A 57,671-nucleotide genomic window follows, 5' to 3' on the forward strand; every position below is an offset into this window, starting at 1 on the left:
GGATCGATTGTTCGCGTTGCCCGCCGAGACCCGAGTCAACACCGGGCACGGAGACGGAACGAGTATCGGGGACGAGTCCCCGCACCTCGAAGAATGGATAGCCCGCGGGAACTGACACCGACGACACTGCCGTAGCTCGCCTGCCGCGTTCGAGGTAGGTGGAATGAGACAGTGGTGGGGACGCCGAAGCGCTCGCTGCGGCGTCCCCACGAACTCGAAGAGGACTTCACGTGAGCCGCGCCGCACAGACCCGCCTGACCATCGCTGCCACGTCGGCGGCGATCGGAGCATTCGTGCTGGTGGGGTGCAGCTCCACCGTCACCGGAACAGCCGAGCCCACTGCCGGTGGCACCACCGCATCGCAGCCCGGCACGGACCTGAACACACTGCTCATCGACCCGGCAAGCTTCCCGGCCCCGTACGACGCGTTGGTTCTGCCCCAGCAGGCCATCTCGCAGGCCGCTCCCGATCTCAGCGGAATACCGGCCGGCGCCGAGGTCAGCCCGGCAGGGTGCAAACCAGCGGACCAGGACTTCGGCCCGACCGGTACGGCGATGATCGTCGGCACCGACAACGACAGTCGATCCACGATCTCCATCGAACTGACCGCTGTCGACCAGCCGCTCTCGGCGCGCAAAGAGCAGCTCGAACAGTGCGGCGAAGTGACCGCAACCAAGTCCGGTGCCACCTCCACGGTCACGTCCACGCTGACACCCGCACCGCCGATAGACGCTGACGACACACTCGCCGTGCGACAGACCGTCTCGTCGGGCACCGGCGGGGATGCCGTCACCCAGTCGATGTTGACCCTGATGGCGCAGGTCGACGGCGTGCGGATCTCGGCGACATTCATGTCCTTCGGGTCCGCCACACCCGATGCGATGACGCTGGACGAGCTGTTCACGGCCGCGGTGCAGAAGGTGAACCAGAGCTGACGTTCTCCCGCCGGAGTGGCGGCCTCTCTAGCAGAGCGGACCGACACGATCCGCTCGGCGGTGGCGGGTGGACGCCGTTTCATCCACAGTTAGTCCGGCATGCACAGGGTGCTGCTCGGCCCCTGGTCGAGCCGGGAAGGCACCACGGAGCCTCGTAAGACTTCGAGGCATGTACACACCGACGAACTCCCACGACCCCTTCTCCGGTCGACACCGCGTACGGATCGGTGACGCGAGCGAACTGTTGGCCGCGATCCCGGCGATGCTCGGCTTCGATCCCCATCGATCGATGGTGCTGATCGCGCTCGAGGACGGCGGCACCAGCATCGGCCCGACGATGCGGCACGACCTCGTGCTGGCCGGCGAACACACCGATCGACGTGCGGGTAGCGACACTCGCGCCACGCCGGACATGCTCGACGTCATCGACTACCTGGCGGGCTACTGCGCATTCGAGAACATCGTCTCGGTGATCGCTGTGTTCGTCGACGACAGACTCGGCCGCAACGAGCGAACGCACTACACACTCGACGTTCAGGATCTGGTGAACGAGCTCGAGGTCACCCTCCCGACGTTCGGTGTGCGGCTCGAAGCCGCCTTCGCAACCTCGGCCATTGCCGATGCCGCGCACTGGTGGTCGCTACAGGGACCACGGCAGCACGGTCGTATAGCCGATCCGACGGCATCGCCGATGACGGTGGCCAGAGTGCTGGACGGCTATCCGGTGCGACGCTCGAGAGACGAGCTCGCCGAATTCATCGCACCCGGCCCGGTCGAGACGGTGCAGGCAGTCGCCGCCGAGATGGCAAAGTTTCGGCGCAGCGGTGCACTGTCGCTGACCGACCACCTGACAGCGGTGTTGTCCTACCTCGCGCGGTCTCCATACGACTCCGAGCTCGAGACCACCGACTTCGCGCGGGTCGCCGTCGCGATCGGGCATGTGCAGGTCCGGGACGCGGTGCTGGCACTGACTCTCGGTGAGGATGCAGATATCGTCGAGGAATTCTGGGCGCACCTCGTCCGTGTGGTTCCGAACCGCGAAAGAGCAATAGCAGCAACACTTCTCGCGTTCAGCGCCTACGTGCGAGGAGACGGGCCGATGGCCCGAATCGCGATCGATGCGGCCCTGAAGGCAGACAGCTCCCACAGTTTGGCGTCGCTGTTGGACCGGTCGCTCGGTGTCGGTGCCAGTCCTGCCCTGGTTCGCGAAGTCGCCGAGAGTGGGTTCGCCTGTGCGCGAGCCTGTGGCATTCGGCTACCGGGCGACCCGTTCGGTCGGCGCTGATCTGGAGTCTGCTCAGCGAGCCGCGTGAGAACGGTCGCCGAGCTGCTGCAGAAAGTCCCACGCATCGGACACGATGCGATCGAGATCGGTCAACTCCGGCGTCCAGTGCAGTTCCTCGACGGCACGGGCGCTCGATGCAATCAGTACGGCCGGATCACCGAGCCTGCGAGGCGCATGTTCGACGGCAATGGGCAGTCCGGTGACGCGCTTGCACGACGAGATGACCTCGTCGACGGAGAATCCCGTTCCGCTGCCGAGGTTGTAGATGGAGTGCCGACCGGGTTGGGCGGCATCGACGGCGAGGATGTGCGCTTCGGCGAGATCGGCGACGTGGATGTAATCGCGGACGGCTGTGCCGTCGGGAGTGGGCCAGTCCGTGCCGAACACCGAGATCTTCTCTCGCTGACCGAGGGCGACCTGTAATACGAGGGGGATGAGATGGGTCTCGACGACGCGGTTCTCACCGAAACCCTTGTACGCGCCGGCCACGTTGAAGTACCTCAGACTGGTAGCGGCGAGACCGTAGGCCGCTGCGTACGAGGTGATGGCGTGGTCGATCGCGAGTTTCGTCGCACCGTACGGGTTGGTGGGACGTGTGGGGTCGTCCTCGGTGATGGGAGTCTTCTCGGGCTCGCCGTAGGTGGCCGCGGTGGAGGAGAACACCAACTTGGGGGTGCCGGAGGACCGGATCGCGTCCAGAAGAGCCAGGGACGTCACTACGTTCCCACTCCAGTACTTGTCCGGCGACACAACCGACTCGCCCACCAACGACTGCGCTGCGAAGTGCAGAACTGCATCGAAGTCGCCGCCCGTCAATACTTCCGCCGCGACGTCTTTGATGTCACCCTCGACGAAAGTGACCCCGGCGGGAACGGCATCCCGATTACCGGTGGACAGGTTGTCCACGACGACGACCTCATGGCCGCGTTCGTCGAGTACCGCCGCGCACACACTGCCGACGTACCCTGCACCACCGGTAACGAGAAGCTTCACTGTTCGATCTCCCTCACACGCGGCAGAGGCCGTCCGTGGGAAGAGATCAGACCTTCTTCACCTGAACGGCATGCGCCATTTCGTCGGATATGTCGACACCACTGTGTCCTGGCACCGTGATCGTCACCGACCCGGGCTTGGCTTCGACTGTAACCCGGGCATCGGGGACCACGCCCGCCTCGCGTAGCTGAGCGATGACCTCGGGGTCGGACTGAACGTGCTCGGCCAAGCGGCGAACGACGACCGCCGTAGGCTCGCCGAGCGGGACGTCGGTGAGACGAATGAGAGCCTCCGGTGCCAGTGTCGTCTGACCCAGACCCAGCTCCGCCAGACCAGGGATCGGATTACCGTAGGGCGAGGTCGTCGGGTTGTTCAGCACGGTGACCAACCGGCGCTCGACCTCCTCGCTCATCACGTGTTCCCAACGGCACGCCTCGGCGTGCACATCTTCCCAGCGCAGTCCGATGATGTCGACGAGCAGACGCTCCGCGAGACGGTGCTTGCGCATGACCGCGACGGCCAGGCTGCGGCCCTTCTCGGTCAGCTCCAGATGCCGGTCGCCGGCGACGGACAGAAGACCGTCGCGCTCCATTCGGGCGACGGTCTGACTGACGGTGGGACCACTCTGCTCCAGCCGCTCGGCGATCCGCGCGCGGAGCGGGATGACGCCTTCTTCTTCCAAATCGTAGATCGTCCGGAGGTACATCTCCGTGGTGTCGACCAGATCCTTCACACTCAACCCCTTCGTCGGGTTCGATCCTACCGTCAGCGGCTCTGAATCGGCGCTGCACCCGATGGCGGCGGGCGCGGCGCATCACAACCCCGGAAGCCGCTCGCCGTGGCGCGTCACAACCGGGTACCGAAGACAACACCGGAACCGGGCAACACCATCCCGCGCGGCAACGTAGTTTTGTCCGTATGTCTGATCAGGCGACACGCGCCGCCGTATCCATTCCGAACCGTCCCGAGGACATCGTCGTGTGGAGCGCGGACTATCTCGGTTACCGGTGGAGCGACGACCATCCGATGAACCCGACGCGGCTCGATCTGACGATGGCCCTCGCCACCGATCTCGGTGTGTTGGCGGGCGTAGAGCTCGTCGAACCGTCGGCGGCACCGGACTCGGAGCTGCTGCGGTTTCATACCAGCGCGTACATCGAGGCCGTCAAGCGCGCGCCGTCGCAGGGTCCGGCCCTCCGAGACCCCGACGACGTCGTCCACGGTCTCGGTTCCGACGACAACCCGGTGTTCGAGCACATGCACGAAGCCAGCGCGATGCTGACCGGCGGCTCCTTGGCGGCCGCGCGGGAGATCGCGTCGGGGCGGGCCAGGAGAGCAGTGAGTATCGGCGGTGGAATGCACCACGCGATGGCCGATTGGGCCTCGGGCTTCTGCGTCTACAACGACGCCGCCATCGCGATCTCGTGGTTGCTGGACAACGGGTTCGATCGCATCGCCTACATCGACGTCGACGCACACCACGGCGATGGCGTCCAAGCAGCGTTTCTCGGTGATCCTCGGGTTCTGACGGTCTCGTTGCATCAGCACCCGGCAACACTGTGGCCGAACACCGGATGGTCGACGGAGGTAGGAACCGAACGCGGCGAGGGTTCCTCGATCAACGTCCCGCTGCTGCCCGGTACCGCGGATCGGCTCTGGCTCCGTGCATTTCATGCGATCGTTCCGGGCGCGATCGGAGCGTTCCGGCCGCAGATCATCGTCAGTCAATGCGGCGTCGACAGTCACCGCGAGGATCCGCTTGCAGATCTCGCGCTCACCGTCGACGGGCAGAACGCGGCCTTCCTGGCGATGCGCGACCTTGCGGACCGTTACTCGGAGGGACGGTGGTTGGCCGTCGGGGGAGGCGGGTACGGCCTCGTTCGGGTGGTTCCACGGGCCTGGACTTATCTGATCGCCGCTGCCCTCGGCCGCGACATCGATCCGATGGCACCCCTACCCGACACCTGGCGCGAGCGAGTGAGAACCATGGCACCGAGCGTGGATCTGCCCCAGACCATGGGCGACGGTGGGGATGTCGACTATCCCGCCTGGGACGGTCCCGGCGGATCGTTGGCCGGAACGGACGGCACCGACCGGGCACTCGAACGCGTCGACTCGGCCATCATCGCCACTCGTCGAGCAGTGTTTCCGCTGCTCGGACTCGATCCGGAGGACCCGCGTGACTGATTCCACCGGTACCGATCCGGCCGCCGAACAGGCCGCCGCGACAGACGAGAAGAGCAGCAAGGAACTGGCACGAGAGCGCGCGGAAACAGAATTTCCGCGGCACTGGGTCGCCGACGTTCTGACGTCGGACGGCGGCGTCGTGCACCTGCGGCCCATCGTGCCCTCGGACTCCGAGGCCATCGTGGCTTTTCACGGACGACTGTCGGAGCGCACCAGATACCTTCGGTACTTCGGCCCCTATCCGACGATGCCGCAGCGGGACGTTCTGAACTTCACCACTGTCGACCATCACGACCGTGTGGCCTTCGTTGCAGTACTGGGCGACGACATCATCGCGGTCGGCCGGTACGAGCGGCTACCCGAGGGCGACGGCAACTCGGCCGAGGTTGCATTCGTCGTCGCCGACGCCCACCAGGGCCGCGGACTCGGACCCATTCTGCTCGAGCACCTCGCGGGTGCGGCCGCCGAGAACGGCGTCAACATGTTCGTCGCCGAGGTGTTGGCCGAAAACCGCAACATGGTCACCGTGTTCCGGGAGGCCGGATATCAGGTGAGCCGTTCCTTCGAGGGCGGTGTTCTACGGCTGGAATTCGCCATCGATCCGAGCGAGGCGTTGCTGTCGGTGCGGAACTCTCGCGAGCGCGCGGCCGAGGCCCGTAGCGTTCGCAACGTACTCAGCCCTCGATCGGTCGCCGTCATCGGCGCATCGACCGACAGCTCCAAGGTGGGCAACGCGGTGCTGGCGAACCTGCTCGCCGGTAACTTCACGGGCCCGGTGTACCCCGTCAACGCCGACCACCGCTCGGTGCGCGGTGTCCGCGCGTACGCCACCGTGCACGACATCCCGGACCCGGTCGACCTTGCTATCGCTGCAGTTCCGGCCGATGCCATCGACGCAGTGCTCGACGACTGCCTGGACAAAGGTGTCAAAGCACTGCTCGTGGTGTCGGGTGGATTCGGCGAGACCGGGCCAGCGGGGCAGGAGAGCGAACGCAGGCTGGTGCTCGCCGCCCGTGCCCACGGGATGCGATTGATCGGGCCCAACGCGCTCGGCGTCGCGAACACCGACCCTGAGTTCGGGTTGAACGCCACATTGGCACCGCATCTGCCGACCCCGGGCAACGTCGGCTTCTTCTGCCAGTCCGGCGCACTCGGCATCGCAATTCTCGACGAGGCAGCCAATCGCCGACTGGGTCTGTCGACGTTCGTCTCTGCCGGCAACCGAGCGGACGTCTCGGGCAACGACCTGTTGCAGTACTGGGACTCCGACCCGGCGACCGAGGTGATCCTGCTGTACCTGGAGAGCTTCGGAAATCCCCGCAAATTCACCCGAATCGCTCGACGGGTCGCGCGCAGCAAGCCGATCATCGCGGTCAAGAGCGGCCGCGGAGCCGTACCACCCGCACACGCCATCGGTGCCGACATCGACGATTCCATCGTCCGAGCGTTGTTCGCCCAAGCCGGAGTGATCCAGGTCGACACCATCTCCGAACTGTTCGACTGTGCAGTACTGTTCGGCAACCAACCCTTGCCGGCCGGCCCACGCGTGGCCGTCGTGGGCAACTCCACGGCCCTGGGAGTCCTGGCCGTCGACGCCGCTCGCGCCAAAGGCTTGCATGCCGATATCCCGACCGACGTCGGACCGCAGGCCGGTCCGGAGGATTTTGCCGCAGCCGTCTCGTCGGCACTGGCAGCCTCCGACATCGATGCAGTGATCGTCGTGTTCGTGCCCCCGGTTGCGGTCGAGGTCGAGCCGTTCGCGACTGCGCTGGGCGATGCGGTCCGTGGGTCCGACAAGCCGGTGCTGTCGACATTCCTTGCCACCGAGGGTATTCCGGATGTGCTGGCCGTACGCGGGCCCGGTGGGCACCCGGTTCGCGGCTCGGTTCCGTCGTACTCGAGCCCTGAACGAGCCGTGGCGGCGCTCGCCGCCGCGTGGCGGTATTCGTCGTGGCGCTCGCGGCCGGTGTCGAATCTGGTTCGGCCCAAGAGCATCGACGGCGATCGCGCCAAGCAGCTGGTCCGGGATTGGCGTTCGGCAGGTGGCCAAGGGCGCTGGCTGTCGGATTTCGAGACTGCCGAGCTGTTGGCCTGTTACGGCCTCGACGTCGTGGCGTTCCGCGCCGTCACCGACGAGAACGAGGCCGTCGCGGCGGCCGACGAACTGGGGTACCCGGTTGCCGTGAAGGCGACAGGGAAGCGGTGGCGGCACCGGCCCGATCTGGGCGGTGTTCGCTTGGACGTCGCCGACGCCTCGGCAGTCCGTGTGGCATACCGCAACCTGGCGGCCGAATCCGGAGAGCCGCTACTGCACGTCCAGCGCATGGCAGTCAAGGGAATCGGCTGCGTGGTGCGGGTTCAGGACGACCCGTCGTTCGGATCGCTCATCTCGTTCGGTCTGGCCGGAGTGATCTCGGATCTGTTGGGCGACCGTGCCTACCGGGTGCTGCCGTTGACCGAGGACGAAGCGGCACAGTTGATCGACGCGCCGAAGGCTGCTCCGCTGCTGTCGGGCTACCGAAACGCCGTGCCGGTCAACAAGAGTGCGTTGATCGACCTCGTCCAGCGCATATCTGCGCTGGCCGAGGACATTCCCGACATCCGGGAGATTTCTTGCGAACCGGTGCTGGCATCCGCCGACGGCGCATACATCACCGATGCGCGAGTACGAATCGGGCCCGAACCGACGAAGGCAGACCTGGGTCCCCGACGATTGCGTTGACGAGGACTGTGTCGCCGAAAACGAGACAAGCGGCGACCGAGCCGACGTCCCGAGGGGAAAGGACGTCGGTTCGGCCACCGCGTGGGATGGCGCGAACGGGAGTGGTCACCGTCGCTCCACCGGTCGAAGAACCGGAATCAGCTGGCGTACGAACGCAACTTCTCGGCGCGGTCACCTTGGCGAAGCTTGACCATCACCTCGCGCTCGATCTGACGCACGCGCTCGCGAGACAGTCCGAAGAGCTTGCCGATCTGATCGAGGGTGCGCGGCTGGCCGTCGTCCAAGCCGTAGCGCAGACGAATGACCTGCTGCTCACGTTCGTCGAGGGTGCCGAGCACGACGCGAACGTCGCTGTGCAGCAGCCCGGCGATGACGGCGTTCTCGGCGGACGTGGCTTCCGAGTCCTCGATGAAGTCACCCAGCGGCGCTTCCTCGTCGCTACCCACCGGCATGTCGAGGCTGACTGGATCCCGGCTGTGGTCGAGCAGATCCGCAATCTTCTCGACTGCGATGCCCGATTCACTCGACAGCTCTTCGTCGGTTGCCTCGCGTCCGAGCTGCTGATGCAGCTCCCGCTTGATCCGGGCGAGTTTGTTGACCTGCTCGACGAGGTGGACAGGGAGCCGAATCGTTCGGCTCTGATCTGCCATGCCGCGAGTGATGGCCTGACGGATCCACCACGTTGCGTAGGTCGAGAACTTGAAGCCTTTCGCGTAGTCGAACTTTTCCATGGCGCGAATCAGGCCCAGGTTGCCCTCCTGGATCAGGTCGAGCAACGGCATTCCGCGACCGGTGTAGCGCTTGGCGAGCGAGACGACCAACCGGAGGTTTGCTTCGAGCAGATGGCTGCGCGCCGCGCTTCCGTCCCGCACGATGATGGCCAAGTTGCGCTTCTTGACTGCGCTCAACCGCTTCGTGTTCTCGAGAACCTGCTTGGCGTACAGACCTGCCTCGATCCTCTTGGCCAGGTCGACCTCTTCTTCAGCCGTCAGCAACGCGGTGCGGCCGATGCCGTTGAGGTACACGCGAACGAGATCGGCTGCTGGGCTCTGGGCGTCCAGATCGGCATCGGTGGGCCGCGGACGAATCGTGGTGCTGGGGCTGGTCATGACTTGCCTCCTGGTCGGTGGTGTCTCACAGGTTCAACGCTCGGGACGCTCCGATAAGTTCCCACGCCGATCCTTGTGATACCCGCCTGACCAGGGAATACGGCGGGTCCGTCCTGAGAAGTTGCTGAGAACGTTCGCAGCGGGAACGGCAGCGCAGCCCCAGGTCCGTTCAGCGCGCCGGCAACACGAGTCCGTGCCGCACCAGACCCTGCATCAGCGTCACCGCATGCCCCGCCAGTTCGTCGGCATCCTCACCGTGCGCGGCGGCGAGCAGCTCGACCAGTTCGCCCACCGCGAGCCCATCCGGACGCAGGCCCGCCAGAAGCGCGGCACCGAGCTCGTCGACGTCGTGCTGCCACTGTGGTCCGTTTCCCCGGTGGACACGGATCGCCACTGGAGCCCAGCCCTCGTCGCCGGGAAGAAACACTCGTTCGAGCGCGGTGTTGGGGTCGAGAGTCAGTACCGAGTCGAGAATGTCGTTGTCACGGAGCCACTCGAGCCGAGAGAAATACTCGAGCGACTCGTTCCCGAGCGGGTCGGAGAACCCGTGCGTCAACTCCTCGGCGAGCAGGTCCGTCGGAGAGTCCGTCTTGCGTAGATAGACGAACCCGAAACCGACGCCCTCGACACCCGCGGCGGCGAAATGATCGAGCCAGGACTGGGCCACCGCGGCCGAATCGAAGTCGCGCGGGTCCAAACCGCCGTCGCGCATCCAGGTGCCCACATACAGAGCGGGGTCTGCCACGTCACGCTCGACCACCCAGGCGTCGACGCCGTGGGCGGGAAGCCAGGACGCCACTCTCGTACGCCAGTCCTCGCCCTCGATGTGCACCCACGACGCGAGGATGGCAGCAGTCCCACCGAGGGTGAGGTGCTCGGGTGCCTGGGCGATCATCAACGCGCTCGCGCCGTCGAGGTCGAGGCCGGAATCTCGGTACGAGTGCAGTACCTCGGCGCGTCCCACGACGAACGGGGGATTGGCGACGATCCGATCGAACGTACGTCCGGCCACCGGCTCGAACCACGAACCGTGCAGCAATTCGACGTCGAGACCGTTGAGGGCCGTCGTCGCTGCCGCCAGATCCATCGAACGCGGGCTGATGTCGGTCGCGGTGACTGTCGTTGCGTAGTCGCACGCGTGGACGGCTTGGACGCCGCATCCGGTTCCGACGTCGAGGACGGTGTCCACTGGCGAGGTCGGTGTACCGCGCAACAACGACAGCGACGCCTGGCCGACGCCGAGCACATGATCGGTGGCCGTGTCGGCGACGCGCATGCTGCCGTCGGGATCGGAGACGATCCACCGGGTTCCGTGCCCGGCGTCGAGGGGCCGGATGTCGAGCAGGGTGCGCACCGTGGATCCGGTACGAGTGAGAATGCCGGCCGAGATGGCTTCGGAGACGGTCAGCGGTGCGAGAGCGGCCGCGACCTCGTCCTCGGGGCAGTCGTCGACCAGCAGGAACAATCGCACCAAGACACCCAGATCTCCGCCGCCGAGGCTCGCATTGCGGACCGGTACCGGTTCGCTGCGTCCCAGTGCGGCGTGGACGTCGGAGCCCAGCAACCTCAGGACGCCGTCGGCGTCGTAACCCGCGCGATCGAAGGCTTCACGGAGGGCAGCGGCGGCAGCGACCAGTGGGGACGGAGAAATCTGTGCGTTCACCGAGCAAGTGTCGCACCGCCTGTCGGCTTCCTGTCAGTCCTCGCCGGCTTCGATCACGCGGTGATTGCTCGATTCGATGGCCGGACTGTCGATGGTCCGGTAGTCGTACCGGCTCATTTCGTCCTTGGTACGCGGCGGCCGATCGTTCGCGATCAACACCGCCATCCATGGGAGCGGAATGGACAGACCGACGATCGCCATGGATATCCATGGGTTCATCCACATTCCGTATGCCAGTGCAGCGAGCACCAAGGCCGGTATGCGGAAGGACATGATGAACATGTACTTGCGGACACGCGCTTTGTGCTGCTCTTCCACCGACTGTTGCGCCTCGGTGATCAGGACGGGCCCATCCGGCGAGTCGCTGTACGCGCTTCCGTCGAACCCTGGGGTTCTCGTCATACCTCCACTGTGGCACTACCGCTCACAGATTGCATACGACGAGCTGTGCGACCGGTTCGAACACAGTGTGGCGACGGATTAATCTGTGTTCATGAGCACTCAGACGAAGGACCGTCCCGACATCGCTCCGGACGAAACCACCGATGATGACCGGCCGAAATTCTTCCATTACGTCAAGAAGAACAAGATCGCCGAAAGCGCCGTCATGGGTACCCATGTGGTAGCGCTGTGCGGCGAGGTGTTTCCGGTCACCAAGTCTGCAAAACCGGGCTCACCGGTGTGCCCGGACTGCAAGAAGGTCTACGAGGGCCTCAAGAAGGGCGAGTGACGGCTCACGTTCGACGGTGACTCCGCTGGGCCCGACCGTCACTGAGACGGTTCGGGCCGGTCGGATCGCTGCCGATCGCCGACCACTTTGATCGGGCCTGTGGCCAGACGCCGCGCTACCGCGGTCACCGGTCCCGACGGCTTGTCGTCCGCCGCTGCCTGCGCTGCGAGCCACTCACGCATTTGATCCATTCGGGTTGCTCTGGCCGGCCAGAACTCCTGGATCGTCGCGTTGAACTCGGCTCCGAGGACCACGGCGAAGCCGAGAAAGAACGTGAAGAGCAGGAACGCGATCGGAGTTGCCAGCGCACCGTAGGTGTAGCCGGTGCTGGTGACCCAGGTCAGGTACCGGCGGAGTACGGCGCTGGCAATCATGAAGAACACCCCGGCCAGCAGTGCTCCGCCGAGCAGACGATGCCAGGGCAGTGACGTGTGCAACGCCAGCTTGTACAACGTGGTCAGGCCGATGATCAGCAGCAAGCCGACGGCCGGGTAGTACAGGAAGTCGACGAGTTCGCTGCCGACGGTCAGCCACGAATCGGGCAGTATCTGCTGGACGTACACCGGTCCGAGTGCGACGAGCGGAAGCACGAACACCGCGATGATCAGGAAGCCGACGTACAGGAGCAGCGCGAAGAACCGCTGCCAGACGGGATTTCGAGCGTCGGCCTGTCCGTGTGCTTCGACGATGGAGTCCACGAACGTCGAGATCGCCGACGAGCCCGCCCACAGCGAGAGCAGAAAGCCGACCGAGACGATTTCGCCACTGCCCTGTGCGAGTACGTCTCGGACGGTCGGCGCGATGATCTGATCGACGACACTGCTGCTGAAGAGCGTGTTGCTGAAGGTGATGATCTTCGACTCGATGATGTCGACGGTGTTGGGGCCGAACCATCCTCCGACGAAACCGAGACTGCCCAGCACCCCGAGCAGAAGGGGCGGTAGCGACAGCGTCTGCCAGAAGGCGGCGGTCGCGGCCTTGCTGAAGATCGAATCGTCCCAGGCCTTGCCGAGCGTGCGCAGAGTCACTTTCCACACCGCACGTAGCGGGTTTCTCGCCGACAATCGCGGCGGCGTGGGAGTTGGGCCTGCAGACTCGCTCATGGTGCCTCCAGCATTCCTGACCGATGCCGACTTCGCCTAACGACCGACGCGCCGTGTCGCGTCCGACATCACCCCAGCGATGCGGGGTCCGTCGGTACGGAGCGATAGGCTCCTCGGCGGACACTGCAGGGCTACCGAGAGCGCGAGGAATTTACATCGATGCCAGGAACCGGCGGCCAGTGAGCGCTGACATGTTCGATCCCACACCACCATCCACCGATCAGACGGCTGCGCCCGTCGCCGGCGGGGCACCGCTACGTGCCTGGCAGCGACGCGCGCTGACGAAGTATCTCGTCGCCTCGCCCAAGGACTTCCTGGCGGTGGCGACCCCGGGTGCAGGTAAGACCACGTTCGCCCTGCGCGTCGCCGCCGAACTGCTCGCGCACCGCACCGTCGATCAGGTGACGGTGGTGGCACCCACCGAGCACCTCAAGCATCAGTGGGCCGAGTCGGCGGCGCGGGTGGGCATCGCGTTGGACTCACGCTTCTCCAACTCGACCGGGCAGACCTCGAGTGACTACCACGGTGTGGTGGTGACCTACGCCCAGATCGCCTCGCATCCGTTCAAGCACCGAGTGCGCACGGAGGCCCGCAAGACTCTGGTGATCCTCGACGAGATCCACCACGGTGGTGACGCGAAGAGCTGGGGCGAGGGCATCCGCGAAGCGTTCGGCGACGCCACCCGACGCCTTGCGTTGACGGGTACTCCGTTCCGCAGCGACGACAGTCCCATTCCGTTCGTCAATTACGAACCGGATCAGGACGGCCTGATGCGGTCGAAGGCCGATCACGCGTACGGCTACTCCGACGCCCTCGCCGACGGAGTCGTTCGCCCGGTCGTCTTCCTCGCGTATTCCGGGGAGGCACGGTGGCGGGACAGCGCAGGCGAGGAGTACACCGCTCGGTTGGGCGAGCCGCTGAATGCGGAACAGACCGCACGGGCGTGGCGTACCGCCCTCGACCCACAGGGCGACTGGATGCCCGCGGTGCTGTTGGCTGCGAACACACGATTGGCACAGTTGCGGTCGGGCGGTATGCCCGACGCAGGTGGTCTCGTGATCGCGACCGACCAGACGGTGGCGCGGGCCTACGCCAAGCTGATCGAGGTGATCACGGGGGAGACGCCGACCCTCGTCCTCTCCGACGATCCCACATCCTCGGCTCGTATCGCCGAGTTCGGCAAGAGTGATCAGCGGTGGATGGTTGCCGTTCGCATGGTGTCCGAGGGTGTCGACGTTCCGCGTCTCGCCGTCGGCGTCTACGCCACCAGTGCATCCACTCCGCTGTACTTCGCGCAGGCGATCGGCCGTTTCGTGCGATCACGCCGCAAGGGCGAGACGGCGAGCGTCTTCCTGCCGTCGGTACCGGTCCTGCTCGACCTCGCCTCACAGCTCGAGGCTCAGCGCGACCATATTCTCGGCAAGCCCCACCGCGAGAAGGACGGCTTCGACGACGAGCTGCTGGCCGACGCCAACAAGCAGAAGGACGAGCTGGGCGAGGAAGAGAAGGCGTACACCTCCCTCGGCGCGGATGCCGAGCTCGATCAGGTGATCTACGACGGGTCCTCGTTCGGGACCGCGACGTTCTCGGGCAGCGACGAAGAAGCCGACTATCTCGGGCTCCCCGGCCTGCTCGACGCGACGCAGATGCGCGACCTGCTTCGCCAGCGTCAGCAGGAGCAGATCGACAAACCCGCTGCGGGCCCGGCGGTCCCCGCGCCTGCCGTCGTCAACGACAGGGCCACCAGTGCCGGCCAGTTGGCCGGCCTGAGGCGGGAATTGAACAGTTTGGTTGCGGTGTACCACCACCGGACGGGGAAGCCGCACGGCGTCATTCACGGCGATCTGCGTCGAATCTGCGGTGGCCCGCCGACGGCGATGGCATCGGCTGAGCAGCTGGGTGAGCGAATCGCGCAGTTGCGCAAGATGTAGCACCCGACGGACGAGTGCTGCCGGCGGACTGTGTCGGTGACACGACAACGACGGACGGTCCAGAGACCGTCCGTCGTTGTGATCGTGCGTTGATGCAGTTGTATCGGTACAGCTGTGGCGAACTGGCGTCCCCCGACGAGTCGGTGGGTTACACCGTGGAGTCCGATTCGGTCATCACCGTTGCGTTCACTTCACGCAAGCGGGCTTCGTGCTCGGTGGCGTGGTGACCGCAGAAGAGAAGCTCTCCACCGGTCGAGAGCACGACACGCGCGCGAGCCCCTGCACCGCACCGGTCGCACCGGTCCGCTGCTGTCAATTGTGGGCTGGTCAATGTTCCGGGCATGACTCCTCCGTACTGGCTTGCGGGTATGTCCCGTTCGCCTGGGGCCGGTCCGCCGCGTCGGTATGGCGCGGTTCGTTCACTCTGTCAGACGTATGGCGGTCACGCGTTGTTCCCGAGCGCGTTTCTTTGTGTTGTCACTAACACGAAACATGTCCTACGAGCAGGAACGTCGTGAATCCTGTTCGCTGACAGCTGATAGGGAATCGGACGGGTGGCGGCAGTAGGGTCCCGGTGTGGCTTCGACTTCTCTCTCGCTGTCCGGCGCTTCGAGGCTGGGTATCCCGTCGCTGTTCGTGATCGGTGCCGTATGCATGTACGTCGGTGCGGCCATCGGAGTGTTCCTGTTCGACACGGTGAACCCGGCTGCGGTGGCCTGGCTGCGGGGCTTCGGTGCCGCTGTCGTCCTGATCACCTGGCGTAGGCCGTGGCGTCGACGCGGCGGTGCCGGATCCGTATGGACGGTACGACGCGCGGTGACCGCTGCCGCGTTCGGAGCAGCCACCATCGGCATGAACGTGATGTTCTACGAGGCCATCGCTCGGCTGCCCCTGGGTGCGGCGGTCGCCATCGAGTTTCTGGGCCCGATCGTCGTCGCCGCAGCAGGATCTCGGAAGCTCACCGATGCACTCGCGGTCGTTCTGGTGGTCGCCGGCGTTGCTGCCATCGCGTCGGCTCAGTTCGAGGGCGGCGAGGTGGGATTGATCGGAATCGCGTTCGCGCTCGGTTCGGCGGCTCTGTGGGCGGCGTACATCGTGCTGGGCAAGTCCGTGGCCGACGCCGGGCAGGGGCTCGACGACATGGCTGCCGGTTTCGGAATCGCATCGGTGGTTCTCGCCGTGCCGCTGTTCGCACCGTTCGCATTCGCGCACACCGACGTTCTGAGCGACTGGCGCATCTGGGTTCTGGGCCTGGGCGTCGGATTGCTGTCGAGCGTCGTTCCGTACGTTCTCGACCAGTACGTCCTGGTCCGAGTGGGTCGGGCTCGCTTCGCGTTGCTGTTGGCGTTGCTGCCCGCGACCGCGACTGTCGTCGGTGCCGTGGTGCTGACCCAGGTGCCGACGCTGCTCGAGTCCCTGGGAATCCTTGCCGTCATCGCCGCAGTGGTGCTCGGCGGCCTGCCGGGCCGAACGCGCGGTGGGGCACCCACGCTGCCCCCGCCCTGACTTCGAGGACACGGCTCGGGGACGCGCGGGGTGTGGGACACGAGCCCCCGAGAACCCGGCACAATGGCGGTGTGACCGAGAGAACCGACGTCCTCGTACATCTGTGCACCACGGAGGAGTGGTCGAGAATCCGGGGCGGTACCGAGTACACGCCGGAGTCGTTCGCCGAACTGGGTTTCGTTCACCTCTCCACGCCCGAGCAGGTGCATCTGCCCGCGAACCGGCTCTTCCCAGGACGCACCGATCTGGTGCTGCTGGCGCTGGACCCAGCGCGGTTGAGTGCGCCGGTGCAGTGGGAGCCGGGTGTGCCGTCCGACCCGCAGTCGATGCTGTTTCCGCACCTGTACGGACCGCTACCGCTCGAGGCCGTCACTGCCGCCGTCGAGTACCGACCGGGGCCCGCCGGGGATTTCGGGACGCCCGTGCTCTGACCGAAAGCCTGGCAGTCGCCAGCAACGAGAAGCGACCGCCGATCCGAAGATCGACGGTCGCTTGTCGTTCGAAGATTGTCAGTCCAGGTAGTCGCGCAGAACCTGGGACCGCGACGGGTGCCGCAGCTTCGACATCGTCTTGGACTCGATCTGACGAATTCGCTCGCGGGTGACTCCGTACACCTGCCCGATCTCGTCGAGGGTGCGGGGCTGTCCATCGGTGAGGCCGAAGCGGAGGCGAACTACGCCTGCTTCGCGCTCGGAGAGCGTCTCGAGCACCGACTGCAGCTGATCCTGCAGAAGCGTGAACGACACCGCGTCGACCGCGACGACAGCCTCGGAGTCCTCGATGAAGTCCCCGAGCTGGCTGTCACCCTCGTCACCGATGGTCTGGTCGAGGGAAATCGGCTCGCGAGCGTACTGCTGGATCTCCAGCACCTTCTCGGGCGTGATGTCCATCTCCTTGGCGAGTTCCTCCGGAGTGGGCTCGCGGCCCAGATCCTGCAGGAGCTCACGCTGGATGCGTCCGAGCTTGTTGATGACCTCGACCATGTGCACCGGGATACGAATGGTCCGGGCCTGGTCTGCCATGGCACGGGTGATGGCCTGGCGGATCCACCAGGTGGCGTACGTCGAGAACTTGTAGCCCTTGGTGTAGTCGAACTTCTCGACCGCGCGGATCAGACCCAGGTTGCCCTCCTGGATGAGATCCAGGAACGCCATGCCGCGGCCCGTGTAGCGCTTGGCCAGCGAGACGACGAGGCGGAGGTTTGCCTCGAGCAGGTGGTTCTTGGCGCGGTTGCCGTCACGGCAGATCCAGGTCATGTCACGCCGCTGGGCGACGGGGAGCTTCTCGCCCTTCTCCGCGGACTCGCGCATCTTCTCGACGGCGAACAGTCCTGCCTCGATGCGCTTGGCGAGCTCGACCTCTTCCTCGGCGTTGAGGAGGGCGACCTTGCCGATCTGCTTGAGGTACGCGCGAACCGAGTCCGCTGATGCGGTGAGCTCGGCGTCCTTGCGGGCCTGACGCAGGGCTTCGGATTCCTCTTCGTCCCAGACGAAGTCGCCGGACGCCTTGTCCTCGGCGGTCGGCTCGCTCGTTGCGTCTTCTTCGGTGTCGTCGCCTGCGGCGACGACCTCGACGACGTCGTTCGCTGCGGCGGCAAGATCACCTTCGGAGATGTCGATGTCTTCGATTCCCGGGGTGCTCTCGTCGACGTCATCGCCGGTGGCGGGAGCTGCTGTCTTCTTCGCTGCGGCCTTCTTGGCCGGTGCCTTCTTGGCGGCGGCGCGTTTGGCCGGTGCCTTCTTAGCCGGTGCCTTCGCGGCGGGTGCCTTGACAGCAGGTTCAGGTGTCGCAGTTCCAGGTTCGGAATCTACGGTCTGACGGATATCGGTGGCTGCCACGTACGCCCTTTCGTGACGAAGTCGTGCGGCGTCACGCCAGAGTTGTTTCCGGCGGAGAGGTCTTCGGATTCGGCCGGCTGCGTACCGGCACACACCATTGTAACGACCTCTCAGGAGTTTGTTACCTACCCTCGTCCTTCGCAGGTGGCGACACCGCGTGTCAGTGCGGTGATCCAGCCGATGTACCGGTCTCGGCGGACGCGACGGCACTGTCCGCAGCGAGGGCCGCTCCGACGATCCCCGCCGTGTTCAGCAGGGTCGCGGGGACCACCGGAGTTCGGTTGGTCAGGTGCGGAATCCACTTCTCGCTCTTGCGACTGATTCCGCCACCGGCAATGAACAGGTCGGGCCACAGCAGCGCCTCGAACGTCGCGAGCACGGTGGAGACCTCTTTGGCCCATTCCTTGTAGGACAGCCCCTTGTTCTCCTTCACCGAGGACGCCGCGCGATGCTCGGCTTCCTTGCCGCCGATCTCCATGTGTCCGAACTCGGTGTTCGGCAGCAGAACTCCGTTGTGCAGAACGGCGGAACCGATGCCGGTGCCGAACGTGAGCAGAACCACGACCCCGTCCTTGCCCTTGCCGCCGCCGTACTTGTCCTCGGCGACCCCGGCGGCATCCGCGTCGTTGAGGACGGTGATGTTCTCGTTTCCGATGGCCTTCGCGAACAATGCTCGCGCATCGGTGTCGATCCAGCTCTTGTCGATGTTCGCGGCCGAACGCGCCACACCGTTGGTGACCACCGCGGGCAGGGTGACGCCGATCGGCCCGGTCCACTCGAAATGCGAGACGATCTCGGCCACGGTCCGCGCGACGGCGTCGGGGGTCGAAGGCTGAGGCGTCTCGATCTTGTAGCGATCGCCCACGAGCTCACCGGTGTTCAGGTCGACGATGCCGCCCTTGATGCCGCTGCCACCGACGTCGACGCCGAACCCGTGACGCTCGGCCGTCGCCGCGGTGCTGTTGTCCGAACCTGGCTGTGTCATGTCGATGCCGCTCCTGGCCTGATCGAATTCGTGTGTGCCGTCGCTTCGGAACAATAGTGCCGTCCGTTCGTCGGCGTGACGCCGACGCTGTAGCGGACGGCCCGCCGAGTGCCGCGGTGGTGCCGCGCCGGCGAAGTGTGTTGCGATGTACGCGTGCCGAAACATGACGGAACGCAGACCCACACCGCCACTGAGCAATTGCCGCAGACGCCGGCAACCGTAGAACGGTCGGATACCGAACCGACGACACGTGATGCGGAGGTACTGCGCGGGGTTGCCGTTCGGGTTGCCACGGAGGCAGCCGAGCACGTCCGAACGCGTCGTCCGCAGGTGTTCGGTGACAGTGCCGACGCGGAGGCAGAGGCCGTGCAGACGAAAAGCACACCGACCGATCCGGTCACCGTCGTGGACACCGAAACCGAACGTGTTCTTCGCGAATTGCTGGCGCAGCTGCGTCCCGGCGATGCCGTCCTCGGCGAGGAGGAAGGTGGCGGGGACGAATCCGTCGCCGGAGTTCGATGGGTGCTGGATCCGATCGACGGAACCGTCAACTTCATGTACGGAATTCCTGCGTACGCGGTCTCTGTTGCGGTGCAGATCGACGGAGTGAGCGTGGCAGGGGCCGTCGTCGACGTGGCCCGCGATGTGGTCTATTCGGCCGCGCAGGGGCATGGGGCGACGGCTCGGTACACAGACGGTCGTATCGAACGGCTGCAGTGTTCGGGTGTGACCGAATTGTCGATGACGTTGCTGGCCACCGGATTCGGGTACGGATCACGACGCCGCGCGGCGCAGGGCGCGATCATCGCCGAACTGCTGCCGAAGGTGCGAGATATTCGCCGAATCGGTTCTGCAGCACTGGATCTGTGCATGGTCGCGTCCGGTGCCGTCGACGCACACTTCGAGCACGGGCTCAGCCCGTGGGACTGGGCGGCGGGGTCGCTGATCGCTGCCGAGGCCGGAGCCCTCGTCGATGTGCCCGCAGCGACGTCGACGAGTGCGGACGGAGTCGTCACCGTGGCGATGGCCCCGGGAATCGCCGAACCCCTGACTGCCGCCCTACGACTCGTCGGCGCACTCGATCCGATTCCGAGCTGACGGACTGGTCCGTCTCAGCAGTGCAACCGTCTCAGCAGCGCGATCGACTCAGCAACGAGACTGGCGCGCGGCGGCGAGCAGATCGGGGTCGAGGGGCTGCGGCGCGGCACCGGGGGCTGCGCCCGCCAGCGTGCGTAGCACTTCCTCTGCGTCGTCGTTCGGCTGAATCTCGCTGAAGTAGGTGCCGAGTGCCAGATCCACCGAGTCGTCGGTTCTCGAGTCCTCGATGAGTTCTGCACACGGTGCGAGGAGCCATACCGCGCTCGCGGCACCGATACCCGCGGATCCGAATCGGATCTGGCCTTGGCACTGCATGTTCTGGTCGACGTAGACGGGATCGTTGCCCACCTGCACGTCCGGAGCACTCGCGAAGCCGTAGTCACTGAGCTGAGCCGCCACGTGTGCAGCTTGGCCGCGTTCGCCGTTGGCGTTGAACACTCGTACCTTCGATGCCGACAGGGCGGCAGGCTCGACGTCGAGAAGTGTCGTCGGGTCGACTTCCTCGCCGAGGGCAACCGGCTGCGTTCCGTCGGTGGCAGCGGTCGTGGTCGGGGTGTTGCATTCGGCAGTGGCCGATGTCGTCTCGGTGGTGGTGAACACCTTGACCCACACGACCACGGCGAGCAGAGCGAGTACTGCGAACACGGCGATGATCGGAAGTGCGCGGCGTCGACGGAACGGACGGCCGCGGTCGTCGACCGGCTGGCCTTCGGTGATCAGAGAAACCACAGTGATTCTTCGCCTTTCCGTCGGCAGTCGCCGAGACCGGTACAAGGAGTCGGTTCACACCGACGCGTGCCTACTGTAGATGCCCGCGGTCCTCGGCGACGGCACACTCGGCCGTGAGCTCGCCGAAAGCAGTGCGCGCGACCCGTTTGCACCGCGAAAACCAGCAGCAGAACTGCTTCTGCGGACTGCGGAATGAAGCCGGTGATCTCGGTGTTGATGCGGCGTGCACGGAGGCAATGAAGTGATCGGCGATTCGGTTTCGGCTTTGGGGTCGGCGTCGGCTATTGTCTGGCGGCCGCAGTGCTTAAGAAACAGAAAGCTGCCGATGAATCGTCGATCAGGTGAGCGAAATCTCGATCGAGTTTCAACCGGCGGAATTCGGGAACTACCCGGTGTAGTTTCCGGCACCGCGTGATGAACCTGTTCGATCGAGAATCAAATCGGTGGGAGCGAGCAAGCGCCCTCTTCACAGCCGACGGCCACAAGCCGACCACACCGGCAGCTTCCACCACACACACGCACGAAGATGAGGGGTTACGAGAACAATGGCAACCGATTACGACGCTCCGAGAAGAACAGAATCCGACGACGTCTCGGAGGACTCTCTCGAAGAACTGAAGGCTCGCCGCAACGAGGCGCAGTCCGCAGTCGTCGATGTGGACGAGTCAGACACCGCCGAGTCCTTCGAGCTCCCGGGTGCCGACCTGTCCGGCGAAGAGCTTTCGGTCCGGGTGGTTCCCAAGCAGGCGGACGAATTCACCTGTTCGAGCTGCTTCCTGGTGCACCACCGCAGTCGACTGGCCAGCGATGCCAACGGTGTCCTCATGTGCCGGGACTGCGCTGCCTGATCGACGGCAGACCCTGATCGAGGGCAGCCGATGCCCGGCCGAGCGGCCGGGCAGTGAGGTTTCGCAGCGAGAGTCCGACGGCTGGGTCAGCGGGCTTCCACGCCGTGGGCACTGAGCACGGCGAGTAGATTCTCCGGCCGCTTGGTGCTGATCAACCAGTAGGGCGTCGGGTCGTCCGGGTCGTCCAGTACGACGATCACCATCTGTTTCACCCAGGTGCGGTGCTGTACGAAGGCAAGCGGGTCCAGCTGCCTTCCCAGCGCCGCACTTTTTGCTGTCGCGGGCACCACGGCTGCCTTGGACGCGACATCGAGAGGCAGATGCGCTTTGCCGACCCGTAGTTCGAGGCCAGCGGACGACGACCCGGTCGAGTCAGAGCTCGGATCGGTGGCCACCACCTGCACACGTAACCTGCTGAACGCCACCAGAGCCCAGGCGACCAGGGGCAGGAGCAACACGTAGGGCAGCCAGGCGCGAACACCGGGGGCACCCATGTGTACCTCCGCTGCGAGTAGTACCGCCAGCGCTGCGCCGGCCACCCACCACCAGAGGGGTACCCACAGTCGTTCGGCGTAGAGCACCGACTCCGAGCCGGGGGAACCGGCACGCGAGGTGGGGTCGTCGGACTCGGGGTTCGCCCGATCGGCCTGTCGATCTGCAGTCACCCCACCCAGGGTAGTCGCCGCGCCGACGGCGAAGCAGATCAGCGTAGTCTCGTTCGACGTGAGTGACGAAGTCATCGAGTCCCGCAACACGCTTTCCGGCGACCAGCTCGAGGTGCCCCCGGACCGCCCCGGGGAGGTTCGACTTCGCCGGTTGGACCCAGATCTACCGGTTCCCACGCGTGCGCACGAGGGTGACGCGGGTGTGGATCTGCGGATCACCGCGCCAGTGACGATCGCTCCGGGCGAACGGGTTCTCGTGGGCACGGGGATTGCGGTGGCCCTGCCCCTCGGGATGGTGGGGCTGATCCACCCGCGCTCGGGCCTGGCGGCCAAATCGGGACTGTCGGTCGTCAACACCCCTGGCACCATCGACGCTGGATACCGCGGGGAGATCAAGGTCTGCTTGATCAACCACGATCTCCGGACGCCCATCGTGCTCGATCGCGGCGATCGAATCGCTCAGTTGGTGGTGCAGCGCGTCGAATTGGTCGAGTTCGTCGAAGTGGATCGACTCGACGACACCGTTCGAGGGGACGGCGGTCACGGCTCGACCGGCGGACATGCGAGTCTGGTGCAGTGACGTCCTACGTAGTGCGTCTGTCGCGACGGTCGTCGGTGTACAGCGAACTGAATGCAACCGAGAAGAAGAGAGCTGAACATGTTCGGACGGCGTAAGAAGAACGACGCCGGCAGTGCCTCCGCGTCCAGCGCGGAGCCATTCGTCGACGGCCGCGACGACGACAACGACGATGCGACCGCGGACACCACCGTCGAGGGGCCCCACGATCTCGGTGATCTGGACGAGGATCGCGAGAGCGTCGCGGCGAACCGGCTGGATCTCGGCTCTGTGTTGATCCCTCTCCCCGAGGGCGGGCAACTGCAGGTCGAGATGTCTCAGGCGGGCAGCCCGCAGGCAGTACACATCGTCACCCAGTTCGGGCGCATCACCATCGCCGCCTACGCTGCCCCGAAGTCTCCGGGGCAGTGGCGCGAGGTGGCGGCCGATCTGGCGACATCGCTCCGCAACGACAAGGCCGAGACGACCGTGGAGACCGGACCGTGGGGCCGCGAGTTGGTCGGTGTCACCGCCAACGCCGATCTGCGCTTCATCGGTGTCGACGGGTATCGCTGGATGGTTCGATGCGTCCTCGCCGGGCCGTCGGGCGCGGTGGCGGAGGGCCAGCCCCTGGTCCAGCTCGCGCACTCGATTCTTCGACTGACCGTCGTCGACCGCGGCACCGATCCACACCCGGTGCGTACTCCGTTGCCGGTGGTTCTGCCGCAGGTATTGGCCGAGCAACTGGCGGCTGCCGCGCAGCAGCAAGCAGCGCAGCAGGCCGCGCCGGCGCAGCCCACCGCCCCTGATGCGAACACCGATGCGGCGCAGCAGCAGTCGACTCCGCAACCGAACGCCGAACAACCCGGTGCCGAGCGCGCTCCGCGCCGCGGAGCGTCCGGATCGGCGATTCAGCAACTGGGGGGCTGATCGGCGTCAGACGTCGTGCGCCGCGGTCAGAGCGTCGACGGCTTCTCGGCCCAGGACCCCCGGGTCGAGTCCGATGTCCGTCAAAGTCACGGTCCGCAGTACGCCTCTCGGCAGGGCGCGAGCCCACTGCTCCGCAACCGCGATCGGATGCACCGGGTCGTCCACCGCGCCGACCACGACGGTCGGCGCGTCGATCCGCGCGAGACGGTCCAACTCCGGGCCTCGGTACGAGGCCGCCTCGTCCAACGCGCGGGGGAGCGCCGGCCACTGCGACGCCCAGGATCGCGCCAGGGTGCGCGCGAGCCATTCTGGGCTCGACTCGGCCATGGTCCCCGTGACGCTGTCGAGCCCGTGTTCGCGAAGCGACCCAGCCGTGAACCGTGCACTCAGTGCAGCCGGTGAGCCGGTGGGATCGCCCGTCCACGCCGGCAGCGCCAGCGCCAACGCGACGACACTCGAGCGGTTGCGTTCGGCCCAGTGCGCCGCGACGGCTGCACCCAGTGAGATTCCGGCGACCACGACGGGACCGTGCGCGCGTACAGCCTCGTCGAGTGCACCGAGATAGCTCCCCACCACGCCGGTCGGGTCGGGTTCCACGGCGACAGTGGCCAATCCCACAACGTCGAACGCCTGCCCGAATGCCTCCTGTGCGAACTGCGCGTCCGATCCCGTCCCCGGTAGAACGATCGCGGTGGAGGTCTTGAATCGGGTGTGCACGAGACGATTGTGCACGCCCCCGTTCGACGGCGTGGCGGTGGTTGGTCAGCGCGCCGGATCGGGTCTACAGTGGCGAAGTACCAGCTATGACGAGGGAAACTCCCAGGTCGCCGCAACTGCTCCCAGGAGTGGAGCTGCGAGACGACCCCCACCCGCAGGAGCGCACAATGGCACCCGCTGCCGCAGGATACTTTCGCCGTTTGACGCGAAAGTTGACCGAGGACATCGATCAGCTCGACGCCGAGGAGATGGCCGAATCCTCCGAAGCGTCCGGAGCCCGACGCGCCTGCGATTGCTCGCGTGGCGAAGAGGTCACGATGTTGGGTCGTCTACGCAGCGTCGAAGCGTGTTCCAAGGCCGCGAACGCCAACATCGAAGCGGAGTTCTTCGACGGCACCGACACAGTGACTCTCCTGTGGATCGGCCGGCGCAAGATTGCCGGAATCGAGCCGGGCAAGACGGTCCTGGTGCGTGGCCGGGTCGGCGAACGCGATGGACGCAAGATCGTCTACAACCCGTACTACGAACTGCGCGACGACAACTGATCGTCCCCGGTATGGCACTCTCGTTCTCGTGACGAACAGCGACGATGCAGTGCCGCACCCGAGAACGTCGAACATGCCGGAACCGGTACCCGACACGTCGACGCCGGACGCCGTGAAGACCGCCGCCCCCACCGTGCTCGAGCAGCTCGGCGGTGTGAGCGGATTGGTATATTCCACACTGCCCGTGGTCGTCTTCGTCCCGTTCAACAGCTACTTCGGCCTGTCGGTCGCTCTGTGGGCTGCGTTGGGTGTCGCCGCGGCCGTTCTGGTGTGGCGGCTGGTACGCCGCAGCCCGATACAACCGGCCATCTCCGGATTCTTCGGCGTCGGCATCTGCGCTTTCATCGCGTACCGCACCGGGGACGCCAAGGGCTACTTCCTGTTCGGCATCTATACATCACTCGTCTACGGCGGGGCGTTCGTGCTGTCGGTACTCGCCCGGTGGCCGCTCGTCGGCGTCATCTGGGGTTACCTCAACGGCAAGGGAACGTCGTGGCGTCGGGAGCGGTCTGCGGTTCGTTACTACGACGTGGCCACCATCGCCTGGGCGTCGGTGTTCGCTGCGCGCTACATCGTTCAGTCCCAGCTCTACGACTCGGACCAGACCGGCTGGCTCGCGGTGGCACGGATCGGGATGGGGTGGCCCCTGACCGGCGTAGCCCTACTGGTGACTCTGTGGGCGGTGCGTCAAGCGGATCGAGCGCTCGACCTCGCATCGAACGACGAACAGGCCGACGAGCTGCCGTCAGGTCAGACCGACCGCAGCACGTAGTTCGTCCTCCACCTCTTTCGCCGCGACGAAGAGCAACTCGTCACCGCCTTCGAGCGGATCGTCGTGCTGCGGAACGATGACACGGCCACCGCGAAGAATCGTCACCAGTGCTGCGTCCCGCGGTAGCTGGAGCTTGCGTACCGGCTTGCCCGCCAGGGGCGTGTTCTCGGGCAGAGTGATCTCCACGAGATTTGCCTGTCCCTTGCGGAATGTCATCAGGTGGACCAGATCGCCTACCGAGACGGCCTCCTCCACCAGTGACGCCAGCATGCGCGGGGTCGAGACTGCGACATCGACACCCCAGGCCGCATCGAAGAGCCATTCGTTTCTGGGGTCGTTGACCCGGGCCACCACGCGGTTCACGCCGAACTCGGTTTTGGCCAGCAAGCTGAGCACCAGGTTCGCTTTGTCGTCGCCGGTAGCGGCGATCACCACGTCGTAGTTCTCGAGATGGGCGGCCTCGAGCAGACTCAACTCGCAGGCGTCCGCGAGCACCCATTCGGCCTCGGGTACTGCGGTCTGATCGACGTGGTCGAGTTTGCGTTCGAGGAGCATCACCTCGTGCTCACTTCGGATCAATTCGCGTGCAATGGATCTGCCGACTGCGCCGGCACCGGCGATGGCGACTTTCATGGCTTCCCGTTCGGGTCGATGGGGGAGGAGAACAACGTACGGGCGAGCATCAGTCGTCCGACGGCGGCGGATTGCCGGCCAATGCGATGGCCTCGGCGACGGTCCCGGAGACGGCAGCGACGTACACCTCGTCGCCTGCCTGGATCACGGTGCGCTTGTCGGGCAGCAGTCCGGTGCCGAAACGGATGACGAACGCGGCCCGCGACCGGGTCGCATCCTCGAGTACCGATAATTTCTTGCCGATCCACGCATCGTGGAAGTCGAGCAGCACCACCGCGACGCTCCCGGACGGATCTCGCCACTTGGTGGTGGGGTCGTCCCGCAGAAGATTGTGCAGAAACCGGTCGGTCGCCCACGGCACGGTGGCCACGGTCGGAATACCGAGGCGCTCGTACACGGCGGCGCGTTTGGCGTCGTAGATCCTGGCGACGACCTTCTCGACGCCGAACGTCTCGCGCGCGACGCGCGCGGAGATGATGTTGGAATTGTCACCGGAGGATACGGCTGCGAATGCCTCCGCCTTCTCGATTCCGGCGCGCACCAACACATCTCGGTCGAATCCCATACCGACTACTCGATGCCCGCCGAAGTCGGGGTCAAGGCGCAGAAACGCGGTTTCGTCGCGGTCGATGATCGCCACCTCGTGCCCGATGCGCTCGAGCGCTCCGGCCAGCGATGCGCCGACACGGCCACACCCCATCACAACTACGTACAACGCCCAGCTCCGTCCCGATCTCGATTGCCGACCAACACTGCCGACGACATTGCCACCGTGTGCATGCGAGCACCAACGTATCGGGGATTCGTCACCGGCTCGACCGTGGGTGGGCATCGGATGGAAGTCAAAGGGCGCGTGGTTGCGCCGCCGGCGACCCGACGGCCTACGCTTCTGATCGTGTCCAAGGTCTCGACTGCCGCAAAGCGGCTGGTTCTCGGTAAGCCGTTCCGCAGCGACAAGCTCGGTCATACCTTGCTACCCAAGCGAATCGCGCTACCGGTGTTCGCCTCGGACGCCATGTCCTCGGTTGCGTACGCACCCGAAGAGATCTTCCTGGTGTTGTCCGTGGCCGGGATATCGGCGCTCACGTTCACTCCGTGGATCGGTCTCGCGGTCTGTGTCGTGATGGCGGTGGTGGTCGCCAGCTACCGGCAGAACGTGCACGCCTACCCGTCCGGCGGTGGTGATTACGAGGTCGCGACCACCAACCTCGGTCCTGCGGCGGGTCTGACCGTGGGTAGTGCGTTGTTGGTGGACTACGTGCTGACCGTGGCGGTCTCCATTTCGGCGGCCGCGTCGAACATCGGTTCGGCCGTACCCTTCGTCGCGCAGCACAAGGTGCTGTTCGCGGTGGTGGCCATCGTGTTCATCACGTCGATCAATCTGCGCGGTATCCGCGAGTCGGGTGCCGCGTTCGCCATTCCCACATACGCCTTCATGGGCGGCATGTTCCTGATGTTGGGCTACGGGTTGTTCCGGGTCTACGTGCTCGGAGACGACATTCACGCCGAGTCGGCGACGTTCGATCTGAAAGCGGAGGACTCGCATCTGTACGGGATTGCGTTCGCGTTCCTCGTCGCGCGGGCGTTCTCGTCGGGTTGCGCGGCGCTGACCGGAGTCGAGGCCATCAGTAACGGGGTGCCTGCATTCGAGAAACCCAAGTCCCGCAACGCGGCAACCACGCTGTTGCTGCTCGGCGGTATCGGCATCACGTTGTTGATGGGCATCATCGTGCTGGCGCAGAAGATCGGCATCAAGTACGCGATGGACCCGGAGACGCAGCTGATCGGGGCACCGGATGGCTACCACCAGAAGACGTTGATCGCGCAGTTGGCGGAGGCAGTGTTCAGCGGGTTCCCCGTTGGGTTCTTCTTCATCACCGCCGTGACGGCGTTGATCCTGGTACTCGCCGCGAACACGGCATTCAACGGCTTCCCCGTGCTGGGCTCGGTGCTCGCTCAGGACCGGTATCTACCCCGACAGTTGCACACGCGCGGCGATCGCCTTGCCTTCAGTAACGGCATCCTGTTCCTGTCCGGTGCAGCCATCGTGTTCGTCGTGGTGTTCGGAGCAGAGGTCACCAAGCTCATCCAGCTCTACATCGTGGGTGTGTTCGTCTCGTTCACCCTGAGCCAGACCGGCATGATCCGGCACTGGACCCGCCTGCTCCGAACCGAGACCGATGGCGAGCAGCGCGGCAGGATGCAGCGCTCGCGGGTGGTCAACAGCGTCGGTCTGGCCATGACGGCGACCGTTCTCGTGATCGTGTTGATCACCAAGTTCGCTGCCGGAGCCTGGATCGCGATCGTGGCGATGGTGGCCATCTTCATCCTGATGCGGATGATCAGAAAGCACTACGACACCGTGGCGCGCGAGCTCGAGAACGAGGTGTGGGACGGCGTACTACCCAGCCGCACGCACTCGATCGTGCTGGTGTCCAAGCTGCACATGCCGACCCTGCGGGCTCTCGCCTACGCACGCGCGACCAGGCCCGACACTCTCGAAGCCGTCACCGTCAACGTCGACGAGGTGGACACCCGAGCATTGGTGCGTGAATGGGAGGCCAGTGACGTCTCGGTACCCCTCAAGGTCGTCGAATCGCCCTACCGCGAAGTCACCAAGCCGGTTCTGGACTACGTCAAACGAGTTCGACGCGACTCACCACGTGATGTGGTGACCGTCTTCATCCCCGAGTACGTCGTCGGTCACTGGTGGGAGCAGGTCCTGCACAACCAGAGTGCGCTGAGATTGAAGTCCCGACTGCTGTTTCAACCCGGCGTGATGGTCACCAGCGTTCCGTGGCAGCTGCGCTCGTCGGAGAAGGCCAGGCGCGAGGTGCTCGGAAATGCGCCGGGTGCATCGCGTCGCGGCTACGAACCGCCGGCGGGCAAATGACCGAGAACTGGTTCGGGCTGGTGCTCGACGTCGAACTGGGCGCTCCCGGACACGGTGGGTTCTGCGTGGCCCGTCACGAAGGTCGAGTGGTGTTCGTTCGCCACGGGCTACCGGGGGAACGCGTCATGGCCAAGGTGACCGAGGATCGCGGTGGGTCGTTCTGCCGCGCCGACGCGATCGAGATCCTCACCGCGTCTCCGGACCGCATCGACGCTCGCTGCCCCATCTCCGGGCCCGGTGGTTCGGGATGCTGCGACTATTCTCACGCGACCCCCGAAGCCGGTCGTCGACTCAAGTCCTCCGTCGTCGCCGAACAGCTGCGCCGCGTCGCGGGCATCGAGCGGGACGTTCCGGTCGAGGAGTTGCCGGGCACCGGCGACGGCATCGGATGGCGGACCCGTGTTCGGCTGGCAGTGGATTCGGGTGGACGGCCCGGCTACCACCGCTATCGAAGCAGTTCGATCGTCACGGAGTTGTCGTGCCCGCAAATGGATCCGGTTGCGTTCGACGGATTGTCGGGCCGTGAGTGGCGCGCAGGTGCCGAATTGCAGGTGGTCCTCGACGGTACGGGTGAACGCCATGTGGTGGAGGTGGCACCGGCCCAGTTGACGCGAACCGGACGCCGGTCTCCGGGCCGACGCGGTGCGTCGGCGCGTCGAGCGGCGTCGTCCCGGGCCAGGCCGGAAAAGGCTGTCATCGGGTCGGGTCGCGTCACCGAATTCGTCTCGGCGCGGCCGTGGACACTCGATGCCACCGGCTTCTGGCAGGCGCACAAGGGAGCGGCCCAGGTGTACACCGACGTCGTGCGCGACTGGGCGGACGCCGAGCCGGGTGACGGCGCATGGGATCTCTACGGCGGTGTCGGCGTGTTCGCGGCGGCTCTCGCCGAGCGGGTGGGATCGAGCGGACGAGTCACCAGCGTCGAGTTCTCGCGCCGGGCCGCCGAGGACGGGCGTTCGGCGCTGCACGACCTTGCTCAGGTCTCGTTCGCGCCGGGCCGGGTCGAGCGATCGATGGATTCGTTGCCGGAATCGGTGGCGGTGGCGGTACTCGATCCGCCGCGAGCCGGTGCCGGACGCGACGTCATCGAAGGTCTCGCGACGCGGTCTCCCCGCACGATCGTCCACATCGGCTGCGATCCGGCATCGTTCGCGCGGGACGCGAGCCTCTACCGGGCAGCCGGTTACGAGCTGACGGACGTGCGCGCGTTCGACGCGTTTCCTCTGACCAGCCACGTCGAATGTATCGGCCGCTTCGTCCGTAAATAGGGTTGCCTCACCAATCTTGGCGAGTCTGACGTACCGTTTCTCGGGTGAGAATTCGTCGCACCGTCGGTGCTGTGTCGGTCGCCCTGCTGTTCCTGACCGCCGTCGTCTCGTGTGGGTCGGGCGGGGACGACGGACCCGGATCGGAGGTGCCGTCCGACGGATCGGCGGCTGCGTTCCCTGTCACGATCGATACCGAGTTCGGCGACGTGACCGTCGACAGTGCCCCGCAGCGCGTCGTCGCGCTCGGCTGGGGCGACGCGGAAACCGCACTCGCGCTCGGTGTCTCACCGGTCGGTGCGAGCGACTGGCTCGCCTTCGGCGGCGACGGCGTCGGTCCGTGGGCGGCCGGGCTCTACGACGCACCACCGCAGATCATCGGGACGCAGGAGCCGTCGTTCGAGCAGGTCGCGGCGCTCGAGCCGGATCTGATCCTCGACACCAAGAGCTCCGGTGATGCCGATCGGTACGCCACGCTGTCCGCCATTGCTCCGACGGTGGGTATACCGGCGGGGGCGGACAACTACCTGACAACGCTCGAGCAGCAGGTCACGATGGTGGCCACGGCACTCGGCAAGCAGTCCGAAGGGGACGCGCTGCTCGCAGGAATCGCCGACCGTTTCGATGCAGCGGCCGCTGCCCATCCGGAATTTGCCGGCAAGACAGCGGTGGTCGGGGCCTACAGCGGCACCGGATACGGCGCATACATCTCGTCGAACAGTCGACTCGAGTTCATGAAGAAGCTCGGCTTCGTCACCAGCCCGGCCATCGATTCTCTTCCGCCGCGCGGCTTCTCGGTTCCGATTTCCGGGGAGGAGCTCGACCTGCTCGACGCCGACGTACTGATCGTCTTCCCCATCCAGAAGGCGCCGTCCGAGGTGACCGACAATCCGCTGTTCCAACGGATTCCGGCTGTCGCGGACGGCCGCTACGTCGTGTTCGACGACCCGGAAGTCGCGAAGTCCTACGCCACCAACTCGGCGCTGTCCATCGGCTATGCACTCGACACGGTGGTGCCTGCGGTGGCGAACGTGCTGGGGTGATCCACTTCGGCAACCGGGGCGAACGTCTGCGCGGGTACCGAGACGATGCGTTGAGCTCCGCAGTGGCAGCCCTGGTAGCCGACGAGGCCTTCGCTGGTGTCGTGGATCGAGCGGGTGGTCCAGGAGTGTGTGCTGTGTTCGATGTCCATGCATCCACTGTGATGTAATGGTCTTGTGCACATCAACCCTTACGGAGAATATGCCGTGAAACTGGGCATCGACCTCCTCAACCGGCCCCCCACGTCGCCGAGCGAATTGGGGGCCCGCTGCATCGACGCCGGCCTCGTTCCCGACTGGACTGCCACCGACGCCGATCTCGCGGACACACTCGAGTTCCTCCGCGAGTGGGCTCGCGTGGTGGATGCAGAGACAGCCGAGGAGCGCGCCGAGGCCCTGAACGCCCTCCTTGCGCAGGCATCCGCGTACCCGCGACTGACCAACCATGCCGACGACGGCTGGCACATGCACTATCGCGACCCCAACATCGCGTTGGGCGGCGTCATCAGGGCACTGGTCGGTGTCGGTACCGCGCTGCACTTGACCGGTCGCGGAATGGACAGACTCCATCGGTGCGCCGCAGCCGACTGCACGACCGCCTTCGCCGACACCTCACGTACCGGACGGCAGCGGTACTGCGGAACCGTGTGCTCGAATCGGGACGCAGTCCGCCGACACCGAGCCCGCGCCGCATCCTGACGCTTGCACCGGGAGGCGCGGATCAGGACTTGCGGTTGTACAGCCGCATCGTGATCGGTCCGAAGATCGCCAGCATCGCCGCCGACAGCACCAGAGTCACTCCGAGTTGGCCGGTGTCGACATCGCCCTGCATCAGGCCTCGAAGTGACGTCACCAGAAAGCTGACCGGGTTGACGTCGACGAACGCACGAAGCCACCCCGGCATCGTGTTGGGGTCGACGAAGATGTTGCTCGCGAACGTCAGCGGAAACAGGATGAACATCGACATCCCCATCACGGCTGCCTCGGTGCGCACGATCATGGCGATCATCGTCCAGATCCAGGACAGACAGAACGAGAACACGAGCAACAGCAATATCGATGCGATCACACCGAGCAGCCCGCCTTGCGGCCGGAAACCGAGAATCAGCCCCAAGATCAGTACGATCACCGACGCCAACGTGTAGCGCACGACGTCACCCAGCAACGCACCGACCAGCGGCGACGGACGCCAGATCGGCAACGATCGGAACCGGTCGAACACACCCTTCTCGATGTCCTTGTTCATCGTCACGCCGGTGTACATCGTGATCATCACCACGGTCTGCACCAGGATGCCCGGCAGCAGAAACTGGATGTACGCGTCGGTCGAACCGGCCAGAGCGCCACCGAACAGGTACGTGAACAACAGCGTGAACATGATCGGAAACGCCGTCACGTCGAACAACTGCTCCGGTACGTGCTTGATCTTCAGCAACGCCCGCCAGCCGAAACTCAGCGAGGTCGACAGCGACGACGGACGCTCCGGCCTCGGACCTGCGGCTGAGAGAACATCGATGATCGTCGACGCCTGTGGGGCGGATCGTTGGGCCTCGGTGGTCATGACGCGATCTCCCCGTTGTCGATTTCAGCTTTTTTCGCACCCACCGGCTCCACTCCCGCTCCCGCGTCGTGCCCGGTCAGCGCCAGGAACACCTCGTCCAGACTCGGCTGACCGAGGGTGAAGGATGCGATGGCGATTCCGGCGGATTCGAGAGCAGGAAGGATCGGTGCCGCCTGCGCCGGATTGTCCAGTCGTGCGGACACGGTGAACGGGTCGGCGTCCTCGGTCACGGTGCTGCCGACCAGATCTCGAACGATTCTCGCCGCGGCATTCCGGTGCCCGGCATCGAGCACGCGCAGGTGCAGTGAGTTCGATCCCACCGATGCCTTCAGCTCGCCCGTCGTGCCCTCGGCGATGACTTTGCCGTGGTCGATCACCGCCACGCGCCCGGCCAGGTGGTCGGCCTCGTCGAGATACTGCGTCGTCAGCAGTACCGTCGTGCCGCCTGCCACCAGTGCACGGACGATCTCCCAGACGTGATTGCGACTGCGCGGGTCCAGGCCGGTGGTGGGTTCGTCAAGAAAGATCAGCTCGGGGGTGACGATGATGCTCGCCGCGATGTCGATGCGCCTGCGCATGCCACCGGAGTAGGTCTTGACCTGTCGCGGTCCGGCGTCGGCGATGTCGAATGCTGTCAACAGTTGATCAGCGCGCGCTCGGGCGGCCGGACGTGAGTAGCCGAGCAGCCGCGCCAGCAGAACGAGATTCTCGGTGCCGGTCAGATCCTCGTCGAGCGAGGCGAATTGACCCGTGAGAGAGACTTTTCGGCGAACGGCCTCCGGCTCGGTTGCCACGTCGTGTCCCAGGACTCGTGCGCTGCCGCCGTCTATCGGAAGAAGTGTCGCCAGCATCCGGATGGTCGTGGTTTTCCCGGCCCCGTTGGGTCCGAGTACGCCGTACACCCCGCCGGACGGGATCGACAGATCCACGCCGTCGACTGCGGCGGTGGTGCCGAAATGTTTGACGAGCCCGTGGGTTTCGATGGCCGTCATGCGTGTCCGTCCCTCCATCGAGCTGTCCGCCCGATTGCCCGCGTTTGTCCGATTCTCGCACCCAGGATGAAGCCCGGTCCAATTCTGCGCAAACGAATTTCGTTCGCGGACCATCCCTCGGGGTGTTTGTTCCGAATATGTACTGCGGCGGGAAAACGCGGAGGTTTCGATATGAGGGCTACATGACCACTAGTGTCATGATCGATGAACTCGATCATGAACCCGTCTGCTGGGACGACAGTCCGATGAGCGTGCCGTTCTCCGACGCTTCCGGATCTGCGGGCACCGGCCGTGACCGAACGCCGCCCGAGTCCGAGGACAGCACCTCGGTCGAGGATGCGGTGTGCGCAGTACCGAGCCCCCAGCTGAAGAATCTGCGTGCCGAGGAGACGGACCGTCTCCGTCGCCTGATGGCCGCCGTTGCCCAGGGCGACCGGTCGGCCTTCGCCGAGCTGTACGACGCCACGTCCTCCCGTGTGTACGGGATGGTGGTGCGCGTGCTTCGCGATCCGGGGTACAGCGAGGAGACCGCGCAGGAGGTGTTCCTCCAGATCTGGCGTGCGGCACCGAATTACGATCCGAGCCAGGGGAGTCCGCTGGCGTGGATCATGACGCTGGCACATCGCCGGGCGGTCGATCGGGTACGTAGCGAACAGTCGGGTACCGACCGCGAGGCGGCGTACGGTGCCGTGAGTCACACACCCGAGCACGACGAGGTACTCGAGACGGTGACCCAGCGGCTCGAATCGGAGGCGGTCGTGGCCTGTCTCGACACTCTGACCGATACGCAGAGCGAGTCGGTACGAATGGCTTATTACAGCGGGTACACCTATCGCGAGGTTGCCGAACGGCTCGGGGTGGCCGTGCCGACGATCAAATCGCGCATACGAGATGGATTGATCAAGTTGAAGACATGCCTGGGGGTGATCCCGCAATGAGTGAAGCGTCACGGCAACGACTGCTGGACGAAGCGGAGGTCTATGCCCTCCACGCGATGAGCGAGTCCGAGCGGCGCGCCATCGAATCCGAGCGAATCCGCGTCGACGAGACGACCCGGGCACAATTCGACATCCTCGTGGGTGAGATTCACGAAACGCTGGCGTTGGCTGCGGCGGCAGACGCGACTCCCGCACCCGGACGCGTGCGGGAGGCCGTGCTGGCGCGTGTCGCCGCGAGCGATCAGGAGCCGACGGTCCGAGAACTTCCGCCGAACGTCACTCCGCTGCACCGGCACCGACGTGAGCGCTCCAAGACGTGGCGATACTCGATGGTGTCCGCGGCTGCCGCGATCGTCGTCGCAGTCGGTGGTGTAGTCGTCGTCACGCAGACCATGGGCTCGGACCCGCAGCCTTCCCAGGCCGAGCAGATCGTCGCAGCGCCCGACGCTCGTGAGGCGTCTGCGGAGTTCCCGGGTGGCGGCACTGCAAAGGTGTCGTACTCGCTGAGCCGAGATGCGGTCGTGGTGACTCTGGACGGTGTCCCGGAGCCGCCGTCGGGCCGGGTCTACCAGATGTGGTTCGTCGACGGTGCGCCGCGCTCCGCCGGCGTTGTCACCGAGGATCAGCTCACGTCGAGCGACGGCACCGTGGTGGACGGCATGGGAGCGTCGACCAACTTCGCGTTCTCGCTCGAGCCTGCCGGCGGCTCGGCGCAGCCCACCGAGGTCCTCACTATGATCACGCTCGACGCCTGATCAGGGGCCATGCACGTCCACTCGGGCGGTTCGACAGTCGGATCAGATGCCGATGTCGAACCGCCCGAGCGTCTTGACGACGGACGCCATCTGGCCGTACGCGCCGCTGGCCAGTTTTTCCAGTAGCGCCAGCTTCACTTCCGGGGCGTCCCGTGTCAGTGCCTCGAAGTGCGATACCGACACGACCACCAGATCGACCGGGGTCTCGGCCACCATGTCCAGCAGGAACGGCACCGACATCAGCAGCGGCATCTCGCCGAAGCTCATCCCGGGGGAGAGCGTCGTGATGCGGTGTGTGCCCCCGTCTGCGGACACGGCCGTCGATGTCACTTCTCCGCGCAGGATCAAGAACAGACCCGCTGCAGGCGCACCACGGTGAACGATGACGTCGCCCCGTGCGTAGTGACGTTTCTCCAGATAAGGAGTCACCGAGTCGAATTGCTCGGTGGACAGACCGGCGAGCAACGGGTGCTCGGCCGGAGTGATCTCTGCCGGTTGCCGCGCGCCGGAGCAGTGCCGATCGAGCAGCAGGTTCTCTGCCCACTGGATGGCCGAGCTCAGACTCGAGTACACCCGGCCCGCCGGATCGTTCGGGTCCAGGCTCGACGTCGTGTGGCCCATGATGGCTCGGGGATCCACCAGGCACACCACACAGCCGTGGTCGGCGAGATCGCGGCGTAGGTCCTCGAACATCGAACGGGCGATGTCGCTCACCTCGTCGACGCCACGAACGTCGATGACGAGTGCATCGAGATTCCGGTCGAGGTTGCCGATCTCGCGGACCGCTGTCTCGGCTCCCGAGAACAGCAGGTCCCCGTGCAACTCGTAGACCCGCGCGCGGTCGCCGACTGCAGCGAGTGTGGCCTGTTCGATCTCGGATCGTCGTTTTCGCGACGGTGCCTCGGTGAGAACGTACCGACGTCGAATCGACGATTTCGCGGCCCGAGTGACGTGCAGAAAGTGCAATTCGAGTCTGGTGGAGAGTTCTCGGCAGGCAGCAACGCCGCGCACGCTGTTGCCGTGCGAATCGAGGCGGGGGGAGTAGACGGCGATGCCCATCTGCCCGGGAAGCACCGCCAGGATGCCGCCGCCGACCCCACTCTTGGCCGGCATACCCACCCGCGCCACCCAGTCGCCTGCGCCGTCGTACATGCCACAGGTCGTCATCACCGACAGCACGCGTTCGACCAGTGCGGGTGCCAAGGCGCGCTCCTTGGTGTGGGGATTGACTCCGTTGTTGGCCATCGTGGCGGCCATCATGGCCAGATCAGCCGCCGTGACGTCGATCGAGCACTGGCGGAAGTACAGGTCGACGGCGGCCTCCGGATCGTGGTCGATGATGCCGAAGGACCGCAGCATGTAGCCGATGGCGCGATTGCGGTGTCCGGTGCGCGCTTCGGATCGATACACCGCGTCGTTGAAGCTCAGAGACCTTCCTGCGTACCGGGAATACGACGCTCGGATGCGCTCGAATCGTTCCTCTGCGGTGCGGCCGCCGATGAGCGACGCGGACGTGATCGCACCCGCGTTGATCATCGGGTTTCGGGGCCGCTCGGTGACGGCATCCAGGCTGATCTCGTTGAACGGCTCACCCGAGGGTTCGACGTCGATCTTGCCCGCGACGACGTCGAGCCCGCGGTCGGCCAGCGCGAGTGCATAGGTGAAGGGTTTCGAGATGGATTGGATGGTGAACGGCATCCTCGTGTCGCCGACTTCGTACAGGTAGCCGTCGGTGGTCGTCAGGGCGATACCGAAGCCGTCCGGCGTGACGGCTGCGAGTTCGGGGATGTAGTCGGCAACCTGTCCCGACGCGTCGTCCCGGCACAGTTCGTGAACCCGGGTCAGGATGGCATCGACGACGTTGCTCATGGGCGACACTGTATGTCGGGTGTCCGTTTCGAGCGTATTCGAGGTTAGGGGCGACTGACCCCGGGCACCTGCCTACTCGACGGTAGTGTCGGCGAGACAATGCTGGACGGGGCGGCTGGGTGCAGCCACTCCGTAGACTGGTTTTTCGAATATGTTTTCCGGCCGGAGGGAGCGATCTCGTTGGGTGTCCTAGCGCGAATTCAGACGCCCGAGGACTTGCGCGACCTCGATAGTGCGGAGCTGGCCGAACTGGCTCGCGAGATCCGCGCCTTCCTGGTCGAGAAGGTATCGGCAACAGGGGGCCACCTCGGTCCCAATCTGGGAGTGGTGGAGCTGACTCTGGCGATCCACCGCACCTTCGACTCACCGCGTGATCCGGTCATCTTCGACACGGGCCACCAGGCCTACGTGCACAAGATGCTCACCGGACGCGCCGGAATGTTCGACACACTCCGCAAGCAGGGCGGGCTGTCCGGCTATCCGTCTCGGGTCGAGAGCGAACACGACTGGGTCGAGTCCTCGCACGCATCGGCATCCTTGTCGTATGCCGATGGGTTGGCCAAAGCGTTCGCCCTCAAGGGAGAGACCGACCGGCATGTCGTGGCTGTGGTCGGTGACGGCGCGCTGACAGGCGGTATGTGCTGGGAGGCGCTCAACAACATCGCCGCCGGCCGAGACCGGTCGCTGGTGATCGTCGTCAACGACAACGGCCGTTCGTACGCCCCGACCATCGGCGGGCTGGCCGATCACCTGGCAGCTCTGCGACTGCAGCCGGGATACGAGAAGATTCTCGACAACGGCCGCCGGATCGTACGACGGATCCCCGTCGTCGGCCGCGCCGCCTACACGATGCTGCACGGCATGAAGGCCGGAGTGAAGGACGCCATCAGCCCGCAGGTCATGTTCACCGATCTCGGCATCAAGTACCTGGGCCCGGTGGACGGTCACGACCAGCACGCCATGGAATGCGCGCTGCGCAGAGCCAAGGCGTACGGCGGCCCGGTCATCGTGCATGCGGTGACGCGCAAGGGCATGGGCTACATCCATGCCGAGAACGACGTAGCCGACCAGATGCACGCCACCGGCGTCATCGATCCTGCGACCGGCCTGGCCCGATCCAAATCGGCTCCGGATTGGACGTCGGTGTTCTCGGCGGCGCTCATCGAGCAGGGCGAGCAGAACGAGGACGTCGTGGCCATCACCGCCGCAATGGCCGCGCCCACCGGGCTCGCGGCGTTCGGGGTGCGGTTTCCGGACCGAATGTTCGACGTCGGTATCGCCGAGCAGCATGCGATGACGTCGGCCGCCGGGCTTGCGCTCGGCGGCATGCATCCCGTAGTCGCCATCTACTCCACGTTCCTCAACCGCGCGTTCGATCAACTGCTGATGGACGTCGCCCTGTTGGGTCTTCCCGTCACGATCGTGTTGGACCGCGCGGGAGTCACCGGTGCCGACGGCGCGTCCCACAACGGCATGTGGGACATGTCTCTACTCGGCATCGTTCCGGGCATGAAGGTGGCAGCGCCCCGAGACGCCGCCACTCTTCGAGAGGAGCTGGCCGAGGCGATCGCAACCTCGGACGGCCCTACGGCACTTCGCTTCCCGAAGGGCGCGGTCACCGAAACGGTGCCTGCGGTGCGCAGGTTGGACGGAATACTCGACGTGCTGACCGAGCCGTCCGAGGCCACCGGCGACGTGCTGATCGTTGCTGTCGGAGTGTTCGGGTCGCTCGCCCTCGACGCCGCGAAAAAGCTGGAAGCAGAGGGTATTTCGGTTGCCGTCGTGGATCCACGCTGGGTGCTCCCGGTCCCGCAGTCGCTGCTCAAGATGGCCGAGGATTACCGGTTGGTCGTCACCGTCGAGGACAGCGGCCTGCACGGCGGGATAGGTTCGACGCTCTCGGCCGCGCTGCGCGGTGCCGGTGTCGACGTGCCCTGCCGCGATCTCGGTGTGCCGCAACGGTTTCTGGACCACGCATCGCGGGAGCAACTGCACCACGAGTTCGGACTCACCTGCGAAACCGTGGTGCAGCAAGTTTCGCATTGGGTCAAGAGCCTCTGACGGCGTCGGCCGGCTCCGCCTCGCTTCCGACCACGACGCGGCGGCCGGCCACCGCACCTGCTGCAGCCATGGGGATCGTCACCACCAGAAGAAACACAATCGACGGTTCCCACCGCTGCGTCGCCGAATGAACGGCCCCGCACACCAGCGGACCGGCAGCAGCCAGCACGTATCCGACCGTCTGCGCCATGGAACTGAGCGACGCAGCATCACGGGCGTTCGAGGCCCGCAGATTCATCAGCGTCAGCGCGAGCGACAACTGCCCGCCCTGGCCCAAACCGAGCAGTACCGCCCACACCAGGGCCCAGGAATCGGCCGACGACACTATCCCCAGCAGGCCCACGCACGTCGGTAGCGTCACGGCGACCGCCAACGCGCTCTGATTCCCTAACCTTGTCGCGAGGCTCGGAACCGTCAATGCAGTCAGCACGCTGCTGACCGACAATGCCGTCAACAGCAGACCGGCATCACGCGCGTCCACCCCGCGATCACGAAAGATCGTCGGTAACCACGCGATCATCGAATACGCCATCAGCGACTGCAAACCCATGAATGCCGTCAACGACCACGCCACGGGCGATGTCAGAACCCCCGTGCGACTCCGAGGAGCGTCGTCGGGGACTGTCGCCGACCCGGCAACCGACAGCCCGCGCGACAGCGTTCGCCCGAAGATCGCCATACATCCGGCGGCCAACACGACCGGAATCGACCACAGCCCCAGAACAATCCGCCAACCACCGTCGAAGGCCTCGGCCAACGGAACGGACACTCCCGACGCCACTCCTGCACTGGCACTGATCACAGCGGTCAACACCCCGGTCAACAACCCCAGTCGTCGCCCCGCCGCCGTATCGGGTTCACCTATCGAACTCCACTCTCTGCCCCTGGGTCGTTCCGACAGGCTCCACTCCCGCACCACCAGACGGACGAAAACCGGACCCAACACATTCGCGACCGCGATACCCGCCGCCGCGACGAGCGTGCCGACCACGAGAATCGGCCACGACGGCACCGCGCGTACAGCTGTGCCGACGGCCACCAGGGACAGGCACACCACAAGAACGTGCGTGACAGGGACCCGGCGCACGAAATAGCGTGCGGTGGCGGCGAATACACCGAGGCAGATCACCGGGCCCGTGGTCAGCAACGCCATGGATGTCGAGTTCGCGGAGTAGAACTCGGCGATGTCGGAGGTGAGCGCCGACGTACTGCCGAACAGCAGGCGCAGGCTCAGTCCGAACACCACGACGGCGCCCACGGCGCATGCGATACGTAGCTTCATGTCCTACTTTCGACGGCAGATCGACCGACAGAGTGCATCCCCACCCTGCCTTATCGGTCGAGAGAACCGCGGACCCGCCGTCGTTCGGACAACCTCGATTCAGACGCCCATCTCTTCGAGTTCCATCCCCTTGGTCTCGGTGATCTTGTATTTGACGAAGAAGAAGGAAAGGAGAGCGAACAGCGCGAAGAACGAGTAGATGAAGCCGAGCCCGATGGTGTCGGACAACGGCGGGAATGCCAATGTGATGGCGAAATTCGCTATCCAGTTCGCGGCGGTACTGATGCCCAACGCCACTGCACGCATTCGATTGGGGAACATCTCTCCGAGCATCACCCACATGATCGGTCCCCATGTTGCTGCGAAGAAGACCACGAACAGATTTGCGCCGACGAGCGCGACCGGGCCCCACGGCGACGGCAATTCCAGTTGGTCGCCGCTTCCGACGGCTTGCGTGAACGAGACTGCGGCCAGGACCAAACCGACGAACATGCCGATCGAGCCGATCATCAACAGATTTCGGCGACCGAATCGATCGACGAACAAGATTGCGACGAATGTCATCGACACATTGATGACGGACGTGATCACCGACGTGACGAACGATTGATTCTCGCTGAAGCCCACCGACTTCCACAGCGTCGTCGAATAGTAGAAGATCGCGTTGATTCCGACGAACTGCTGCAGAATCGCCATCGTGATACCGACCCACACGATCGGCTGCAGACCGAATTTGGGTCCTCGGATATCGGCGAACGAGGATTTGGATTCTCGCCGGAGAGTCAGGCGAATTTCCCGGATGCGTTCGTCGGGGTTCACTTCGCCGGTGATGTCGCCCAGAATGCGCGCAGCTTCCTCGTCGAGGTGTTTACCCACCAGGTACCGAGGTGATTCTGGAATGAGTGTCGCGAGAAATCCGTAGACCAGTGCGGGCGCGACGCCGACCAGGAACATCCACCGCCACGCTTCGAGGCCGAACCACAGATCGTTCGACGGTCCGCCTGCCGCGTTCTGAAGAACCGCATCCGAGAGCAGCGCGGCAAAGATTCCGACGGTGATTGCCAATTGCTGCAGCGATGCCAATCCACCGCGATAGCGAGCCGGTGCTATCTCCGAGATGTACGCGGGCGCGATCACCGACGCAATTCCGATACCCAGCCCGCCGAGGACCCTCCACAACATCAGATCGGGGACGCTGAAGGCGAACCCGGACCCCACCGAGGAAATGGTGAACAGCGCAGAGCCGAGCAGCATCACCTTCTTGCGGCCCCAACTGTCGGCCAGGCGACCGGCGAACCAGGCTCCGACCGCGCACCCGAGTAGCGCGATTGCGACCGCGAACCCCGTGACGAACGACGACAGAGCGAAGTTCTCCTGGATCGAGTCGACTGCACCGTTGACGACGGACGAATCGAATCCGAACAGAAACCCGCCGACAGCGGCGGCGATGGTGACTCCGATGACCTTTGCGGTGTGCCGATCGGTCGATTGCGTCATGGCATGAACCAGCTTTCGGGTGAACAGCGTCCATGGTGGTCATCGCCATCTTCGTCCTCGGAGTGGCGGCGCGTCAGTGAAATCGCCTCGATATTCGTGGCGTGCAGCGATCCAATTGCGGAATAGGCGAAATGTCCGATATTGCGCTGTCGAACTCGAAGTTGCGGACGGAAAACAGCCGTAAGTCGTCCATAGCTTCGAGTTCGGCGGCAGGTGGCTATCGCGCCTGGGTGGCCGACCACTGATCGAAGGTCTGGAAACCGTGATCCGAACCGGTCGTGGTGACCAACGTTCCGTCGCGCATCGCCCGGCCGTACGCCCCCGGGACCGGAACTTCGAGCACCACGCCACGGGCACCGATGGCATGTGCATAGCGCCGCACCATCTCGGCCATCCGTTCTTGTCTCGGCCCGCCGAGGTCGGCAACGCGGCCCGCGGGGGAGTGCTCGGCCAGATCGATCAATCGATCGGCGACCTCGCGGGCGGCGATCGGTTGCGAGACCATCTTCGGGACGATGCTCACCGGACCGAACGACGCGCGTGCACGGATCTGAGCGGCGAATTCGTGGAATTGAGTGGCTCGCAGGATCGTCCACGGCACCGAACCGGACCGGATCATGTTCTCCTGCTCGACTTTTCCGGCGTAGTACGAGTGCGGAGCCTTGTCTATCCCCACGATGGACAGCGCCACATGGTGGCCGACTCCGGCCTCGATCTCGGCCGCCAGCAGGTTGCGGGTGACGGCGGAGAAGAACGCCGTCGATTCCTTCGCCGAGACCGTTTGTGTCGACGCGACATCGACGACGGCGTCGACGCCGGCCAGAGCGTCGGACAGGTCGGTCCCGTCGACGAGGTCGACACCGGCCGACCGCGACAGCACGACGACCTCGTGCCCACGCTCACGCGCCACGTCGACGACATGCGTTCCGACGGTTCCTGTTCCACCGGCTACGGCGATCTTCATCGTGTGTCCACCTGTCCTGTTCGGTCGATCGGCTCGAGGAGTTCGGGCCTCACCTGCACTGACGACGTAGCCCACGAGAATGTATGGCCGTCACGACCAGTGTCGAAGTTTCTCCGGGTTGAGCACGATCCACACGTCGGTGACCACGGCGGAGTCGGTGCGGAAACCGATGACACCGGTGACCACACCGTGTCGGCGAAGGACTATCCCGGTCAGGCCGTTGACCGATTCGATCGACCGGTCGAGGTCGGTGGACTTGACGGTGATACCCAGAACGAAGCGGGCGACCCGATCGGCCCCGCGAACCGGGTTGCGGGCCGCCGACACTCGTCCGCCGCCGTCACTGACGAGGGTGATGTCGGGGGCGAGCAGTGCGACGAGCGCATCGAGATCTCCGCCGGCGGCGGCAGCCACGAAAGCGCGGACGACGCGGTCGTGGGTGTCGGGAGCGCTGGGGCCGCGGCGATCGTCGTGCACCCGTCGCCGGGCGGCCGAGGCCAGTTGGCGGCAGGCGGCGGGGGTCCGACCGAGAACGTTCGCGATGTCGTCGAATGGAATCGCGAATGCATCGTGCAGCACGAACGCGACACGTTCTGCCGGGCTCAGTGAGTCCAGAACGACGAGCAACGCCAGGCCGACGGACTCGTGGAGGGCGACGCGGTCGGCCGGGTCCGATGTGCCGTCGTCGCCGGTCGCAAGGGCTCGGACGGGTTCGGGAAGCCATTGCCCCACATAGTGTTCCCGGCGTACGCGGGCGGATCCGAGCAGGTCCAGACAGATGCGGCCGACGACGCGGGTGAGCCACGCACGGGGGACGTCGATGGCGTCACGTTCGGCGTCGGTGAGTCGATACCAGCGGAGCAGCGCTTCCGATGCTGCGTCCTCGGCATCGCTGTAGGAACCCAGCATTCGATAGCCGATGCCGATCAACCGACTGCGTTCGCTGTTCATCGGGTCAGACCTTATCCCGACACGAAAAAGCCGAGTTCGAGGTTATGGACGAAAATCCGGAGAAATCCGTCCATAACCTCGAACTCGGCGGGTAGAGCTAGACGCTGGCTACACCGGGCGCGAGGAAGCGCTGACCGGTCGCTGCCTCGGACGCTCCGCTGCGATCCAGGTACGGAGTGATACCGCCGTTCCAGAATCCGAAGCCTCCGCCCAGCAGCAGGCAGAGATCGATGTCCTGGGCCGCGGCAACGACCCCTTCGTCGAGCATGATCTTGATCTCGTCGGCGAAAGCGTTACGGGTTCGCTCGAGAACCTGTTCGGCCGTCGACGGTGAATCACCCTGCGGCCACAGTGCTGCCACCTCGGGGTCGACGACCTGGCCCTCGGGTCCGTAGGTCCACACACCCGGCTTCTTCGCCTCGACGAGTGCACGGAATCCGGCGGAGTCCTTGAATCGCTCCGGGTACGCCTCGGCCAGTGTTTCCGCGGTGTGCAGAGCGACGGCCGGTCCGACGAGCGCCAGCAACGTCAGCGGGCTCATCGGCATGCCGAGTTCGCCCACCGCGCCGTCGGCCACATCGAACGGGGTGCCCTCGTCGATGGCGCTGATGATCTCGTTCGACGCGCGCGTGACGAGACGGTTGAAGACGAATCCGGGGAGATCCGCCGACAGCACGGCCGACTTCTTGAGGGTCTTGGCCGTCGCGAATGCCGTTGCGAGAGTAGCGTCGTCGGTCTTCTCGCCCTTGACGACCTCGAGCAGCGGAAGTACGGCCACGGGGTTGAAGAAGTGGAAACCGACGACCCGCTCGGGGTGCTTCAGATCGGCCGCCATCTTCGTGATCGACAGCGAAGACGTGTTGGTCGCGAGAATCGTTTCGGCAGAGACGAATTCCTCGACCTCGGCGAACACCTTCTTCTTGACGTCCAGGTTCTCGAACACGGCCTCGATGACGAAGTCGGTGTTCGCGAATGCGGACTTGTCGATCGATCCGGACACCAACGCCTTCAACCGATTTGCGGCGTCGGGGGACAGGCGCTTCTTGCCGAGCAACTTGTCGATCTCGCTGTGAACGTAGCCGACACCCTTGTCGATGCGCTCCTGATCGATATCGGTGAGAATCACCGGCACCTTCAGCTGCCGCACGAACAGCAACGCGAGCTGGCTGGCCATCAGACCGGCACCGACGATGCCGACACCGGAGATCTTGCGCGCGAGCGACTTGTCGGGCGCACCGGCGGGACGCTTCGCGCGCTTCTGAACCAAGTCGAAGGCGTACAGTCCGGCACGCAACTCGTCCTTGACCAACAGCGTCGACAGCGCGTCGTCCTCGGCCGCGAAGGCCTTGTCGAGAGACGCGGAATCGGTGATGTCGGTGTTCTTGGCCAGCTCGAGCAGGTCGACGGCAGCGACCGGTCCCGGTGCGAAATTGCCGGTCTTGCCGGCCACGATGCCCCTGGCACGGGCGATGGCGTCGTCCCAGGCCTGCCCGCGGTCGATCTCGGGACGGTGGGGGACGACCTCGCCCTTGATGACCTGAGCGGCCCACGCGAGAGACTGCTCGAGGAAGTCGGCTCCGCCGAAGAGGGCGTCGGCGATGCCGAGGTCGAGTGCCTGCTGCGGCTTGAGGACGCGGTTCTGGTTCAGTGCGTTCTCGACGACGACGGTGACCGCGTTCGAGGCCCCGATGATGTTGGGCAGCAACTGAGTTCCGCCCCATCCCGGTACCAGGCCGAGGAAGGCCTCGGGTAGGCCGAGCGCGGCGGCGTTCTCCGCGACGGTGCGGTAGTGCGAGTGCAGTCCCACTTCGAGGCCACCGCCGAGTGCGGCACCGTTGATGAAGGCGAACGTGGGAACCGTCGACTCCCGCAGGCGGCGGAAGACCTTGTGGCCCAGCTGTCCGATCTGCAGCGCCTCATCTTTGCTCTTGATGTTCGGCACACCGTTGAGGTCGGCACCGACGGCGAAGATGAACGGCTTGCCGGTGACGGCGATGGCCACCGGGTTCGCTGCGAACGCTTCGTCGAGTGCGGCGTCGAACTTGGCGAGTCCGCCGGGACCGAAGGTCGACGGCTTGGTGTGATCGAAGCCGTTGTCCAGGGTCACCAGTGCGATGGAGCCGTCGAGCCCCGGCACGGACACGATCTTGGTGAACGCGTTCGTGACTACCTCGTCCTCGAACGCCGTCGTGATGTCACTCATGCCTTGGCTCCTGAGTAGTCAGCGTGGTTGGGGTTCTCCCAGATGACGGTGCCGCCCATGCCGAGACCGATGCACATGGTCGTCAGGCCGTAGCGGACGTCGGGTTGCTGGGCGAACTGACGGCTGAGCTGCGTCATCAGGCGGACGCCCGAGGAAGCGAGGGGGTGGCCACACGCGATGGCACCGCCCCACTGGTTGACGCGGGGGTCGTCGTCGGCGATGCCGTAGTGCTCGAGGAAGGCGAGAACCTGGATGGCGAAGGCCTCGTTGATCTCGAACAGGCCGATGTCGTCGATGCTCAATCCGGTTCGGCCGAGCAACTTTTCGGTTGCGGGAACCGGGCCGATGCCCATGACGGCGGGATCGACGCCGGCGAAGCTGAAGCCGACCATCCGCATCCCGATGTTCAGGCCGAGCTCGTGCGCGGTGTCCTCACCGGCGAGGATCGCCGCGGTGGCGCCGTCGTTGAGGCCGGCAGCATTGCCTGCGGTCACTCGTCCTGCGGGCCGGAACGGCGTCTTGAGCTTGGCGAGATCGTCGACGGTGGTGCCGGGGCGAGGTGGCTCGTCCTCGGTAGCCAGGCCCCATCCTGCGGCGGATTTGGTGGCGACCGGAACGAGAGTGTCGGCGATGTAGCCGGCTTTCTTGGCCGCGTCGTACTTGTTCTGGCTGGCGACGGCGTAGGCGTCGGTGCGGTCCTTGGTGATGCTCGGGAACCGGTCGTGCAGGTTCTCGGCGGTGTTGCCCATCACCAGTGCACTGGGATCGACGAGCTTGTCGGCGAGGAAGCGCGGGTTGGGGTCGACACCCTCACCCATCGGGTGGCGGCCCATGTGCTCGACTCCGCCGGCGATGACGACGTCGTACTGGCCGAATCCGATTCCCGATCCGGTGGTGGTCACCGAAGTCATCGCACCTGCGCACATGCGGTCGATCGCAAATCCCGGGACGCTGCGGGGGAGCCCGGCCAGGAGAGCGGAGGTCCGGCCGATTGTCAGGCCCTGATCGCCGGTCTGTGTGGTCGCAGCGATCGCGACCTCGTCGATGCGCTCGGGAGGAAGGTTGGGGTTCTTGCGGAGAAGCTCGCGTATCGCTTTGACGACGAGGTCGTCTGCGCGAGTGTCGGCGTACATGCCCTTGGGGCCTGCTTTGCCGAACGGGGTACGGATGCCGTCGACGAAGACGACATTCCTCTGTGAGCTGGTGGACGGGGGTACAGACACGCTTTTCGATCCTCCCGACAGATGCGGACGACTCGTCCGGGTGCCCGGACGCGCCACCCACTGTAGCGGGTATTACCCGTCGGTAACTTGGGAAGGGTGCAGTGCCTTCGTCAGAACCGGCACCACCAGCGAGCGTTGCCACGGCCGAGCCCCACCCTCGGTCAACCGAGCGTCGATCATCTCGCCTGGGTCGACGCCGTCGTCGTCGGGAGTCTGCCAATCCCATACGAGTCGCCGAAGTAGATCCGGCATCAGTAGGTTCTCGACCGGTACCGACACCGATTCGCTCAGCTCGGTCATCGCCGCTCGCACATCGGCGAGTCGAGCCGCTGCGTCCGGATCGCGGCGGGCCCATCGGTTGACCGGTGGCGGCCCGTCGAACGATGCCGCCATCGACGGCAATTCGGCGCTGGGCAGCGCCCGTGCTCGGGTCAGGGCCGAGGCCCACAACCGAGAGGACCGACGCTGACGGGGGCCGCCGAAGACCGGTAGCTGTTCGAGTTCGCGTGAGGACTTCGGATCGGCCGTCGCCGCGGCGACGATCGCCGAGTCGGGCAGGACCCGGCTCGGTGCTACGTCACGCTTGGCCGCCAATTCGTCTCGCGTGGTCCACAATTCGCGGACGGCAGCCAACGTTCGTGGTGACTTGATCGCATGGATTCCCGATGTCCGACGCCATCTGTCGGTTTTCGGTTTGGGCGGACCGAGGGCGAGGATGTGGGCGAATTCCTGTGCTGCCCACTCGGTTTTGCCCTGTGCCTCGAGTTCGGTGGCCATCGCGTCTCGCAGCTCGAGCAGAACTTCGACGTCGAGGGCGGCGTAGTTGAGCCAGGTGTCGGGGAGGGGTCGGGTGGACCAGTCGGCCGCGCCGTGCCCCTTCTGCAGGGCCAGGCCGAGGGTTCGCTCGACTATCGCACCGAGGCCGACGCGGTCGAATCCGGCCAGGCGGCCGGCGAGTTCGGTGTCGTAGAGCGTGGCGGGGACGAGCCCCAGTTCGGCGAGACCGGGCAGGTCCTGGTCCGCGGAGTGCAATACCCATTCGAGCGGGTTGATGACCTCGGCCAGGGGTGCGAGGTCGCCGGTGACGGGAATGGGGTCGAGCAACACGGTGCCTGCGCCGCGGCGGCGGAACTGCACGAGGTACGCACGTTGGGAGTAGCGGAAGCCGGACGCGCGCTCGGCGTCGACAGCGAGGGGCCCGTGGCCTGCGGCAAGTGCCTCTGCGGCTGCGCGAACGGCATCGGCGGTGTCGACGACGTCGGGAACCCCGTCAGCGGGGGCCAACAACGGAACGGCGACAGGCTCGTTCGCTTCTACATCCGACGCGGCGTCCGGGGAACTCTCGGCTGACATGAGATGTGACTCTAGGCCCTGGGGCCGAACGGACCGGCAACTATGTACGACTGGAACTGCTATGTCCGACTGGAACTGCGCTGCCCGAGGGTGGTGATGCCCGCGGGCGGCAGGCCCGCGGCGTAGGCGAGCACCTCGCAGAACGCCTCGACGTGGGTCGAGAGATCCTCCGAGGTCGCCGTCCAGGACGCGCGAAGTTCGAGTTGGTGAGCCTTCGGCGGGCCGGCGATGTCGCCGTACCGAACCGAGCTGGTCGAGGTGACCGTGCCGCCGAGCGCGTTCAACGGTTCCGATCGCGATTCGAGGGCATCGACCAGCCAACTCCAGCCGACCTCGGGGAGCAGTGGATCGTCGGCGAGGGACTCGTCCACGTCGGCCTGGATGTACGCGACCAGGCGGTGAGTGCCGTTCCAGGCCTCGGCACCGTCGGGGTCGTACAACAGGATCAGACGGCCGAACGCGTCGCCGTCGCTCTGTTCGTCGATCTGCTCGGAGTCGGCGTGCTTGACCTCGGCACCGATCGCATAGCTGTAGGGAGCGAGTCTCTGCGGCGGCCGAATCGGACCGATTTCGATCGCCGGGTGTACCTGCGCCCGATGCATCGCGTCGATGGCGGCGCGGAAAGGCGCAGGTTCGGCGTCAGATCGGTGCTCGGTCACGTCACCGGACGTTAGACGCGTCACGTTGTCCTGCGATGGAGGCGCGCCGAGCCGTGATCGAACTGCGCCGAGCGTCCGTCGAACGATCCGAGTGTCCTGAACTGCGATGAGTGTCTCGCCCTCGAGGGTAGCGGCGGTTGTCGCACGTGGCAGCATGGACGGTGATGAACGCCGAATCGCACACCGCAGCCCCCGCCCGACGAGAACTTCCGGAGGCACCGTTTCTGGCCGCGATCGACGGCCGACCGACGTCGAGGCGGCCGGTGTGGTTCATGCGTCAGGCCGGCAGGTCCCTCCCGGAATACCGCAAGATCCGTGCAGGCATCGGGATGTTGGACTCGTGCTTCCGGCCCGATCTGGTCGCCGAGATCACCCTGCAGCCCGTACGTCGTCACGACGTCGACGCAGCGATCCTCTTCTCCGACATCGTGGTTCCGCTCAAAGCCGCGGGCATCGATCTCGACATCGTCGCCGGTACCGGACCGGTGGTTGCGCATCCGGTGCGTTCGGCTGCGGACGTCGCGGCTCTGCCCGTCCTCACCTCCGACCAGGTGCAGCCGGTGGCCGACGCCGTCCGCATTCTCACGCGTGAGCTGGAAAGCACTCCGCTGATCGGATTCGCCGGAGCACCCTTCACTCTTGCGTCCTACCTGGTCGAGGGTGGTCCGAGCCGCAATCACGAGAAGACCAAAGCACTGATGCGGTCCGATCCGGCCACGTGGCATGCCTTGCTCGACGCCTTGGCCTCCACCACGATCACCTTTCTGCAGGCCCAGCTGGCTGCGGGCGTCGACGCCGTTCAGGTGTTCGACTCCTGGGCGGGTGCACTCTCGCTCGCCGATTACCGCGAGTACGTGTTGCCGCACTCGACGCGAGTGTTCGACGCCGTGTCCTCGGCCGGCGTCCCGAAGATCCACTTCGGGGTCGGTACCGGAGAACTGCTCGGTGCCATGGGCGAGGCCGGTGCCGACGTGGTCGGGGTCGACTGGCGGATTCCGCTCGACGATGCGGTGCACCGGGTGGGCCACGGCAAGGCCCTGCAAGGCAATCTCGATCCCGCAGTGCTGTTCGCGGGCTGGGACGCAGTCGAGGCCGAGGTCCGACGCATTGCCGCCGAGGCGGATCGTGCGATCGCGGCCGGTGCCCGCGGCCACGTGTTCAATCTCGGCCACGGCGTGCTTCCCGATACCGATCCCGACATCCTGACTCGCGTCGTCTCGTTGGTGCATTCGTTGTGACCGTCCGGCGTTGCGCCGTTGTCGGCGGCGGAATTTCCGGCCTCGTCGCGGCGTATCGCTTGCGGCAGGCGTGCGGGCCCGACGCAGAGATCACTCTCGTCGAGGCATCGTCCCGGGTGGGCGGCACCCTGCGCACCACCTCGGTCGGCGATCAGTCGCTCGATGTCGGTGCCGAGGCATTCATCGGTCGCCGCCCGGAGGTGCCCGCGCTGCTTGCGGAACTGGGGCTCACCGATCAGCTCGTGCACCCGTCGACGGTGCGACCGCTCGTCTTCTCCGGTGGTCGCACTCATCCACTTCCGGTGGGCACCCTGATGGGTATCCCATCGTCGGCGGAGTCCGTCCGAGAGCTGGTCGATCCGTCCGAGCTGCACATCATCGACACCGAGACCGAGCGGCCGTTTCGATGGGGCCGGGGCTCCGATGCCAGCGTGGCCGATCTCGTGGGCACACGTTTCGGGAACCAGGTGGTGAGCCGTTCGGTCGATCCACTGCTCGGCGGGGTCTACTCCGGTTCGGCGAGCTCCATCGGTGTCCGTGCTGCGCTGCCGACGCTGGCCGCTGCGTTGGACAACGGCGCGGCGAACCTGACCGAGGCTGTGCTGAAGGCACTCCCGACTCCGTCCCCGGGGCCGGTGTTCGGTGGACTCCGGGACGGCTACGCGGTGCTGCTCGACGCTTTGGTTACAGCCACCGACGCTCGCGTTCTGCGCGAGACGAGCGTCGGCGAGATCCGCCGTGAGTCGGGCGGCTGGTTCGTCGATCGGGTGGGTGTGGTCGACGGGGTCGTGCTGGCGGTACCGGCACCGATACTGGCTGATCTCATCACAGACCTCGCACCGGACGCGTCGCGCGCGGCCCGTGAGATCGAACTTGCGTCGTCGACGGTCGTGGCGATGGCGTTTCCGACGTCGACCGAGCTGCCGCAGAATTCGGGAATTCTGGTGGCGACGGACGCGGGGCTGGACGTGAAGGCGTTCACGCTGTCCAGTCGAAAGTGGCCGCACCTGGCCGAGCGTGAGGCGGTACTGCTGCGAGCCTCGCTCGGGCGTTTCGGCGACGACACTGCCGCGCAGCGATCCGACGAGGACACGATCGACGTTGCGCTCGCAGATCTGTCGACGGTCGCGGGTATCGACACTCGGCCGCTCGCAGTGACCGTCCAGCGGTGGCCGGGCGGATTGCCGCAGTACGCTCCCGGACACCTCGACCGCGTCGCCGCCATCGAATCCGGAGTGTCCGAACTCGCCGGGCTCGCCGTGACCGGAGCGTGGCAGCGCGGCGTCGGGGTACCGGCCTGTATTGCGTCCGCCACCACCGCTGCCGCCCGTCTGGTCGAGGTGGCACGATAGGGGCCATGGCACGCCTCGATTACTCAGCGCTCAATTCGACTCTTCGGTACTTGATGTTCTCGGTCTACAAGGTCACACCCGGGGTTCTGGGCGACGACCGCGCGGCCGCTGCGAAGGAAGCCCGGGCATTCTTCGAGGGCCGTGAGGACAAGGGTGTCGTCGTGCGCGGCGTCTACGACATCGCCGGCATGCGGGCCGATGCCGACTTCATGGTGTGGACGCACGCCGAGCGCATCGAGGACCTGCAGGCGACGTACTCCGACTTCCGGCGCACCACCGCGCTGGGCAAGGCGAGCACGCCGGTATGGAGCAACACCGCACTGCACCGCCCCGCCGAGTTCAACAAGAGCCACGTGCCTGCGTTCATCGCGGGCGAGGATCCGGGCGCGTACATCTGCGTGTACCCGTTCGTCCGCTCGATCGACTGGTACCTGCTGCCCGACGAGGAACGTCGGACGATGCTCGCCGATCACGGGAAGGCAGCGCGCGACTACAAGGACGTGCGCGCCAACACCGTCCCCTCGTTCGCGCTCGGTGACTACGAGTGGATCCTGGCTTTCGAGGCACCCGAGCTCGACCGCATCGTGGACCTGATGCGCGATCTCCGGGCCACCGAGGCACGCCGACACGTGCGCGAGGAGACGCCGTTCTTCACCGGCCCTCGGGTCGAGGTGGACGCGCTCGTCGAATCACTACCGTGACGGGGACGGACACACCCATCGTCGACGCCGTTCTCTTCGACTTCTCCGGCACACTCTTCCGACTGGAAGAGGAGCCGTCGTGGTTCGACGGTGTGCACGATGCCGACGGCGTTCCGGTCGACGGAGCCGGAGCCGCCGAGCTCATGCGACGCATGACCGCTCCGGTCGGCGAGACCGTCGAGTTCGACGACGCCACTCGGCACGCATGGCGTCATCGCGATCTGGATCCGGCCCTGCATCGGCAGGCGTATCTGCACGTTCTGGCGCAGTCCGGCATCACCGCCGAGGCACAGGCCGAATCGGTGTACGGACGAGTCATCGACGCCGACTCCTGGACGCCCTATCCCGACACGGAAGCGGCACTGTCGACATTGGCGGGACGGTCGATTCGCGTCGGGGTGCTGAGCAACATTGCCTTCGACATCCGTCCTGCGTTCACTGCTCGGGGCCTAGCCCGGTACGTCGACGAATTCGTGCTCTCGTTCGAGGTCGGGCACGTCAAACCGCAACCGGAGATCTTCCGACATGCGGTGGCCGCTCTCGGCGTCGAGCCCGCGCGGACGCTGATGGTGGGCGACAGTGCCGAGGCCGACGGCGCGGCACAGGAGATCGGGTGCAGTTTCGCACTCGTCGATCCGGTGCCGACGGCCGAGCGTCCCGACGCACTGCTGGCAGCGTTGAGCGCGTTCGGGATTCGATGACCGGAGTGACCGGCGTCCAGCACATGGGCCACTGGGGGATGTTCCGCGCCGACTCGGACGGACGTGACGTCACCGCGATTCATCCTCAGGTGACGGACAGTAATCCTTCCCCGGTGCTGGGCAACCTCGTCGGTTCGGTGACCCATCGATCCCGCGTCACGTCGCCTGCGGTACGCAGGGGCTGGCTCGAGAACGGTCCCGGCCCCACCGACAGGCGCGGTAGCGAGGAGTTCGTCGACGTCTCGTGGGACGAGCTCACCGACCTGTTGTCGCGCGAGTTGCGCCGCGTGGTGGACATATTCGGCAACAACGCCATCTACGGCGGGTCGTACGGTTGGGCCAGTGCCGGCCGCTTTCATCATGCGCAGAGTCAGGTACACCGCTTCCTGAACTGCATCGGCGGCTACACGCGATCCGTGCACAGCTATTCGCTCGGTGCGACCGGCGTCATCATGCCGCACGTGCTCGGCGCGCACTGGAAGATGTTCTCCCGCTCCACATCCTGGTCCGTGATCGCCGAACACACCGAACTGCTGGTCGCATTCGGCGGTGTTCCGGTCAAGAACACCGGCATCAATCACGGTGGTACGTCGGATCATCCGACCGTCGGTTCGCTCGACGCGATGCGCGCCCGCGGCGGGCAGATCGTCACCGTCGGTCCATTGCGCAACGACATGTCGGGCGAGGCGCGGTGGATCGCCCCACGCCCCGGAACCGACGTGGCGATGATGCTGGCTCTGGCATACGTCCTGGCCGACGAAAACCTGCACGACACAGCGTTTCTGGCGAAGTACTGCGAGGGTTACCCCGAGTTCGAGCGCTACCTTCTCGGTGTCTCGGACGGTGTGGCCAAGTCGCCGCAGTGGGCGTCGGAGATCTGCGGTATCGAGCCGTCCGTAATCGCAGAGCTGGCACGGGACATGGCGTCGAAACGCACGATGGTGACCGTCACGTGGTCCCTGCAACGTACGCAGCACGGTGAACAGGCTCCGTGGATGGGCATCACGTTGGCAGCGATGTTGGGCGAAATCGGCGTGCCTGGTGGGGGATTCGGACACGGATACGGCTCGATGAACGAGCCCGGCCTCGCTCCTGTGCCGTATCCGTTGCCGACACTGCCGCAGGGAATCAATCCGGTGGCCGATCTGATCCCGGTCGCAGCTGTCTCGGACATGCTGCTCAACCCCGGGCGCGAATTCGACTACGACGGCCGACGTTTGGTCTATCCCGACATCAAAGTGGTCTATTGGGCGGGCGGCAACCCGTTTCATCACCACCAGGATCTGGGACGATTGCGCCGGGCACTCGGCAGGCCAGATACCGTCGTCGTCCACGATCCCTACTGGACGCCGATGGCCAAGCACGCAGACGTCGTCGTCCCGTCGACCACATCGCTGGAACGGTCGGATCTGAGCTGCACACGCAACGATCCACTGCTCGTGGCCATGGCACCGGCCGCCGAGCGATTCGCCGATTCGCGCGACGATTACGACACTTTCGCAGAACTCGCTATGAAACTCGCTGTGGGGCAGCAGTTCACCGAGGGGCGCACGTCACAGCAATGGCTCGAGCACATGTACGGGCAGTGGCGTGAGTATCTGCGGGCAGACGGCGTGCAGACCCCGGAATTCGACGACTTCACGCGTGAGGGTTCGTTCCGGATGAAGACCGAGGACGAGTTGACGTTCCTGGAGGATTTTCGCCAGGACCCGATCGGCAACGCGCTGCGGACACCGAGCGGCAAGATCGAGATATTCTCGGCGACGGTCGCGGGGTTCGATTACGAGGATTGCCGCGGGCACCCGATGTGGTTCGAGCCGCAGGAATGGCTCGGCGGGGCGCGGGCCGAGCAGTTTCCTCTGCACTTGATCGCCAACCAGCCGCGCACCAGGCTGCACAGTCAGCTCGATCACGGTGCGGTGAGCCGGAATTCGAAGGTTCAGGGCCGAGAGCCGATTCGAATGCATCCGTGTGCGGCGGAGGCCAGGGGAGTGTCGGACGGCGATGTGGTGCGAGTGTTCAACGACCGCGGTTCGTGCCTGGCCGGGGTGGTCGTCGACGAGGGGATGCTGGAATCGGTGGTGCAGTTGTCGACAGGTGCCTGGTACGACCCGTTGGACCGGGCCGACCCAGGGTCGATGTGCGTGCACGGCAGCGTGAACGTTCTCACCGCCGACGTCGGGTCGTCGTCGCTCTCGCGGGGGTGCACCGGGCAACACGTGCTGGTGGAGATCGAACGCTACGACGCGCCGCTGCCGCCGATCACTGCGTTCGATCCACCGGTGACACGATCGGTCAGAACACCACCCGCGAGATGATTTCGGCAACCAAGGCCGGCTTGTCCTCGCCTTCGATCTCGAGCGTTGCGGTCGTCACGATCTGCAGCGCTCCGCCCGACGCGTCCTCGACAGAGGTGAGGGTGGTCCGCAACCGGACATGGGATCCGACCTTGACCGGGTTGATGAAGCGAACTTTGTTGGAGCCGTAGTTGATTCCGAGTTTGGTGTTCTCGATGGTGTAGATCTGCCAGTTGAGCATCGACACCAGGGACAGGCTCAGGAATCCGTGAGCGATCGGAGCGCCGAACGGGCTTTCTTTCTTCGCTCGTTCGACGTCGACGTGGATCCACTGGTGGTCGCCGGTGGCGTCGGCGAATGTGTTCACCCGTTCCTGGGTGATCTGGAGCCAGTCGCTGGTTCCCAGTTCTTCGCCGACGGCCGCCTTGATCTGCTCTGGTGAGGTGAAAGTGCGCATGCTCACAGTATGCACCGTCGTAATAGGGCGCTCGAAAGCGATCGTGTGGGAGCGAACGATGACCGGCTCGGGTTTCGGCCAGTCGAATTCAAGCTGTGTGGGGCGGAGCGAACGGAAAGGCCCCGATCAGCTTGTCCTGAATTTCTTTCAGATTCGGGACCGGCCGATATTCGTGCTGTAGCTGCGCCATTCGATCGTGATCTCGCGCAAGGTCCGACGAATGCTGGACAGCTTGTCGGTCGAAAGCAGAGTAGTAATCGGCGAATTTGTATCCGTTGCCGCCTATGTCTTGCGGCAGCTTTATCCACGCGTTGGGGATGCCGTACGAGTCAGCGACGATCAAGCCGTGCAGACTCGTCGACATCACGAAGTCACATGCAGTGATGTCGGCGATGACCTTGGCCGGCTTTCTGGACGGGTCGATCAACGTGACGCTCTTGTCTCGCGCAAGCGAGCGCACTACGGGATCCTTCTTGTGCACCCAGTGGTAGACGAGGCCGATCCGGCCGCGTACCCGTGGGGAGCGTGCATAGACTTTGTTCGCCAGCAGCCCGGGGTCCCCGACCGCGACCTCGCGCTCGGACTTGATGCGTCCCAGCGACAGATGTCCGCGAACCGCGTAGAAGTCGAAATCGGGGTAGCTGAAGTCTCGTTCGTGGGCGGCGTCTCTGAGCATGAAACCCGAGCCCCAGACCTTGAGACCCTTCCGGGCCTGCATGAGCTGGACCATTTCCAGGGTGGAACCTGCCCCGATCATGTCGCAGCGCTTCGCGCGACGCCAGGAACACTTCTGCCCGAACAATGTTCCGACCAGTCCCGGCGTCAATTCGTCACCGAAATTGGGTGTGACGCCGGTGATTTTCACCTGGCGCCACCAGAAGGTCTTGATCACCGTGGCCACAACCCCGAAGCTACCCTAACGATCGGGTCAAGCAGAGG

At 65.4% G+C, this 57,671-nt stretch carries 54 protein-coding genes and 1 pseudogene; 27 read left to right on the forward strand and 28 right to left on the reverse strand.

All coding sequences use genetic code 11. The features are described 5' to 3' along the window. The 3 genes and pseudogenes from CH281_RS27335 to CH281_RS12640 all read left to right on the forward strand — a co-directional run. Nucleotides 1-115, forward strand: a pseudogene (locus CH281_RS27335) (MBL fold metallo-hydrolase); the annotation flags it as partial. A 145-nt stretch (nt 116-260) separates the two neighbouring features. Next, nucleotides 261-935, forward strand: coding sequence for a DUF5642 family protein (locus CH281_RS12635; protein ID WP_371129016.1), 675 nt, complete (start codon nt 261-263; stop codon nt 933-935). A 169-nt stretch (nt 936-1,104) separates the two neighbouring features. Then, nucleotides 1,105-2,220 (forward strand): DUF4192 domain-containing protein, encoded by a 1,116-nt coding sequence (locus tag CH281_RS12640; protein ID WP_032365048.1) that lies wholly within the window; start codon nt 1,105-1,107, stop codon nt 2,218-2,220. A gap of 12 nt (nt 2,221-2,232) precedes the next feature. Here CH281_RS12640 and galE read toward each other — a convergent pair whose 3' ends face one another. Both galE and CH281_RS12650 read right to left on the reverse strand, forming a co-directional pair. Then, nucleotides 2,233-3,213, reverse strand: coding sequence for a UDP-glucose 4-epimerase GalE (gene galE / locus CH281_RS12645; protein WP_027496874.1), 981 nt, complete (start codon nt 3,211-3,213; stop codon nt 2,233-2,235). 46 nt (nt 3,214-3,259) lie between these two features. Next, on the reverse strand, nt 3,260-3,946 hold the full coding sequence (locus tag CH281_RS12650) for a metal-dependent transcriptional regulator (RefSeq protein ID WP_027496875.1): 687 nt from the start codon (nt 3,944-3,946) through the stop codon (nt 3,260-3,262). Nucleotides 3,947-4,131: 185 nt separating this feature from the next. Between CH281_RS12650 and CH281_RS12655 the strand changes: the two genes are divergently transcribed. Together CH281_RS12655 and CH281_RS12660 are read left to right on the forward strand one after the other, a co-directional pair. Further along, nucleotides 4,132-5,400: an acetoin utilization protein AcuC gene (locus CH281_RS12655; RefSeq protein ID WP_048318380.1), complete on the forward strand. Its 1,269-nt coding sequence runs from the start codon at nt 4,132-4,134 to the stop codon at nt 5,398-5,400. A gap of 64 nt (nt 5,401-5,464) precedes the next feature. Beyond that, a complete protein-coding gene (locus CH281_RS12660) occupies nt 5,465-8,122 on the forward strand; it encodes a bifunctional acetate--CoA ligase family protein/GNAT family N-acetyltransferase (RefSeq protein ID WP_094694584.1) in 2,658 nt (885 codons plus the stop codon). 137 nt (nt 8,123-8,259) lie between these two features. Here the strand turns inward: CH281_RS12660 and CH281_RS12665 are convergent, their stop codons facing one another. The 3 genes from CH281_RS12665 to CH281_RS12675 all read right to left on the reverse strand — a co-directional run bounded on the left by CH281_RS12665 (nt 8,260) and on the right by CH281_RS12675 (nt 11,296). Then, the gene (locus tag CH281_RS12665) at nt 8,260-9,231 is read right to left on the reverse strand and encodes a sigma-70 family RNA polymerase sigma factor (protein ID WP_027496878.1); all 972 of its coding nucleotides are present in this window, start codon (nt 9,229-9,231) and stop codon (nt 8,260-8,262) included. Between the two features lie 169 nt (nt 9,232-9,400). Continuing rightward, nucleotides 9,401-10,882 carry a N5-glutamine methyltransferase family protein gene (locus CH281_RS12670; protein WP_094694586.1) on the reverse strand — a complete coding sequence of 494 codons (1,482 nt, stop codon included), beginning with the start codon at nt 10,880-10,882 and terminating at the stop codon, nt 9,401-9,403. Between the two features lie 45 nt (nt 10,883-10,927). Then, nucleotides 10,928-11,296 carry a DUF3099 domain-containing protein gene (locus CH281_RS12675; RefSeq protein ID WP_027496880.1) on the reverse strand — a complete coding sequence of 123 codons (369 nt, stop codon included), beginning with the start codon at nt 11,294-11,296 and terminating at the stop codon, nt 10,928-10,930. Between the two features lie 91 nt (nt 11,297-11,387). Between CH281_RS12675 and CH281_RS12680 the strand changes: the two genes are divergently transcribed. After that, a complete protein-coding gene (locus CH281_RS12680; protein WP_027496881.1) occupies nt 11,388-11,624 on the forward strand; it encodes a DUF3039 domain-containing protein in 237 nt (78 codons plus the stop codon). Between the two features lie 38 nt (nt 11,625-11,662). Here the strand turns inward: CH281_RS12680 and CH281_RS12685 are convergent, their stop codons facing one another. Next, the gene (locus tag CH281_RS12685; protein WP_045841788.1) at nt 11,663-12,727 is read right to left on the reverse strand and encodes a YihY/virulence factor BrkB family protein; all 1,065 of its coding nucleotides are present in this window, start codon (nt 12,725-12,727) and stop codon (nt 11,663-11,665) included. A 191-nt stretch (nt 12,728-12,918) separates the two neighbouring features. Between CH281_RS12685 and CH281_RS12690 the strand changes: the two genes are divergently transcribed. Further along, nucleotides 12,919-14,658, forward strand: a complete 1,740-nt coding sequence (locus tag CH281_RS12690) for a DEAD/DEAH box helicase (protein ID WP_027496883.1) — start codon at nt 12,919-12,921, stop codon at nt 14,656-14,658. A 148-nt stretch (nt 14,659-14,806) separates the two neighbouring features. On the opposite strand, the gene CH281_RS12695 is transcribed toward CH281_RS12690, so the two are convergent. After that, nucleotides 14,807-15,001 (reverse strand): DUF7455 domain-containing protein, encoded by a 195-nt coding sequence (locus CH281_RS12695; protein ID WP_027496884.1) that lies wholly within the window; start codon nt 14,999-15,001, stop codon nt 14,807-14,809. A gap of 233 nt (nt 15,002-15,234) precedes the next feature. Here CH281_RS12695 and CH281_RS12700 point away from each other — a divergent pair, with 233 nt between their 5' ends. Continuing rightward, a complete protein-coding gene (locus CH281_RS12700; protein ID WP_027496885.1) occupies nt 15,235-16,164 on the forward strand; it encodes an EamA family transporter in 930 nt (309 codons plus the stop codon). 71 nt (nt 16,165-16,235) lie between these two features. Next, nucleotides 16,236-16,595 (forward strand): DUF952 domain-containing protein, encoded by a 360-nt coding sequence (locus CH281_RS12705; RefSeq protein ID WP_032370442.1) that lies wholly within the window; start codon nt 16,236-16,238, stop codon nt 16,593-16,595. A 78-nt stretch (nt 16,596-16,673) separates the two neighbouring features. On the opposite strand, the gene CH281_RS12710 is transcribed toward CH281_RS12705, so the two are convergent. Both CH281_RS12710 and ppgK read right to left on the reverse strand, forming a co-directional pair. After that, the gene (locus tag CH281_RS12710) at nt 16,674-18,002 is read right to left on the reverse strand and encodes an RNA polymerase sigma factor (protein ID WP_032365052.1); all 1,329 of its coding nucleotides are present in this window, start codon (nt 18,000-18,002) and stop codon (nt 16,674-16,676) included. Nucleotides 18,003-18,162: 160 nt separating this feature from the next. Next, complete coding sequence (gene ppgK, locus CH281_RS12715) at nt 18,163-18,987, reverse strand: polyphosphate--glucose phosphotransferase (protein WP_052057356.1); 825 nt, start codon at nt 18,985-18,987, stop codon at nt 18,163-18,165. Between the two features lie 198 nt (nt 18,988-19,185). On the opposite strand from ppgK, the gene CH281_RS12720 reads away from it, so the two are divergent. Then, entirely contained in the window at nt 19,186-20,085 is a 900-nt protein-coding gene (locus CH281_RS12720; protein ID WP_373453882.1) for an inositol monophosphatase family protein, read from the forward strand. A gap of 48 nt (nt 20,086-20,133) precedes the next feature. Here the strand turns inward: CH281_RS12720 and cei are convergent, their stop codons facing one another. Further along, complete coding sequence (gene cei / locus CH281_RS12725; protein ID WP_027496890.1) at nt 20,134-20,814, reverse strand: envelope integrity protein Cei; 681 nt, start codon at nt 20,812-20,814, stop codon at nt 20,134-20,136. A 545-nt stretch (nt 20,815-21,359) separates the two neighbouring features. Between cei and CH281_RS12730 the strand changes: the two genes are divergently transcribed. Then, nucleotides 21,360-21,662, forward strand: a complete 303-nt coding sequence (locus tag CH281_RS12730) for a DUF4193 domain-containing protein (protein WP_027496891.1) — start codon at nt 21,360-21,362, stop codon at nt 21,660-21,662. Between the two features lie 86 nt (nt 21,663-21,748). Here the strand turns inward: CH281_RS12730 and CH281_RS12735 are convergent, their stop codons facing one another. Continuing rightward, nucleotides 21,749-22,243, reverse strand: a complete 495-nt coding sequence (locus CH281_RS12735) for a DUF3093 domain-containing protein (RefSeq protein WP_027496892.1) — start codon at nt 22,241-22,243, stop codon at nt 21,749-21,751. A 196-nt stretch (nt 22,244-22,439) separates the two neighbouring features. Between CH281_RS12735 and dut the strand changes: the two genes are divergently transcribed. Together dut and CH281_RS12745 are read left to right on the forward strand one after the other, a co-directional pair. After that, complete coding sequence (gene dut, locus CH281_RS12740; RefSeq protein WP_027496893.1) at nt 22,440-22,907, forward strand: dUTP diphosphatase; 468 nt, start codon at nt 22,440-22,442, stop codon at nt 22,905-22,907. Between the two features lie 78 nt (nt 22,908-22,985). Beyond that, the gene (locus CH281_RS12745) at nt 22,986-23,813 is read left to right on the forward strand and encodes a DUF3710 domain-containing protein (protein ID WP_094694443.1); all 828 of its coding nucleotides are present in this window, start codon (nt 22,986-22,988) and stop codon (nt 23,811-23,813) included. 6 nt (nt 23,814-23,819) lie between these two features. Here the strand turns inward: CH281_RS12745 and CH281_RS12750 are convergent, their stop codons facing one another. Next, a complete protein-coding gene (locus CH281_RS12750; RefSeq protein WP_027496895.1) occupies nt 23,820-24,530 on the reverse strand; it encodes an alpha/beta fold hydrolase in 711 nt (236 codons plus the stop codon). A 167-nt stretch (nt 24,531-24,697) separates the two neighbouring features. Between CH281_RS12750 and CH281_RS12755 the strand changes: the two genes are divergently transcribed. Continuing rightward, nucleotides 24,698-25,075 (forward strand): OB-fold nucleic acid binding domain-containing protein, encoded by a 378-nt coding sequence (locus tag CH281_RS12755; protein ID WP_027496896.1) that lies wholly within the window; start codon nt 24,698-24,700, stop codon nt 25,073-25,075. Between the two features lie 73 nt (nt 25,076-25,148). After that, nucleotides 25,149-25,847, forward strand: a complete 699-nt coding sequence (locus tag CH281_RS12760) for a DUF3159 domain-containing protein (RefSeq protein ID WP_051365378.1) — start codon at nt 25,149-25,151, stop codon at nt 25,845-25,847. On the opposite strand, the gene CH281_RS12765 is transcribed toward CH281_RS12760, so the two are convergent. Both CH281_RS12765 and CH281_RS12770 read right to left on the reverse strand, forming a co-directional pair. After that, complete coding sequence (locus CH281_RS12765) at nt 25,821-26,480, reverse strand: potassium channel family protein (protein ID WP_027496898.1); 660 nt, start codon at nt 26,478-26,480, stop codon at nt 25,821-25,823. The two genes, CH281_RS12760 and CH281_RS12765, sit on opposite strands and share 27 nt — an antisense overlap. Before the next feature lie 49 nt (nt 26,481-26,529). After that, nucleotides 26,530-27,195 carry a potassium channel family protein gene (locus CH281_RS12770; RefSeq protein ID WP_027496899.1) on the reverse strand — a complete coding sequence of 222 codons (666 nt, stop codon included), beginning with the start codon at nt 27,193-27,195 and terminating at the stop codon, nt 26,530-26,532. Nucleotides 27,196-27,375: 180 nt separating this feature from the next. On the opposite strand from CH281_RS12770, the gene CH281_RS12775 reads away from it, so the two are divergent. Genes CH281_RS12775 through CH281_RS12785 form a run of 3 tightly spaced genes read left to right on the forward strand, consistent with a single transcriptional unit; the run spans nt 27,376 to nt 31,681 of the window. Continuing rightward, nucleotides 27,376-29,373 carry an APC family permease gene (locus tag CH281_RS12775; protein WP_032365101.1) on the forward strand — a complete coding sequence of 666 codons (1,998 nt, stop codon included), beginning with the start codon at nt 27,376-27,378 and terminating at the stop codon, nt 29,371-29,373. After that, entirely contained in the window at nt 29,370-30,641 is a 1,272-nt protein-coding gene (locus tag CH281_RS12780; protein ID WP_027496901.1) for a class I SAM-dependent RNA methyltransferase, read from the forward strand. Before CH281_RS12775 ends, CH281_RS12780 begins: the two co-directional genes overlap by 4 nt. A 44-nt stretch (nt 30,642-30,685) precedes the next feature. After that, a complete protein-coding gene (locus CH281_RS12785) occupies nt 30,686-31,681 on the forward strand; it encodes an iron-siderophore ABC transporter substrate-binding protein (protein WP_256983511.1) in 996 nt (331 codons plus the stop codon). Here the strand turns inward: CH281_RS12785 and CH281_RS26595 are convergent. Beyond that, complete coding sequence (locus CH281_RS26595) at nt 31,633-31,830, reverse strand: hypothetical protein (protein ID WP_052073645.1); 198 nt, start codon at nt 31,828-31,830, stop codon at nt 31,633-31,635. The genes CH281_RS12785 and CH281_RS26595 overlap by 49 nt on opposite strands. Before the next feature lie 25 nt (nt 31,831-31,855). Between CH281_RS26595 and CH281_RS12790 the strand changes: the two genes are divergently transcribed. Beyond that, complete coding sequence (locus tag CH281_RS12790) at nt 31,856-32,377, forward strand: CGNR zinc finger domain-containing protein (protein WP_027496903.1); 522 nt, start codon at nt 31,856-31,858, stop codon at nt 32,375-32,377. 22 nt (nt 32,378-32,399) lie between these two features. Here the strand turns inward: CH281_RS12790 and CH281_RS12795 are convergent, their stop codons facing one another. Together CH281_RS12795 and CH281_RS12800 are read right to left on the reverse strand one after the other, a co-directional pair. Further along, nucleotides 32,400-33,239 carry an ABC transporter permease gene (locus CH281_RS12795; RefSeq protein WP_032365056.1) on the reverse strand — a complete coding sequence of 280 codons (840 nt, stop codon included), beginning with the start codon at nt 33,237-33,239 and terminating at the stop codon, nt 32,400-32,402. Next, the gene (locus CH281_RS12800) at nt 33,236-34,249 is read right to left on the reverse strand and encodes a daunorubicin resistance protein DrrA family ABC transporter ATP-binding protein (protein WP_045841783.1); all 1,014 of its coding nucleotides are present in this window, start codon (nt 34,247-34,249) and stop codon (nt 33,236-33,238) included. The genes CH281_RS12795 and CH281_RS12800 overlap by 4 nt, the downstream gene beginning before the upstream one ends. A 164-nt stretch (nt 34,250-34,413) precedes the next feature. On the opposite strand from CH281_RS12800, the gene CH281_RS12805 reads away from it, so the two are divergent. Together CH281_RS12805 and CH281_RS12810 are read left to right on the forward strand one after the other, a co-directional pair. Then, entirely contained in the window at nt 34,414-35,169 is a 756-nt protein-coding gene (locus CH281_RS12805; RefSeq protein WP_027496905.1) for a sigma-70 family RNA polymerase sigma factor, read from the forward strand. After that, nucleotides 35,166-35,924, forward strand: a complete 759-nt coding sequence (locus CH281_RS12810) for an anti-sigma factor (protein WP_094694445.1) — start codon at nt 35,166-35,168, stop codon at nt 35,922-35,924. The genes CH281_RS12805 and CH281_RS12810 overlap by 4 nt, the downstream gene beginning before the upstream one ends. Before the next feature lie 42 nt (nt 35,925-35,966). On the opposite strand, the gene glsA is transcribed toward CH281_RS12810, so the two are convergent. Beyond that, the gene (glsA, locus tag CH281_RS12815; RefSeq protein WP_094694447.1) at nt 35,967-37,793 is read right to left on the reverse strand and encodes a glutaminase A; all 1,827 of its coding nucleotides are present in this window, start codon (nt 37,791-37,793) and stop codon (nt 35,967-35,969) included. Nucleotides 37,794-37,973: 180 nt separating this feature from the next. On the opposite strand from glsA, the gene dxs reads away from it, so the two are divergent. After that, on the forward strand, nt 37,974-39,854 hold the full coding sequence (dxs, locus tag CH281_RS12820) for a 1-deoxy-D-xylulose-5-phosphate synthase (RefSeq protein WP_032365059.1): 1,881 nt from the start codon (nt 37,974-37,976) through the stop codon (nt 39,852-39,854). Here the strand turns inward: dxs and CH281_RS12825 are convergent. From CH281_RS12825 to CH281_RS12860, 8 genes are all read right to left on the reverse strand, one after another. Next, nucleotides 39,841-41,136, reverse strand: a complete 1,296-nt coding sequence (locus CH281_RS12825) for an MFS transporter (RefSeq protein WP_094694449.1) — start codon at nt 41,134-41,136, stop codon at nt 39,841-39,843. The genes dxs and CH281_RS12825 overlap by 14 nt on opposite strands. 99 nt (nt 41,137-41,235) lie before the next feature. Further along, nucleotides 41,236-42,633: a sugar porter family MFS transporter gene (locus CH281_RS12830; protein ID WP_032365061.1), complete on the reverse strand. Its 1,398-nt coding sequence runs from the start codon at nt 42,631-42,633 to the stop codon at nt 41,236-41,238. A gap of 217 nt (nt 42,634-42,850) precedes the next feature. Then, nucleotides 42,851-43,597, reverse strand: coding sequence for an SDR family oxidoreductase (locus CH281_RS12835; RefSeq protein ID WP_032365104.1), 747 nt, complete (start codon nt 43,595-43,597; stop codon nt 42,851-42,853). A 90-nt stretch (nt 43,598-43,687) separates the two neighbouring features. After that, nucleotides 43,688-44,548, reverse strand: a complete 861-nt coding sequence (gene sigJ / locus CH281_RS12840; protein ID WP_032365062.1) for an RNA polymerase sigma factor SigJ — start codon at nt 44,546-44,548, stop codon at nt 43,688-43,690. Between the two features lie 97 nt (nt 44,549-44,645). Next, nucleotides 44,646-46,751 (reverse strand): 3-hydroxyacyl-CoA dehydrogenase NAD-binding domain-containing protein, encoded by a 2,106-nt coding sequence (locus CH281_RS12845; RefSeq protein WP_094694451.1) that lies wholly within the window; start codon nt 46,749-46,751, stop codon nt 44,646-44,648. Continuing rightward, on the reverse strand, nt 46,748-47,974 hold the full coding sequence (locus CH281_RS12850) for a thiolase family protein (RefSeq protein ID WP_032365064.1): 1,227 nt from the start codon (nt 47,972-47,974) through the stop codon (nt 46,748-46,750). Before CH281_RS12850 ends, CH281_RS12845 begins: the two co-directional genes overlap by 4 nt. Nucleotides 47,975-48,046: 72 nt before the next feature. Continuing rightward, complete coding sequence (locus CH281_RS12855) at nt 48,047-49,327, reverse strand: HRDC domain-containing protein (protein WP_032365065.1); 1,281 nt, start codon at nt 49,325-49,327, stop codon at nt 48,047-48,049. Between the two features lie 59 nt (nt 49,328-49,386). Further along, entirely contained in the window at nt 49,387-49,929 is a 543-nt protein-coding gene (locus CH281_RS12860; protein ID WP_239536507.1) for a DUF3000 domain-containing protein, read from the reverse strand. A gap of 221 nt (nt 49,930-50,150) precedes the next feature. Between CH281_RS12860 and hemE the strand changes: the two genes are divergently transcribed. From hemE to CH281_RS12885, 5 genes are read left to right on the forward strand one after another with little or no spacing between them, the layout of a single operon-like run. After that, nucleotides 50,151-51,224: a uroporphyrinogen decarboxylase gene (hemE, locus tag CH281_RS12865; RefSeq protein WP_032365105.1), complete on the forward strand. Its 1,074-nt coding sequence runs from the start codon at nt 50,151-50,153 to the stop codon at nt 51,222-51,224. Then, the gene (locus CH281_RS12870) at nt 51,221-52,576 is read left to right on the forward strand and encodes a protoporphyrinogen oxidase (RefSeq protein WP_032365066.1); all 1,356 of its coding nucleotides are present in this window, start codon (nt 51,221-51,223) and stop codon (nt 52,574-52,576) included. Before hemE ends, CH281_RS12870 begins: the two co-directional genes overlap by 4 nt. Before the next feature lie 5 nt (nt 52,577-52,581). Continuing rightward, complete coding sequence (gene hemQ, locus CH281_RS12875) at nt 52,582-53,277, forward strand: hydrogen peroxide-dependent heme synthase (RefSeq protein WP_027496920.1); 696 nt, start codon at nt 52,582-52,584, stop codon at nt 53,275-53,277. Beyond that, nucleotides 53,274-53,978 (forward strand): HAD family hydrolase, encoded by a 705-nt coding sequence (locus CH281_RS12880; protein WP_230591903.1) that lies wholly within the window; start codon nt 53,274-53,276, stop codon nt 53,976-53,978. The genes hemQ and CH281_RS12880 overlap by 4 nt, the downstream gene beginning before the upstream one ends. Next, complete coding sequence (locus CH281_RS12885; RefSeq protein WP_230591904.1) at nt 53,975-56,296, forward strand: molybdopterin-dependent oxidoreductase; 2,322 nt, start codon at nt 53,975-53,977, stop codon at nt 56,294-56,296. The genes CH281_RS12880 and CH281_RS12885 overlap by 4 nt, the downstream gene beginning before the upstream one ends. Here CH281_RS12885 and CH281_RS12890 read toward each other — a convergent pair. Next, entirely contained in the window at nt 56,274-56,732 is a 459-nt protein-coding gene (locus CH281_RS12890) for a MaoC family dehydratase (protein ID WP_027496923.1), read from the reverse strand. The genes CH281_RS12885 and CH281_RS12890 overlap by 23 nt on opposite strands. Nucleotides 56,733-56,820: 88 nt before the next feature. Next, nucleotides 56,821-57,633, reverse strand: coding sequence for a polysaccharide pyruvyl transferase family protein (locus tag CH281_RS12895; RefSeq protein WP_032365067.1), 813 nt, complete (start codon nt 57,631-57,633; stop codon nt 56,821-56,823). Nucleotides 57,634-57,671: the final 38 nt, after the last annotated feature.

Origin of the sequence: Rhodococcus sp. 06-221-2, from assembly GCF_002258365.1 — a bacterium.
Classification (GTDB): Bacteria; Actinomycetota; Actinomycetes; order Mycobacteriales; family Mycobacteriaceae; genus Rhodococcoides; species Rhodococcoides fascians.

What these genes read in the sequence shown, in the direction of transcription:
- CH281_RS12640 (WP_032365048.1), top strand. Translation starts at nt 1,105, where the DNA reads ATGTACACACCGACGAACTCCCACGACCCCTTCTCCGGTCGACACCGC.
- CH281_RS12655 (WP_048318380.1), top strand. Translation starts at nt 4,132, where the DNA reads ATGTCTGATCAGGCGACACGCGCCGCCGTATCCATTCCGAACCGTCCC.
- CH281_RS12665 (WP_027496878.1), bottom strand. Translation starts at nt 9,231, where the DNA reads ATGACCAGCCCCAGCACCACGATTCGTCCGCGGCCCACCGATGCCGAT.
- CH281_RS12675 (WP_027496880.1), bottom strand. Translation starts at nt 11,296, where the DNA reads ATGACGAGAACCCCAGGGTTCGACGGAAGCGCGTACAGCGACTCGCCG.
- CH281_RS12680 (WP_027496881.1), top strand. Translation starts at nt 11,388, where the DNA reads ATGAGCACTCAGACGAAGGACCGTCCCGACATCGCTCCGGACGAAACC.
- CH281_RS12685 (WP_045841788.1), bottom strand. Translation starts at nt 12,727, where the DNA reads ATGAGCGAGTCTGCAGGCCCAACTCCCACGCCGCCGCGATTGTCGGCG.
- CH281_RS12690 (WP_027496883.1), top strand. Translation starts at nt 12,919, where the DNA reads ATGTTCGATCCCACACCACCATCCACCGATCAGACGGCTGCGCCCGTC.
- CH281_RS12695 (WP_027496884.1), bottom strand. Translation starts at nt 15,001, where the DNA reads ATGCCCGGAACATTGACCAGCCCACAATTGACAGCAGCGGACCGGTGC.
- ppgK (WP_052057356.1), bottom strand. Translation starts at nt 18,987, where the DNA reads ATGACACAGCCAGGTTCGGACAACAGCACCGCGGCGACGGCCGAGCGT.
- CH281_RS12730 (WP_027496891.1), top strand. Translation starts at nt 21,360, where the DNA reads ATGGCAACCGATTACGACGCTCCGAGAAGAACAGAATCCGACGACGTC.
- CH281_RS12745 (WP_094694443.1), top strand. Translation starts at nt 22,986, where the DNA reads ATGTTCGGACGGCGTAAGAAGAACGACGCCGGCAGTGCCTCCGCGTCC.
- CH281_RS12755 (WP_027496896.1), top strand. Translation starts at nt 24,698, where the DNA reads ATGGCACCCGCTGCCGCAGGATACTTTCGCCGTTTGACGCGAAAGTTG.
- CH281_RS12760 (WP_051365378.1), top strand. Translation starts at nt 25,149, where the DNA reads ATGCCGGAACCGGTACCCGACACGTCGACGCCGGACGCCGTGAAGACC.
- CH281_RS12765 (WP_027496898.1), bottom strand. Translation starts at nt 26,480, where the DNA reads ATGAAAGTCGCCATCGCCGGTGCCGGCGCAGTCGGCAGATCCATTGCA.
- CH281_RS12780 (WP_027496901.1), top strand. Translation starts at nt 29,370, where the DNA reads ATGACCGAGAACTGGTTCGGGCTGGTGCTCGACGTCGAACTGGGCGCT.
- CH281_RS26595 (WP_052073645.1), bottom strand. Translation starts at nt 31,830, where the DNA reads ATGGACATCGAACACAGCACACACTCCTGGACCACCCGCTCGATCCAC.
- CH281_RS12795 (WP_032365056.1), bottom strand. Translation starts at nt 33,239, where the DNA reads ATGACCACCGAGGCCCAACGATCCGCCCCACAGGCGTCGACGATCATC.
- CH281_RS12800 (WP_045841783.1), bottom strand. Translation starts at nt 34,249, where the DNA reads ATGGAGGGACGGACACGCATGACGGCCATCGAAACCCACGGGCTCGTC.
- CH281_RS12805 (WP_027496905.1), top strand. Translation starts at nt 34,414, where the DNA reads ATGACCACTAGTGTCATGATCGATGAACTCGATCATGAACCCGTCTGC.
- CH281_RS12810 (WP_094694445.1), top strand. Translation starts at nt 35,166, where the DNA reads ATGAGTGAAGCGTCACGGCAACGACTGCTGGACGAAGCGGAGGTCTAT.
- glsA (WP_094694447.1), bottom strand. Translation starts at nt 37,793, where the DNA reads ATGAGCAACGTCGTCGATGCCATCCTGACCCGGGTTCACGAACTGTGC.
- CH281_RS12825 (WP_094694449.1), bottom strand. Translation starts at nt 41,136, where the DNA reads ATGAAGCTACGTATCGCATGCGCCGTGGGCGCCGTCGTGGTGTTCGGA.
- CH281_RS12830 (WP_032365061.1), bottom strand. Translation starts at nt 42,633, where the DNA reads ATGACGCAATCGACCGATCGGCACACCGCAAAGGTCATCGGAGTCACC.
- CH281_RS12835 (WP_032365104.1), bottom strand. Translation starts at nt 43,597, where the DNA reads ATGAAGATCGCCGTAGCCGGTGGAACAGGAACCGTCGGAACGCATGTC.
- sigJ (WP_032365062.1), bottom strand. Translation starts at nt 44,548, where the DNA reads ATGAACAGCGAACGCAGTCGGTTGATCGGCATCGGCTATCGAATGCTG.
- CH281_RS12845 (WP_094694451.1), bottom strand. Translation starts at nt 46,751, where the DNA reads ATGAGTGACATCACGACGGCGTTCGAGGACGAGGTAGTCACGAACGCG.
- CH281_RS12855 (WP_032365065.1), bottom strand. Translation starts at nt 49,327, where the DNA reads ATGTCAGCCGAGAGTTCCCCGGACGCCGCGTCGGATGTAGAAGCGAAC.
- CH281_RS12860 (WP_239536507.1), bottom strand. Translation starts at nt 49,929, where the DNA reads ATGCATCGGGCGCAGGTACACCCGGCGATCGAAATCGGTCCGATTCGG.
- hemE (WP_032365105.1), top strand. Translation starts at nt 50,151, where the DNA reads ATGAACGCCGAATCGCACACCGCAGCCCCCGCCCGACGAGAACTTCCG.
- hemQ (WP_027496920.1), top strand. Translation starts at nt 52,582, where the DNA reads ATGGCACGCCTCGATTACTCAGCGCTCAATTCGACTCTTCGGTACTTG.
- CH281_RS12885 (WP_230591904.1), top strand. Translation starts at nt 53,975, where the DNA reads ATGACCGGAGTGACCGGCGTCCAGCACATGGGCCACTGGGGGATGTTC.
- CH281_RS12890 (WP_027496923.1), bottom strand. Translation starts at nt 56,732, where the DNA reads ATGCGCACTTTCACCTCACCAGAGCAGATCAAGGCGGCCGTCGGCGAA.